This window comes from Tangfeifania diversioriginum, from assembly GCF_900141875.1.
Taxonomy (GTDB): Bacteria; Bacteroidota; Bacteroidia; order Bacteroidales; family Prolixibacteraceae; genus Tangfeifania; species Tangfeifania diversioriginum.
Genome location: NZ_FQZE01000015.1, coordinates 57,672 through 115,342, shown reverse-complemented (window position 1 = coordinate 115,342; position 57,671 = coordinate 57,672). Strand labels below are relative to the sequence as shown.

The following is a 57,671-nucleotide window of genomic DNA, read 5'->3' as shown; positions in this document are numbered from 1 at the left end:
TTTCGGTGGCCGAGCGGAGCGGGCTGCTTACCATAATTATGCGCACCATGGCATTTGCTGTTCCGCGTAAAATTGTTTTGCCTGTTATTTTTATCATTGGGGCGTGCGGTAATATTGGTTCCGATGCCGGAGTGGTAATTGTGCCGCCCATTGCGGCATTAATCTTTTCGCAAATGGGGCTGCATCCGGTTGCGGGCCTCATTGCAGGTTACGCCGGTGCAACTGCAGGGTTCACAGCCAATTTTTTTATTGCCGGAACCGATGTACTCCTGGCTGGTATCAGCACCGAAGTGGTTCAGCAATTTAATCCTGGTGCCGAAGTAAGTGCCACAGCCAACTGGTATTTCATGATTGTGTCCACGCTGTTGCTCGGGGTGGGTGGCGCTTTTGTGGTTTCGCGGTTTACCATTCCCCGGTGCCGTGCTTTTTCTGTGGGTGATGCAGCCGTTCAATCCTTCGATGAACCACCTAAACTTTCGGTTACCGAGAAAAAAGCATTGCGCTATGCCGGGTTGGCCACATTAATTTATGTTTTGATTATTGTTGCCCTGCTTGTTCCGCCAAACGCGCCGTTGCGTAATCAGGAGACAGGCGGAATTGTGCCATCGCCTTTTTTGCGCGGACTGGTACCCATTCTCTTTTTTCTGTTTGCCATTCCCGGCTACATTTACGGCAAAATTACCGGCAGTATTAAAAAACCTGACGACTTGCTCAAGTTCATGGAGCAGGGCATGAAAGATCTTTCAGGATACATTGTGCTTATGCTGGTTGTGGCCCAGTTTATCAACCTGTTTAGCTGGAGCCGCCTGGATACTATTCTGGCCATTAACGGGGCAGAGTTCCTGCAATCGAGCGGATTAACCGGCCCGCTGATGTTTACGTTGTATATGATTCTGGTCGCTTTCCTGAATATTTTTATTGGCAGTGGCTCGGCCAAATGGGCCATTTTTGCGCCTATTTTTATTCCCATGCTGTCGCAGCTTGACTATAACCCGGCTTTTATTCAGCTGATGTACCGTGTGGGTGACTCTATCACAAACGCCATCAGTCCGTTGTATGTTTATTTCCCGCTGCTGATTGGCTGGGTCAGAAAATACGATAAGAACATTGGCATCGGTACCATCCTTTCGTTGCTCGTACCCTATGCGGTTGTGTTGTTTATTATGTGGGTGGCGTTACTGTTTATTTGGTTCTGGCTCGACCTGCCCATCGGAGTGGGCGAGGGGATTTATCTTTAATCCTCCGTTTTCAGCCTAATGTTGCGCAGTGCAGCAGTGGTTACCCATGAGCAGATGCCAAACGGGCGCGATAGGTAAACTTCGGGCCTGATGGATAATTTGTGGCCGGAGGTTTCAAAATCAACAAGTTTTTCGTCATCAATCCAGGCTTCAATTTTACCGGGCGAAACTTTTAACCGGATGTGGTACCAGGTGTCCTGTTCAAATTTTTTCAGGATTTTAGTTTCATTTTCTGAGGCATCAACGCCATCGATTGAACTTAGCCCAACAACCGGGCCGCCCCAGCCACCCACTATGAGCGAGCAGTAGGTAGTATCCACCGGGAATGTCATTCCGCAAAAAAAGTCGTGCCCGGAAACCTTTTTGGCTTCCAGCGACACTTCGTAGTTCGTGTGCGGAAAATCGCCGGTCCAGGTTACACCGGTGCAACCGTCGCCCATTCCCAGCACAAGGTTTCCTTCCGATACTTTTACCGGGCCATGGGGGCCAAATTGGGTAATTTCCCAGCCATCGAGCGTTTCGCCGTCGAACAGCGAAGCCCATCCCTGCGGCAGTTCCTCAGGAGTTTTAGCCGATTTGTTTTCTGCTTTTGATTGGGGATTGTTGCAGCTTCCCGCCAGAAAGGTTAAAAACACAAGTGCGGTGATGGTGAAAATCAGGTTGATGCGGTTATTCATGTTTATTTTTTTTGGTTTATCATTAATCACTACCCGCCAAATTACTCCAATACGCTGCAATTCGCAAGCAATCTGCTGATTTTTCTTGTGGCTTCTTTTTGTGGTTTTCGGGTTACATGCTACCTTTAAGCATTTTATAAATGGCATTGTCCATTTAAATTGCCGCAACTAATTGCTGATGAATGGAAGAAAATCTGAATAAACACCTGGAACAAATTTCGCGACTGATTTCGGGTCTCCGCGAAAAAGATGCCGATTTGAAGAAGCTGGTGGAACTGGACAAATCGCTCGATTTGCTGAGCCACAAGCTGAAAACCGCACGGCTCGATATTTACACGGGAGAGCTCAAACCGGAGAAACAAGGAGCCAGGCAGGATGCGGTATTGTACTTCGACAAGAAATTCAATATTATAAGATTTGTAGGGGCCATGGAAAATGTTTTTGGGCGGCGAAACCCCGAGCGGCTTCCCAAAATTAGCGCAATTATGGCCGAAGAAGATTTTGTGCAGCTGAAAGAGCGTACCGGACTTTTGTGGGAAACCGACGAACCGCAGTCGTTCGACAGTTATATTGTTTCGAAAAACGGCATTATGCTTCCCGTTAATATTCTACTCGAAAAAGTGACGTTTGGCGATAGCCTGGAAACAGTATCAGCCGGTTTGCTGTTTTTTAACGAAACACCTTCCGACCTTGAAGATTACCGCGAAATCCTGCTTGAAAACCTGCCCGACATCGATGTCTATCTTTTTGATAACCAGTTCAGGCATGTGCTTACCGGTGGCCGCGAAAAAGAGAAGATGAAACTCTCGAATGCCGACGTGACCGGGAAAACACTTTTTGAAGTATTCGACGAGAAAACCCAGAAACGCCTTTTCCCTTTTTACCGCAACGCCTTGGATGGCAAAGTGTCGGAAGGTGAAGTGCGGATAAAAAGTGAAGTGTATTTTGTGAGTGCCACGCCGGTTTACGGGCTTAACAAGCAGGTAGTGGGCGGGGCTTTAATTTCGCAAAATGTGACCAAAGAAAAAGAGGTGGAGAAAAACCTCATAAGGGCCAAGCGCGAAGCCGAAGATGCCGACAAAGCCAAATCGGTGTTTTTGGCCAATATGAGCCACGAAATAAGGACCCCGCTCAATGCTATTGTGGGTTTTACAGGGTTGCTGAACAAAACAGGGCTCACGCCGCAACAGAAAAAATTCAGCGAACTCATTTCAAAATCATCCGAACATTTGCTCTCGGTTGTCAACGAGGTGCTTTTCCTGTTTAAACTTGGCATGGGAAAAGTGTTTATTGAAGAAGTGCCTTTTAATACCCGCGAACTGGTGCAGAACGTGAAAGAATCGCTCCGCTTCAGGGCCGATGAAAAAAATCTTGGGTTTCGTTTCATTGTTGATAAAGCGGTTCCGAAAGTCGTTATTGGCGACCCGTTCAGGATGAAACAGATTTTGATTAACCTCACGGCAAATGCCCTGAAATTTACCGATGAAGGCAAAGTCGCTGTCCGGGTGTTCAGTGAGAAAGCCACCTCGAAAAAAGTGTACCTGCGCTTTGAAGTGGAAGATACGGGCATTGGGATTTCAAAAGAAGATTTGGATACCATTTTTGATGAATTTGCCCAGCCGGGCATGAAAAACGAAAAAATGCGAAAAGGGGCCGGTTTGGGACTTACAATTGTGCGCAAGCTGGTGGAGTTGCTCAATGGCCGGTTGCACGTGGAAAGCGAACTGGGCAAGGGTTCTGAATTTACCGTGGTTATTCCTTTTGTAAAGGCGAAAAAATCGGATAAAGTGGAAAAGCCGAAGGAGTACGATCTGAATTTTAACCTACTCCGCAACAAACGTATTTTGTATGCCGATGACGATGAAAATAACCTGCTGCTGGCTGAAGCCATTTTATCCGGATGGGAAATTGATTTTGAAATTGCCCGCGATGGAGCGGAGGCGCTTCAGTGGCTCGAAAAAGAAACATTTGATGTGGTGCTGCTCGATATCCACATGCCTCATTTCTCGGGAGTTGATGTGGTGAAGAAAACCAGGAGGAACACCGAAAATGCCAATCGCCATGTAAAAATGCTGGCTGTTACTGCCAATGTGATGGAAAAAGACCTCGAGAAATACCTGGGCAGCGGGTTCGACGATTATATTTTAAAACCGTTCAGGGAAGATAAATTGTACAATAAAATTTGCAACCTGCTCGATATTGAAGTTCAGGAAATAAAAAGTGCTGAAAAAGAAACGGATGATGAAACCCCTGAAAATGAAACCGACCACTTTGATACCTCTGATCTCATGAAAACCACGGGTGGAAACGTGGCCTTTTTCAACCAGATGATGGATACGTTTATAACCAATGCAAAGGATACCTCCCAAAGCATCAGCCGGTTGGCCGGGGAAGGAAACTGGGAAGAAGTGGGGCAGAAAGCACACAAAGCCATCCCTTCGTTCCGCTATTTTAAATTGCATAACCTTGTGAACGACCTCACCCGTCTGGAAGAGTTGGGGCTGCACCAAAAAAACTTTGACCCCATGCCTCCGATGGCCCAAAAAACAGCCGCTGCAATTGATACGATAATTGAAGAAGCAGAGAATTTCAAATTGAAAGAGTGACCTTTTTTCATGAGCCCTTAATTTTTTTTGGAATAGTAATTGATTTTTCAGGTAGTATCAAATTGAAGTGGTGATGAAACAAAAACGAAAAAAGGTCCTTTGTATCGATTCCGATTCTTCCTTTCTACATCAGCAGGAAGAAGTACTGAACAGTAAAGAACTCGATAAGTATTTTTTTCCTTTCAATGACTTCAGGGAAGCACTTCATTTTATTGAAAAACAAATTATTGCAAAAAATAAGAACCTGCATTACATACTTCTCGACGAAAAAATATCAGGTGCAAAGTTGCCTTCAACACTCGAAAAAATTTCGGAATTGAAATCATTTCTGAAAAAACCTGAAGTAATCGTTTGCACCAATAACAACACTGAAAAACTGCGCAACCAGGTGATGCAATTCCCTGTGGTTAGCGCCTTTCTGGAAAAACCCATCCCCAAAAATTATATTGAGTTCCTGATCACCGGGAGTTCCGTTTAATGTGGCCTTTCCCGGGCTGGCCAACTCGGCTCTATTCCCCAATTGTTGTTCACTAATTACACAGGTTGTGGATTTACTTCACACATTATGTTTTTTGATAAAAAATTGCCCAAAAGCGCAATATGTTGATAGTTAATGTTTTATGTTCTGTGGGGAATTTCACCGAATTAATGGAATGTTTTTTTCATAATTACAGGCGAAGTTAAACCAGCATAATACAGTGTTTAACACGAGAAAAGAATTATTAATTATAAACAATTTAAAAAGTAGAAATTATGAAACGATCAACAGCAAACGCATTATTGGGATTTGTTGCCGGAACGGCAGCTGGAGTTGTAACCGGAATTTTAATTGCACCTGACAAAGGTTCAAAAACCCGGAAAGACATATCTAAAAAAGTAAAAAGTGTATCGCAGGAAATGACCGATACCATCAGTGAAAAAGTTGACGGTTTGAAAGACCAGGTAAACGAAGTAATGGAAGAAATGCGCGGCAAAGCGCACGAAGCCGAAGACAAAGTAAAAGCCAAAATGAATGAAAAAACGGCTAAAACTGAAAAAGCCTGATAACATCAGTTTTTTAGTAAACAACTGATTGGTAAACCGTTAATTTTTTTTATTGCAATGAGCAAAGATTTAGCAAAAAACATTGGCGAACTGAATGGTTCGGTAAAAAGTTATGTTCAGGCAAAAGTTGACCTGGCAAAACTTACACTTCTTGAAAAAGTAAGCAGATCAATATCATACCTCTTCAACATGATTGTGGTTACGTTGCTGTTTTCTCTGGTAATAGGCTTTGGTGCCGCGGCATTTGCCGTTTGGTACGGGCAAACATATCACAACTATTTTGAAGGGGTGCTCATTGCAGGCGGTTTCCTCATCATTGTGGCTGTCGGCTTTCTTTTGTTCCGAAAAAAGATTGTGACCAACTCCGTAATCAGTAATTTCTCGGAGATTCTATTTGAAGAAGACGAACAGGAAAAAGAAAGTTAAGATGAAGCCAGTCAGAAACATGCGTGAATTAGGTATGCTGAAAAAGCAACTTAAGTACCAGGAAGAACTTTACGAAAAACAAATTGTCGGCTCAACAGCCGATATAGTTGAGAATTCAACCGATAAACTCAGGGATATTGCCATGGACATGGGCACCCGTATAATTGTTGACCTTATTACCGGCAGGCGACACCACAAGCGCAGGCACAAAAAAGAAAAACATACGCAGGAAGAGTAAACTGCGACAAAAAAAAATATTCAGCCATGAAGACTAATTTGTTACTGCTCGATTCGTATAAAAATATTGAAGAACTTATTGCTTATGCTTTTTCGCTGAGCAACCGGTCGAAACGTAACCTGAAAATTATTTATGTTTTCGATTTCGACTGGATGAGGCAGTCATTTATGGCAGGTGGTGGCGGTCCGGTAGATCCGGCACTGGTAGTAGTTGAAAGAAATGCACGAAAAGAATTTAAGGTGGCAGAAACCAAAATCAGGGAAATTACTGCCGAGTACATTAAAAAGCATTCGGTGAATGTGCCGTTTGAAATTCATATTTCTGAAATTAATCGCATTGATGTAGTACAGGAAGAATACGAGAAAAATCCTGATTTGATGCTTCTTATCAGCAACAACCAGAGTTACTCAGAGGCTACGGGAGGATTGATTGGGTATCCCAACCTGATTGAACATGTTGGCTGTCCTGTTTTTGTTATTCCCGAAAATACAACACATTTTGTAATAAAAGATGTAATTTATGCCACCGATTTTCACCCCGAGGATATTGAATCGCTCAAGCACCTGAAAAAGCTACTTGCACAAACAAACGATGTGAGTTTTACCATTCTGCACAACCAGACCGAAACAGATTTTGCCGGGAAATTGAAATGGATTGGTTTGCAGGAAGTTGTTGAAAATGAAACCGGCATTGAAAAACCGCAGTTTAAACTTTTCACCGAAAAAGATATGATAACTGCAATTGAAAAATTTAAGGATGACAAAGATCCTGATTTGCTGGTTCTGCTAAAAGAAAGGAAAGGATTTTTCGGCGAAATATTCAGTTCAAGCGACACGAAAAATGTATTGACACACTTCAACAAACCCGTTCTCGTTTATCACGAGAAGTAAATAGATGATTTTTTATTTATTCAATCCGCTCCAGAATATCAACCAGGTGTTTCCAGAATTTTGAAGTGGTTTCAATGTCGAGCCGTTCGTCGGGCGAGTGGGCGCCTAAAATGGTGGGGCCAAACGAAACCATATCGAGATGTGGGTATTTTTCCAGAAACAATCCGCATTCAAGCCCGGCGTGTATGGAACGTACAATTGGTTGGTTCCCAAAAAGCTTTTTATAGGAATCCACTGTAATTTTCAGGATATCCGACTCGGGATTCGGTGTCCAGCCCGGGTAGCCGTCAGTGTGTCTCACCTCGGCACCGGCCATTTCAAAAACCGACCGCACCATCTCGGCCACATAATATTTGCGGCTTTCCAGTTCGCTGCGCTGGCTGGTGGTAATCATTATTTTGTTGCCGGGCACAAATTTTACCGATGCCAGGTTGTTTGAGGTTTCAACCATGCCTTCCATGCGCGTGCTCCATTCGAGGATTCCGTGCGGGCAGGCATAAACTGCATGGAGCAGGTTTTTCTGTGTTGCTTCATCGATTACTGTTTCCGGAAGTTCAATACTTTCTGCCTTTATCTGAAGTTTGGGTTCATTAAATTTATATTCAAACTTTATATCGGAAGCCAGTTGCTTGAGAGTGTTCCGGAATTTTTCTTTTTCAGTTGCCGGAACAACAATTTTTGCATGGGCTTCGCGGGCAATGGCATTTCGCAGGTTTCCACCGTCAAATTCATTTAGCCGCATTCCATAATCGCGACCAGCAATCCAGAGCAACCTGTTTATAATTTTATTGGCATTGCCGCGGTTTTTATGAATGTCGTCGCCCGAGTGGCCGCCCTGGAGGCCGGTGACCGAGATTTTGAAAGCCACTGAATTTTCGGGAACATTTTCATTTTCATAAGTAAAATAAGAAAGCGTATCGACTCCGCCGGCACAACCAATAAATATTTCGCCTTCATCCTCCGAATCGAGGTTTAGAAGTATTGACCCCGTCATGAAATTTTTTTCGAGCGCAAAAGCACCGGTTAGTCCGGTTTCTTCATCCACCGTAATGAGGCATTCAATGGGCCCGTGATTTATTTCGTTAGAAGTAAGAACAGCCATTTGGGCGGCAATTCCAATTCCACAATCGGCTCCCAGGGTCGTTCCATGGGCTTTTACCCAATTGCCTTCAATCAGTGGCTGAATAGGGTCATTGTCAAAATCAAAAACTTTATCGCTGTTTTTCTCGCACACCATATCCATGTGAGTTTGTAAAATCACTGCGGGAGCATTTTCCCTGCCGGGCATGGCGGGTTTCGAAATCAGCACATTTCCAGCACTGTCGGATTTTGCCGGCAGGTTATTTTTTGTTGCAAATTCGAGCAGAAATTTTCTGATTTTTTCTTCCTTTTTCGAGGGGCGCGGCACCTGGCAAATGTCTTCGAAATAGTTGAATAAAGGTTGCGGTTCCAGTTTTTCTAAAATTCTCATTTTTTTTTGTTCTTAAAATGTAATGTAAATATGGCAAAAACAATTTGAAATTTGAGGATTAAATTTGGGGTTGTTCACCTCAGGTATAAGTTGCTGTCGCCGTAGCTCAAAAACCGGAAATCATTTTTCAGTGCATAATCATAAACTTTTTTCCAGTCGTCGCCCAGAAATGCACTGATTAACAGCAGCAGCGTGCTTTGCGGCTGATGAAAGTTGGTGATCATTCCTTCAATTATTTTGAATTCATAGCCCGGAACAATAATTATTTGAGTTGAAAAACGTACCGTTTTCTGCTGAGTTTTTTCGAGGAAATCCAGGATGTTTTGCAGTGCTTTTTCAACGCCGATGGTTGCCTCATTTTCGTATGGTTCCCACTGCAAAACTTCCGGAATGTCGCCCGGGTGGTGGGCTTTCTCGAGTTTCAGTCCCAGCCAGTACAAACTTTCAAGCGAGCGAACCGAAGTGGTGCCCACCGCAATTATTTTTCCGGCATGTGACAGCAATTTTTCGATGAACGATTTCGAAATCAGCACCTGCTCGTGGTGCATAGTGTGCCCGTCGATGGTTTCCGATTTAACCGGCTGAAATGTTCCGGCTCCCACATGCAGCGTAATTTCGGCGGTTTCAATATTTTTTTCAGCAAGGTTTTTCAGCACATTTTTGGTGAAATGCAAACCTGCCGTGGGAGCTGCCACCGAGCCGTCGTTTTTGGCATACACCGTTTGGTAAGTGAGCTCATCTTCCGGTTCGGTTTCGCGGTTCAGGTAGGGAGGAATGGGCAGCACTCCGGCATGTTCAATAATTTCAGCAAACGTAAATTCACCTTCCCAGGAAAATTCTATTAAAAATGAATTGCCTTGCTGTCCTTTTTTTCGGGCTTTCAAATGAACGGGTTTGCCGTTTATTTCAAACTCGCGCTGCAGCTCTTCGCTTTTCCATTTTTTACTATTGCCCACCATACATTTCCAGGTCACTTTTTCTTTTTCCTGAAAAGCAATCTGGTAATCCGATGGTGAAACCGGTTCCAGGCAGAATATTTCAATTTTTGCCCCGGTTGCTTTTCGGAAAAAAAGGCGTGCATGAATCACCCGCGTGTTATTAAAAACCAGCAGTGAGTTTTCGGGCAGGTAGCTCGTAATATTCCTGAAAACAGTTTGTTCCGTCTTTCCGTTTTGCCAGAAAAGCAGCTTCGAATTGTCCCGCTCTTTCAGCGGATATTTGGCAATTCGCTCCTCGGGCAGCTGATACGTGAAATCGCTTATTTTTATTTTTTGAAATTTGTGCAAATCAATTATTTTTTGAGGCTGCAAAAATAGCTGAAAAATTGAATGGATAAAAATATTGTACTTTTGCAAAAAATTTGAGAATATGATAAAAACAGGAGATAAGGTTAAATTTCTGAACGATGTGGGAGGAGGAATTGTAACCGGTTTTATTGGGAAGAACATGGTAAACGTGGAGAACGAGGATGGTTTTGAAATTCCGTATCCCATTTCGCAGCTGATAAATATGAGCGACCCGGATTTAAATAAATCCGACAGGGGTACCGCACCCCAAATCGAGGAAGAGACGGAGGATGAAGAATACGAAGAAGAAACAGGCGAAATTATTGAAGGCAAGGATTCTCCCGACTTCTACTTTTGCTTTGTGCCAACCGACGATAAAAATCCGCTGGCCGGCGAGATTGAACTCTTTTTGGTAAACGACAGTAATTTTACGTTGCTTTTTCATTATGCCCACTTCAGCGAAGATGTTTATGAAACCGTGGAATACGGAACAGTTCAACCCAATTCAAAAAAGCTGCTGGAAAGTATTGCCGAAAATGATATCAGTGATTTACCTGAATACTTTTTCAATGTTATCTTTTTTAGAGATGAGGATACAGAAAAACGTCAGCCGGTATCAAAAAAATTCAAAGTGAATCCTGTGAAATTCTACAAGGAAAAAAGTTTCCATTCCAATTTGTTTTTCGAGCGGAATGCAATGATTTTTCAGATCACTGAAAACCTCTTAAATACTGAAATAAATAAGCTTACCGACGATGATTTCAGGAAAGTGGTGAAGTCAAAAGAACAAAAAACGGTGAAAAAAAAGCCAGAACGACGCCGCGATGAGGAAATCATAGAAGTTGACCTTCATATTCACGAACTGCTCGATAATCCCGCAGGGTTAAGCAATAAAGAAATTTTGGATATTCAACTGGAGAAAGTAAAAAATGAAATGCAATCGGCCATCCAGTCGCGGGCCATACGCATTGTTTTTATCCACGGGGTGGGGCAGGGTGTTTTGAAGCAGGAAGTGGCCAAACTGCTCAAATCCAAATATCCGAAATACACTTTTCAGGATGCCTCGTTTAAAGAATACGGTTACGGTGCCACAATGGTGATGCTGCGAAGGAAATAGATTTTATGTTGCATGTTGAACCTGTAACATGGAACTTGAATCTCGAAACTATTTATTATTTTTGCACCGGCAGGCTGCTTTATCGTCCCGAGTACTCGGGAAGGAAAGTCCGGGCAACGCAGGGCACCGCGCTCCTTAACCGGGAGATCTCTGAAAGGGGATAGCAGTGTAACAGAAAATAACCGTCTTGCTGGAGTTTTGGTTTGAAAGCGGACAAGTCCGCCTTCGCCGGGGCTTCGGCGGACAAGGGTGAAAAGGTGGGGTAAGAGCCCACCGGTGGCCGTGGCGACACGGTCAGCCGTACACCTCGCGGGTTGCAAAGCCAAATATATCCTGATTGAAAAGCTGTTGCTGCTCAACGAAACGGCCCGTTTCGTTTCCGGCTGCACACCGGGAGTCAGGAGGGGTAGGCTGCAAGGATCCCGGCAGCAATGACGGGACAAGATAAATGATAAAGGCTCATGACGTTCATTTATGATGAAATCAGAGTACAGAACCCGGCTTACAGGCCTGCCTTTTTTAAAGATACACTTTTCATGTTACGCATATTTCTCAGTCATAGCCTCACTTTGAGTGAGACTATGACTTGTCAGGGAAGAAACCCTGAATGTTTAATTCACTTCGCTAACAAATTTTCATTTTTTCACAATTAATTTTCCAGTTAAAATTTCATCCTTGTATTTTACACGCACCGTATAAACACCTTCAGTCCAACCGGAGGTTTGAATGGTTGTGCTTTTGCCTTTTAATTTGGCTTTTTGTGCTTTTAGTGCCTGCATAGGGCTGTAGATTTCCATATCCCATTCTGCATTATAGTCAAATGTATCTTCACCAATCGAAGCAGAATTTAATGCTTCCGTTTCTGCCCCAGATTCGATGGTAAGGGTGGTTTCGCCGGTGGTGGGGTTTGGCGAAATACTCAAGTAATTTTTTGATCTCAGATCATATTCTATCCTGATATTCTTAAAAATTTCATTGGTCCAGCCGCATACTCCGTTGTACTGTAACGATACGGAGTAATTACCTGGTGTATCCTTCGAGAATTCGACCTGTCTTCCTGTTCTCTGTACAGGCAACTGTAAAGGATCGGACGGGTAAAACTTCCATAGATAATCGGCATCATTTTCCGATAAGTCTGTCCCATATGCATATAACCAATAATCTTCTCCCGCAAAACCAAAATCTACGGAAGGCCCTACACTTCCGGGATAGTTATTATTTACGGTACACAATAGGATGGTTGGGGCAGGAGTTCCCGCCCAAATCCTTTGACGGGGGAGGGTAATGCTACCACAATCATTAACCAGCCTGGCTTGTACCCAACTCCTGCCGTTGCCCGTAGCCTTTATTACAGCGGAACCGGTATTTTGTCCTGAGTGGATAGTGAGGAAGAACCCGGTTTCCCAAATAATGGAATCCACGGAGGGCAGGCTGTAGATGGTGAAGGTGGCACCGGAAGAGCAGACAACGGAGGGGTCGGAAATTGGGTTGTAACCCATATAATCGAACCGAACAGTATTTCCTGATTCTATAATATTTGTTACAGGTTTATTGGTATTATCAATTGGAGAATATGTTTGAGAATTTGGTGTCGTATTATCTTCAAAGGATAAATTACATGAACTACCAGGGTATAAATCACCATCATCACCTCTGTTAGTATTATTATCTAAGTCAAGATTACCATCCGCCTCTTCCAGATCAACACCTTTTAAGTTTTCATTTGCATTAACATCATTTGCAACAATATGGGATGTTGTAGTTTTAGAAGTATTAATATGCCAAATGGCTAATCCGGTACCTGGTAATCCAATATCAAAACCAACAAATTGTCTGTTTTCCAATAGAAAATATTCATTCGCATGTGGTGTATTGATTCGGTAAAAGGTATTATTCTGTGCAGAATTAGGTAACGAAATACTAATTGGGGAATATAGTACAGTAGGATTCGACCAACCTAAAAACAGTTTACTCCACGCACATAAATTTGAAGGAGAAGCACCATTATTATTCCAATTGCCACTTCCCATTAGACCCCATTCTCCAATACCTTCAGAATCTCCATTTGATAAATCAGTGTCATATAAATCAGGTAAGTCTAAAGAATGACCGAATTCGTGACAAATTACTCCGATATTTGAAATATTACTTCCAAAGTTATTTCTTAGCTCTGGAACAAGAGCATAATCATCAATTGTTACACCATCATATGTTCTTTTAAAACTGCCAAGCGTCCAATGATGGGACCATATTGTATTAGGCCCGCCGCCTGCTTCTTCCCCATATCCCGCATGAATAACTATTATTCCATCGACGTTTCCGTCATTATCATTATCATAAATGGAAAAATCTAATCCTGCATTTTCAGCCGCATCAACAGCCTCTTGAACTAATAACCTTGGATTGACATCACTCCCGCCTGAGTTTGCACCATAGTAAGCCATATTATTTGCAGCATGATACCAACCTCTTACAGTGCTATTAACAGTCAAATTGCTATATGAACTTTCTAACCAATAATCCCTAAAGCTCCCCGTTCCATTATAATTTGACTGATTCATAAGACTGTTAAAGTTATTATTGGCAATTTGGAATGATAAATCTGTAAAATCAATTAATAGCACCAAGAGATTTCTTGTTCCGCTAGTCGGAAAGCTTTCAATAGAATAACTCAAACCACCACTAATAGACATTTTTGAAGGTGCTGGCTTTATTCTTTCTATAGCCTTTTTATCTATTGTTTTTAAAAGGTTCATTTCCTCTTCCGTGCGATTTGCCTTATTTTTTGCAAGAACTCCTGTTGAATTAATTTTTCCTGTACGATCAATCGTGGCATATTCAAATTTTCCATTTTTATTTTCGATTAAAGGAAAACCATCGACAGTTGTGATTATTGAAAAATATTCATCTCCTTTAATAAAGCATTCAAGAAAATAGTTTTCCTGTTGTAACATTCTTATTGTATCAGGATAAGCCGGACATTTTTGCATCATTTGTCCTTGAGATGTAAATGACAGGACAATTAAGAAAATAAAGAAAAGGCACTTTATTTCTAATTTCTGGTTTATTATTGCTTTTCCCATAATATTTTAATTTTTTGTGCTTCTGAAAAAAAAGTTGTACAATTATCAACAGGTTGATTTCCTCCACATTTGTACTTTTCATTTCCTTCGCAGTCATAGATTGTATTTGGAAAATCATAAGCAGAGTCAACAGATTTTTGAATGTAGATATAATCAGTATCATTCAATCTGTATAAAATAATTTCTGCAGAATCAATATCGACATCTTCTTCTATGGATGTTTTCAAATCCTGTAGCCAATTAAGCTCGGTTAACGGATCTTCTATTCCACAAACTATAGTATCTTCTTTTTCACAACCTGCTCCCAGCAATGCCGTGAAAAGCCACAGCAGGATCAGTAAGCTGGTTGGTAGTTTAAATTTTTTTGATTTCATTATTTCAAATGTTTAGTAGTGAATAATTTGTACAAAGTACTTTTTGATATTCCAGGTAGCCGGAGCTACCAGGCAGGAGAGCAAATCGGGTCGGTTTCAGTGCCTTTGGTTGGCATCCTTCCTGAAATGAACCCATTTTGTGGTTTCCCAGGAAATACGGGGTATGGGCCGTGTTTCATCATACTATTGGTTTTAAAGATTAATGTTTGTTTGATAAGATGCTAAAAGATAAAATTTGGTTGCGTGCCTCCTGTTTTTTTAATTATTGGTATTGTGTTTCTGTATATATGTTCAGAAAAACAGGCAAAAGGTAATCCCGGAAATGAATGTTGTGTAGCAGGGATTTATAATGACGTTTTCGCGGGGGAGTAGTCATAGCCTCACTTTGAGTGAGGCTATGACTACTCAGGGAAAAAACCCTGAATGATTAAGTTATTTCGAGACAAACTCTTACTTCTTGTAATAAGCCGAATACCATTTTACAAATTCGGAAATTCCTTCTTCAATCGTAGTTTTGGGTGCGTAATAAAAATCATTTTCCAGCGCGCTCACATCGGCAAAAGTTTTATATACATCGCCGGGCTGCATGTCGTGGTATTCTTTCAGCGCCTCTTTTCCCCAGGCTTTTTCAATGGTCTCGATAAAATCCATCAGTTTTACGGGATTTGAATTTCCGATATTATAAATTTTATACGGAATTTCTTTTTCCTTCCCCCTGGAGGAAGTTTGTGGGGGCTTATTTAGAATTTTTGCTACGCCTTTTACGATGTCGTCGATGTAGGTAAAATCGCGGTACAAATCGCCATGATTGAAAATCTTTATCGGCTTATTTTCGAGAATTGCTTTGGTGAAAAGGAAGTAAGCCATATCTGGCCTGCCCCACGGACCGTAAACGGTGAAGAAACGCAGCCCGGTAGAAGGTATGCCGTATAAATGGCTGTACGTGTGGGCCATCAGTTCGTTGCTTTTTTTGGTGGCGGCATACAGGCTGACAGGATTATCCACCGGATCATCGGTTGATAGCGGCATTTTTTTATTGTTCCCGTACACACTCGATGAACTGGCATAAACCAAATGTTTTACATTATTGTGGCGGCAACCTTCCAGGATATTCAAAAAACCTACAATATTACTGTTGATGTAGGCATGCGGATTTTCAAGGCTGTACCGTACCCCCGCCTGCGCAGCGAGGTTGCACACCACATCGAATTTTTCGGTTTCGAAGAGCCGCTCCATTTCGGTGCGGTCTTCCAAATTCATTCTGATAAAAGTATAATTTGGATTTTTTTCGCTTTTAACCGGTTGGTGCCAGTTCTCTGCTTTGCGCGAAATTCCGGCTTCGTTCAGCCGCGAAAATTTCAGTTCCGGAGCGTAATAATCGTTTATGTTGTCGATTCCCACAACTTCAGCACCCGTTTTAAGAAGGCTCTGAACAAGGTGAAAGCCGATGAATCCGGCAGAACCGGTAATTAAAATTTTCATTTTAATGTTTTTTGGTGGTAGCGCCACAAAATTTTGTGGCGCTACCAATTTTGTGTCTCTACCTCATATTATTGCAACGGAAAAATCTTTTTCTCCGCCAGATATTCAATAATTCGTTCCGTTCACCCAGTGAAATAAGATTTGAGGCGATTTCCCAAAAATCTTTTGCCGTAAAAGGTTTTTAAATATTTCTCACGTTTTGTAGCATCCTGCTGGTTTAAACACCCTTCAAAATAAATTAATTTGAATGGTCTTCTGTTTTTTGTAGATTCAACTTTGCCATTTTGATGCGCCTCAAATCTTGATGGCAAATTTTTAGTATAACCTGTATATTTTTTACCATCCTTTAAACTTAAAAGCACATAAACAAAGTAATATTCGTTGAATAAATTTGCCATCATTTCACGGGGTAAATTTTCGCTTGTGCTAAATAGTCAATTATTGTATTTATCTCTTCATCGATATTATCAGGATTTAAAGTCAGCACAACATTTTCCGGCTCCTCAAATTTTTCATCCACTCCCGGCATGTGGCGCAGTTCTCCTTCTTCTGCTAACTGATAAAGTTTTGGCTTGTTATTTTTGCAATAATCCATGCTGGCATCCATGTGGACAAGGTGAAAACGTTCTTCACCGATTACCTTTGCGCATTGCCGGCGAATGTTGTCGGAGGGCGAAATAAACGAGCAGATGGCGATAATGCCCTGGTCGTTCAATAATTTGGCAATGTGTGCCACGCGGCGCAGGTGCTCGGCGCGGTCGGTTGGCGAGAAGTCGAGTTCACGCGAAAGTCCCGAACGGATGGTACTTCCATCGAGCAAAACAATTGTGGCTCCCAATTGGAACAACCGTTTTTCGAGGCTGAACGCCAGCAGGTTTTTACCCGAGCCGTGCAGGCCGGTAATCCAGATGGTTTCGCCTTTCTGGTTGTAGCGTTTCTGGTATTCACTGCCTGAGATGAGCCCGATTCCGCTGTCAATTTTTTCTTTTTCGGTATCGGTAATCCGCGATGGCAGTTCGTCGGAGCTCATCTTGTCGATTATCATTCCTACAGCCACCGTGTTGTTGGTAACCGGGTGAATCAGGATAAATGCCCCTGTGTTTTTGTTCTTTTTGTACGGATCGAAAAACAGGGTTTTTGCCGTGGTGAAAACGGCCCTGCCAATTTCGTTGAGTTCCAGGTATTCCACTTCCGATTTATCGAGGGTGTTCACATCCACTTTGTAGCGCAGCATGTCGATGCGGGCGCGGGTGGTGTTGGTATTTTGTTTCAGGAAAAACTGGGTGGAGGTGTCCATCGCTTCTTCGTCCATCCAAACCAGCATGGCTTCAAAATGGCGTTCCATGCGCGGCAGGTTATCGGGCGTTACCAGCATTTCGCCGCGCGAAATATCGATTTCATCTTCCAGCTCGAGGGTAATTGCCTGCGGAGGAAATGCTTTATCAAGATTCCCGTTATAAGTTGGAATGGTCTTCACTTTCGATATTTTTCGTGAAGGCAGTGCCATCACTTTGTCGCCGGGGCGGACAATCCCCGATGCTATTCTGCCGGAGAATCCCCGGAAATCGCGGTCGGGACGTAGCACATACTGCACCGGGAAACGGAAATCGTCGTAGTTGCGATCGCTGCTCACATGAACACTTTCCAAAAAATCGAGCATGCTTTTGCCGTGGTACCAGGGCATTTTTTCAGAGATATCCACCACGTTGTCGCCTTTCAGTGCCGAAAGCGGAATGAAGTTGACATCGGGAATATCCAACTGGGTTACAAATTTTTTGTAGTCGGCGCAAATATCATCGAACACTTTCTGGTTGAAATCCACCAAATCCATTTTGTTCACGGCCAGTACCACATGCTGAATACCCAACAGCGAAGCCAGAAACGTGTGGCGTTTGGTTTGTGTAATTACCCCTTTTGTGGCATCGATGAGGATAATGGCCAGGTTGGCCGTGGAACCTCCGGTAATCATGTTTCGGGTATATTGTTCGTGCCCCGGGGTGTCGGCAATAATAAATTTTCGTTTTGCCGTGGAGAAATAGCGGTAGGCCACGTCGATGGTTATTCCCTGCTCCCGTTCGGCTTTCAGGCCATCGAGTAACAGGGCGTAGTCGATGTCTTCGCCTGCATGCCCCATCCTTTTACTGTCGTTTTCCAATGCCGAAAGCTGGTCTTCGTACAACATTTTACTGTCGAACATCAGGCGGCCGATGAGGGTTGATTTGCCGTCATCGACGGAGCCGGCGGTTAAAAGACGGAGGAGGTCCTTCTTTTGATCCTGATCGAGAAATTCGCGGATGTTTAAATTATTTGTTGTCATGTTATCAAGTTGTCATGTTATCGTTGTTGTCAAGTTGTCGTTGTTGTCGAGTTATCAAGTTGTCATTGTTGTCGTGGTTATCGTTGTTGTCAGGTTGTCAAAAAACAATGAAAACCTTGATAACCGAGATAACGCGAAGCGGATAACCTCTCCTAAATAACGCAAAGCTGTTAACCTCTTCCCGTTTTCCAGTTCTTGTCAACGTATTCAATAAAGTTATATATTTTAATACCAATTGAATTAAGTTCTTCTGCCACTATTTGCCATTGTTCGCTATTTTTCACTTCGGCCAGAAACTCTGCCTGAGAAGTAGCCTCTAAACAAGAGGAATGGCTGGCTACCAAAAATTTGATAAAATCAGCTTTGTATCTTCTTCTCCCATATCCTTCAGCAATATTGTCTTTTACTGATTGACTGGATCTTCGGATTTGACTTCCTGTTTCAAATTTATCAGGATGAGGCAAATCCAGGCTTAACCGATAGATTTTTACAGCAAGTTTAAATGCCAGGTTGTATATGTCTAACTCTTTGTATCCTTTCATTGTATGAAGATTTTGTTGTCGTTGTTGTCGAGTTATCAAGTTGTCATTGTTGTCGTGGTTATCGTTGTGTCAGGTTGTCAAAAAACAATGAAAACCATGATAACCGAGATAACGCGAAGCGGATAACCTCTTCTGACAACGCGAAGCAGAGAATCTCCTAAAAATACCCCTCTCTTTTCTTTTGTTCCATACTGGCATCCTGGTCGAAATCGATAACGCGCGTGGTGCGTTCGGAGACGGTGACAGTCATCATCTCTTCCACAATTTTTTCAATGGTATCGGCTTCTGATTCCACTGCACCAGTGAGCGGATAGCAGCCCAGGGTGCGAAAGCGTACTTTTCGCATTTGGGCTTTTTCTGCCAGTTCTTTGGGCATCCGTTCGTCGTCCACCATAATCAGGTTGCCGTCCATGTCAACAATGGGTCTTTCTTTGGCAAAATAGAGCGGAACAATGGGGATTTCTTCCAGGCGGATATACTGCCAAATGTCGAGTTCGGTCCAGTTACTCAGCGGAAAAACCCTAATCGATTCGCCTTTATGCACGCGGGCATTGTAGATGTTCCAGAGTTCCGGCCGCTGGTTTTTGGGGTCCCACTGGTGGAAACGGTCGCGGAAGGAAAAGATGCGTTCTTTGGCACGCGATTTTTCCTCGTCGCGGCGGGCGCCACCAAAGGCAGCATCAAATTTGTATTTCGATAATCCCTCGAGTAAAGCCTGTGTTTTCATTACATCGGTGTGCACTTTGCTGCCGTGGGTAAACGGCCCGATTCCTTTTTTAAAAGCTTCCATATTCGAGTGCACAATCAGGTCCCAGCCTTTTTCTTTGGCGTATCTGTCGCGGAATTCCACCATTTCGCGAAATTTCCATTTGGAGTCAATGTGCATCAGCGGAAATGGTACTTTCCCCGGGTAAAAAGCTTTCTCGGCCAGGCGCACCATCACCGAAGAGTCTTTTCCAATGGAGTAAAGCATTACCGGGTTTTCGAATTCGGCTGCTACTTCGCGGATAATATGGATAGACTCGGCTTCGAGTTCGCGCAGGTTCGTTAAATTGTATTCCTTCATAAATTTGAATATAATATTCTATTTAGATGTAAACGAAATTGTGAAGTTCGTTTTTCAACTGTATCTCTTCATTCGGCAAAACACGGATGAAAAAAGGCAAATATAATACAATTCGTAAAAGTATTAAACCCGGCTATTTTGGAAGAGATTTTGATAATTAATCCCCACTGGTATATATTCTGAATTATAAGCAACTTGTTCGTTAATTGCTGCTGCTTTACTCAGCCGATCCATCATTGTAATGCCAAATGCCGATTCCACAAATAGTTCTTCAAAAATTATTTCGATACCATACTCCTCCAAATTGTGCAGTGCATCGTAAATATTTGTTGCTGCTTTCTTAAGATTTCCGGTTGCCGATAAATTTTTCACCAAAAAATCACTATTTTTTTCTTTCTTCGCATCAAAGGTTAAAAGTCCAAATTTTTTATATAACCCATTTACCCGATTATTCATCTACTATGTATAGCGGGATTTGTGGACTGAAATGAGATTTTAAAAGACCGGGAGATTGCAGGCCTCTGTTATTTATGAAAAATTTGGAATTAATAAATGGAATATAGGTAGTGAGCCCTCACATTGTAATTACTCCCGGTCTTTACTATTATTATTTGTCGTATTCCTGATAGAAATTGCTTTGCTCATAATCTTCAATCTGATTGAATGAATACTGATAACTCATCGGAACAATTTCATTGTATTCTTCTATAGTCGCATTCGACAAACAGGCATCGATAATTCTTTTACCTGTTTTGTATAAATCTTCTTTCCAGAATTTTTGCAGTTCTTTTTTGAAGAAATCCTGCAAAATTTCGGCACCGGCATCGTAGCCCTCTGTTCCTACTTCAACCTGGTTGTACACTTTCAGAAAGCGGGTTGGTATTTTTGAACTTTCCAGGGTAAGGTAGTTCAGTTCATATCCCAGTAAACTACACCGGGCAGGCTGGTACTGATCGTTCCTGAGCTTTGCTACACCCCGGCGGGTCAGGTATTCACGCATAAGAAGCTGTGGTTTGAACCCTACTTTCCATACCCCGATGTTTTGATTGGGCACCAACGTAAAAGTTGTGCGTGGCGTTTTAATAATCTGATCGAGCAGCAAGTTGGCGTGGGTTACCCTTTTGCCGGTAGCAAATGGCCAGTAGGAACCAACGCCTTCACTTTCCATGGCACCTGTGCCAACAATGCTGGGGTTATTATGGCCACGGGGTGAAACAAGTCTCCACAACCAGGCCAGTGACGGTGGTAAAATATGGAATAATCCCACAATTCCGTAAGATGGATCGTCTTTGCTGCAAATCGGCGTTCTCAGTCCGAAACTCCTGATATCTACCGAAACCGGGTCGTTAACAATATTTGTAATGTTGTTGCGCGGCAGAATTACACGAGGATTGGGACATGGTTTGCCCGGTTCATCCTGGATATGATCCCAAATCAGAGCTGTAGAACGTGGCACTGTATCAATATTCAGAAACAGCAATTGTTCCTGCGGATTGATGGTTGCCTTTTCAAGGTGAGGGTCGTCGCCGTATTCGTTCACACTGTCAACACGCACAAACCATGCATTTTCGGCATCGAGAATATAGAGTTTTCCGTTGTTTTTCTGAATAGTAGGGTGACAAAATGCCATATCATCAGCAACAGAATTAAAGGAACAAAACCTGGGAATCGTTATAAAACGTTCTTCGCCGGTAACCTGGTTTTTGCCAATCAACACCCGTCCGTCATCCTCCCTGAGAATGTGCTGGTGCATTTCACTTTTTCCGCCGCCGCTGGCTCCTTCATGCATAAATGTTTTTACGTTGTCGTACGGACTTACCGACTGCACCGCCGAACAGTGTGCTGTTACCCAGCCTTCTTTTTCACCCTCGGTGAGCAATACTCCGTACAACCCTTTTTTAGCACTCGGCCCCGGATAAAGATTATAGGAATAGAGTTCATGAACATGTTCGGTGCGGTTATGCACAACCACCTGTTTGCCGTTAAAATGTGTGTGCCTGAAAACCGGGGCCACAAAAATTACCGATTTCATATCGGTATTTTCTGCAAGGTCGGCTGGTGCAACTATTTGCTGTAGCATGGAGAGCCCCATGGCAAAAAAGGCTGCATTGGCCGGTGCAATTGCAATTCCTGTGGAACCAATGTTTTTCCTTCCGGCAAAATAAAAGAAACAGGCTAAATCCTGATTTTTTAGCCATTCGTACGTTTCCTGCTGAATTGACGGAAACTCAAAGCCATATTTTTCATTGAATCTCTTTTTATCAGAGGGGTGGTCATCTGCAATAGACATCGTTCCCGGGTCTCTGCGCCGCATATAGGCTTCGGTGTAATTGGCCGAAATGCCGTTTTTTACACGGTGTACAATCGCTTCGGTGTATTCACCTTTTCCGGGCACGTCATACTTTACACTGAATTCGTCGTTTTCTTTTCCGTTTGTGGAAGCATCCGCAAGTTCTTCAGTGGTACTGAAAACTGAAAGACTTTTGCAGTTTGTTAATACATCATAAACATTTTCAGGAAGTTGTATGTTTTTTTCTTCAAGTGTTTTTAATAAATTATTCATGACCATTTTCTTGCTTTTTAATTTTTACGTGCTTAATAGTTTTTAATTACCAGGCAGTTTTATAGCAGCGAAAATATCTTTTCAAAATTAAAAAATGAAGTAATACTTCACGAAAATGAAGTATGTGTGAAATAATTAATATATACTTAATTATTTAAGAAGTGAATAATATTGGATTAACATTGAACTATATTGACAAGCAAGGAGTTGTTTTTTTTAAATTTCAGGAGGAGTAACTATCCATATAATTTGTGCCTTTGTTTGCGATACATTGCGGGCTGAATGATACCTTGCAGAATTGAAATAAAAACTGTCGTTTTTTTCGAGCAGGTAGGTTTTATCATCCACAGTAAATTCAATTTCTCCATTGAGCACAAAACAGAACTCCTGACCCGGATGATTTTTCATAATGTCTTTGGAGTCAGCTCCTTCTTCGAATTCTACCAAAAATGTTTCCATCTGTTTCCCGTTTTCATGTTTGGATAGCAGGAAAAGCGATGCCCCTGACTTATTTTTTTCCACAAAGCTTTTTTCGGAGAATTTCACCAATGGGTTATTGGTCAATGTTTCATTTTCACCAATCAGCTCGCCCACAGTGGTGTATAGGTTGTCGGCAATTGATTTCAACGTAACAATGGAGGGAAAGGCTTTTGCTTTTTCAATTTGCGACATTGCACTGGCACTGATACCCACTTTCTTTGCCAGTTCATTAAGACGCAAATGCAAATTTTCTCTCTTTCGTTTTATTCTTTCTCCCAGGCGTTTCATGGTACACAATTTTTTATTGAACAGAAATAAACAGGATTATGCTGTGATGGCGCAAAAATAAAGTAATATTTAATAAATTTAAACAATACTTTTAAAAGTTCCAGAAATAAGGAATTAACAGCAACGATAAAATAAAAGCGAGAAGGTTAAGCGGAAGACCAATTTTCAGGTAATCGGTAAATTTATAATTGCCAATTGCCTGGACAATGAGGTTGGTTTGGTAGCCAATTGGCGTGGAGAAGCTTGCAGATGCTGCTATTGCTATGGCCACAAAAAATGGTTTGGGATCCACATTGAGTTGCTGTGCAGCTGCCAGGGCAATTGGAAAAACCAGTGCTGCCGCTGCATTGTTTGTAACTATTTCGGTAAAAATTGCTGTTAAAATATAAACAGCTGCCAATACCCCCATGGGGCCAAACCCCCGGGCAAAATTTACAGTACTTCGGGCCAGTGCTTCGGCAGCTCCTGAATTTTGCATCGATTTACTAATGGCAAAAGCGCAGGCAATGGTAATCAATACATCCCAACTGATGGCTTTGGTGTACTTTTGGTGAGGCATAATTTTCAGCCAGATTAAAAGTACAGCTGCCAGCACCGAAAAGAAAAACATATCGAAAGTGAGGCCAGCCGGTGAATGAAAATGACGGCCTACTGTTGCGCCGATTATCATCAAAATAAGGATAATGAACGCCATCCATTTTTTCCAAAAACTTCCGGTTGTGCGGTAATCGCGAATGTAGGAGGTGAGGTAAAATATTTTCGACTCGCCCCAGTTCTGAATAAATTTTTCGGTTGTCAGTAAAACCAGGTTGTCGCCCGATTTGAGTTTCAGCTTATCGAGATTTGATGTAATACGTTCGCCGTTGCGGTGTATAGCCAGCACCACTGCCTGGTAGTGCTCATAGAAATTGAATTCAGAAATGGTTTTTCCTACGCCCGGAAAGCGCGGAGAAATTACCGCTTCGTATTGTTTGAGTTTGTTTCTCGGAACATTTTTTATCAGGTCAATTCCTGTGAGTTTAAGGTTGTCGCTGGCCAGAATAAAATTGAGCCGGTCTGATTTTCCGGCCACCAGCATTTTATCGTTGGGCCTGATTTTAAAGGATCCTTTTTTCGTTTCAATAGTATTGCCGTTGCGGTTTATGCAAATTACCACCATTTTTTTTAGTTCCTTCATTCGGCCATTTTTTATTTCCAGGCCAACGAGGCTGCTGTTTTCAGGAATAGTGATATCGTAATAGTAATCTTTTAAATCGATGGAACTTTTGGAGTTAAAAAGAATTTTTTTCCCGGGAAGTAATTTGTTCCCGGCAATTGCCATGTAAATTGTGCCAATAACTGCGATAAAAAGTCCCACTTTCCCCAGCTCGAACATGCCAAAACCTTCGTACCCGTTTTCCAGAATTAATCCGTGTACAACCAGGTTGGTCGATGTTCCAATAAGGGTACACATTCCACCAAGTATGGTGGCATACGAGAGCGGAATCAGAAACTTTTTATAGGAGAGGTTCAGTTTCTCTGACCATTTTTTAATGATTGGGGCAAAAATAATTACAACAGGTGTATTGTTCAGAAAAGCCGACAACACCGAAACCGGCAGCATAATGCGGGGCAGCAGAAAAACCATTTTTCCCCTTTTGCGCGGCAGGTAGGTTTGTGCCAGCCGGTTGAGCATTCCCGATTGCCTGATGCCCTCGCTTACAAGGAAGAGCACTCCAACAGTAATCATCCCTTTGTTGGAGAATCCGGCAATCATTTCCTCGTTGTTTATTATGCCGGTTGCCATTAAAATAACCGAAGCTGAAAAAAATACCAGCCCCGGGCGCATAAGTTCTTTGGCCAGCGCTACAATCACCAGGAAGATGACTGCCACCACAATATATCCTTCGAGGGGCATCAAAACAGTAATGGATTATTAAGGCTATTCATTCGCCAGTTTGCTGTTCTTAGTTCGTTTCAAAACTAAGTATAAAATTGAATTCTTTCAAGATTATTAATTTTTTAGTGAACATTTTTGTGTGATGTGTTTTGAGGTATTGTAGAGAATAAAATAAACTTTGACCAGATATGCTGAAAAATAATACTATGAATCAGATGAATTTTCAAAAATATAATTCTTGTTACTTTTTAAAGAACCATTTTAATCAACAGGTATTCAATAAAAAAATTTGACATCGGAAATCTCTGAACAAAAAAATTTCTTCCTGAATAACACAAAATACTCTTTATTATTATTTTAAATTACAAATTCATACGTTATGAAACAATTATCCATTTTGCTATTCATGTTTTTTTCAGTAAATCTTTTGGCACAAACGCCAGGTGCCTTTAGTTACCAGGCAGTTGTCCGCAATGCATCAGGCGATATTGTTGCCAACCAGAATGTTACTTTTCAGATAAGCATTTTGCAGGATTCCGAAGCGGGTGCCGTTGTTTACACTGAACAGCACTCAACCACAACCAGTGATTATGGTTTGGCGAGCCTCCAGATTGGAAACGGAACGCATGTTTCCGGAAGTTTTAGTCCCGATGGATGGGGCGAAGCACCGCATTTTATTAAAGTGGAGTTTGACCCTGACGGCGGCAGTTCGTTTACAGAACTCAGCACAACTCAGTTGTTGGCAGTTCCCTATGCTTTTCATGCGCAAACCGTTGAAAATGATGAGGTAAACGATGCTGACGCTGATCCTTCCAATGAGATTCAAACACTCTCGCTTAGCGGGAATGATCTGGCTATCTCCGACGGGAATACAGTTGCATTGCCTGCAGGTGAACCCAACCTTTGGTCGGAAGATGGCGACGATATTTATTTCAATGGAGGGAAAGTTGGAATTGGCGAAATTCCCGGTGCCGATTTAAGAAAATTTCAGGTAGTGGCTGAAGATGTGCAGGCCATTGCCGCTAAAAATAACAGCAGTTATCCCACCATTTTTGCTGAAAATAACAGCGGAGGCCCAGCCGCAGAATTCCGGGGAGGCATTACTATTGAAGATGGCACGGAAGGCGACGGAAAGGTACTGACATCCGATGCAAACGGAAGGGCATCCTGGCAAACTCCTTCATCGGGGAGTAGCCTGTGGCTGGAAAACGGTTCCGAAATTTATTTTGAAAACAACGTTGGAATCGGCACTTCTAACCCGGAACATGATTTGGATTTGGTAAATTCAACTTCAAGCATCAGATTGAGGTCAACAACTTCGGGCTTATTGGATGGTGATGCATATTTAATTCTGGATAAAGCCAGTACCACCAATAATGCGAACCTTAATTTTCAGTCGGAGGGTGATGCCCGGTTTTATGCCGGATTATTGGGAAACAACAATTTCAGCATCTCAACAGAGTTAACTTCATTAAACGGACTTGAAGTGAAATCAAGCGGTGATGTTGCTATTTCAGGCGAACTTCAAACCGAAGCTACCGGCTCGGCCAACATGGTCCCCGTTGCTTATGGAACTGTAATTTCCGGTAGTCTCGAAACCAGTTCCGGAAACGTATCGGTAACTAAATCGGGAACCGGAGAATACAGGGTTTCAATCGATGGCGAAAGCTATTTTTATACCGACTATACGGTGAGCTTAAGCCTGATTGGACAGGTTGGCTTTATTGAAAGTGGTTCCGTGTCGGGAAACCTGCTTGTATTTACTTACGACGAAAACGGCAATTCTAAAGATGCCTACTTTTCATTTGTAGTATATAAACCTTAATAGAAAGATTATGAAGAAATTTATATTTATCCTAACAATGCTTTTAAGTTCAGTGGTTTATGTTTCGGCACAGGAAGTAATTTCGGCTGCGGGTGAAACAAAATCCGCTGCAGAATATGAAGTGAGCTGGACAATTGGTGAACCGGTAATTGCAACCGGTTCTTCCGGCAGTTACTCGCTCACCCAGGGATTTCATCAGCCAAAACTCACGGTAACTTCCACCGAAATCTTTGCCGATGATTTGAATATTGAAGTGTATCCCAATCCTACCCGGGAGTTTGTTACGATTAATTCCGATCAACTTTTGGAAAACGCGGAATATGCATTGTTCAGTTTGTCGGGCGAGAAACTGATGGAAGGCAAAATCACAAACAAAACCACAAAACTCAATATTGAAAGCAGGGCAAGCGGCTCTTATCTTCTGAAATTAACCGGAGAAAACAGCCGTCCGCTGCAAACTTTTAAAATTGTGAAGCGATGAGAAATGACATTGGCAGATGAGTTTTTTTTGATGGAATAGAATTGACTACAAATCCGGGATATGAACCCCGGATTTTTTGTAACCGGTTAACTTCAACTCACAATCTTCAAATACCCTTCACCTTCTTTAAACGGAAGTAAAAAACTGAATGTAGTGCCTTTGCCCGGAGTTGTTTCCAACTGAAGTTCCCCGTCTAAAAGCAACACATAATGTTGTGCAATGGGCAACCCCAGTCCTGAGCCGGAGGTAATTTCATTGATTTCGTTTTTTACCCGGTAGAAGCGGCTGAAAATATTTTCTTTTTCTTCATTGGGAATGCCAATTCCGGTATCGGAAACAATAAACTTGACCTGCTCGTTGCGCAGCATTTCGTAACCAATGTGAATTTCACCTTTTTGGGTGTACTTTATGGCATTGTCAACCAATATCAGCAACACTTCGCTCAGCAGGCGCGAATCGGTTGTAAAGCCATATGCAGGGTTGGGAACATCGAGATCGAGGTTGAGTTTTACCTCTCGTGAATCTGGGATAAGTGGTTTAAAGCGATTGTATATATCGCGCATCAGGGTATTTACCTTGCAGAATGAAGGTTGTACCTTAACTGCATCTGTTTCAATTTTCGACAGGTGAATGGTGTTGTCAATCATGTTGAGCAACTGCGTGCCGTTTTGCGAAATGGCATCGGCCAGTTCGGTGCGTTCTGTATTTTCCAGTTCGGTGTCGGCCAGCATTCGCGTAAAATTGGTGATAATATTCAGCGGGGTCCGAATTTCGTGCGACAGGTTGGCAAGGAACGCTGATTTTAACCGGTCGGATTCCTCGGCTTTTTTCTTGGCTTTTTCAAGGCTGAATTCGGCATTTTTCCGGCGGGTAATGTCGCGCGCCACCGAAATTACCGAGCGGGCATTCAGTTTGGCCAGCCGCATTTCAAAAAGATAAGTACCATTGGGTGTATTCAACGAATACTCAATGGTTTCGAGCGAGTTGTTTTTTAGTGAAGTTTGGATGCATCCGTAAATTTTTTCGGCCATGTTTTTCGGGAACCCCACATCGTAAATGGTGCTGCCCACAATATTTACGTCTTCAACTTTAAACAAGTCACTCTCTTTTATTACAAAATCTTCGTAAGTGCCATCTTTCCCAATAACAAAAAACATATCGGGAATCGCTTCAAGCAGTACTTTGTATCTTTTTCGGCTGCTCTCCAGTTCGGCAATTTTTTTCTTCGCTTTGGTAATGTCTTCAAAAAGAATATAAAACTTGTTGTAATTCGGTTTTAACACGTGTATTTTATACCAGCTTTCCCGTTTTTTGGAATGAAATTCATGTGTTTTGTGGTTTTCAAAAAGCAGGGTTTTATTCAGGTCGAAATGGTCATCATGAAAGATGAGGTCGAAAATATAGCTGGCTTCCTGGTCTTTTACTTCATGAAGATTAATTTTGAAAGTGGATTCAAAAGCAATATTTACCCTTTCAATCCGGAACTTTTCAATATTTCCCTGTTCATCCCTTTCGGCTCTTATTTGTGCCACCGAGAAACCGGTGTTCTGAATAACTTTTGAAATGCCCTGGGTGGTTGTCGCCAGCCTTTCGCTGAGGTCCGACACGGTATTTTTGTATTTGGCGCGCAATGCATACACTCCGGCATTTATCAGTATAAACATCAGCAACGGATGAGGCAAAAGTAATTCAGAGGTGAAAAATGAATCAAAAAACAGGTTTGCTTTATGTAAATGAAAACCAAGCGTAAAAAGCGAAAGGATCCAGTACAGAATAATTTTAGAATCGGAATCTGAAAAGTAAAAAAGGAAAAACGCACCGGCCAGCAGCCAGGCTACCGAGAGGTAAACAGTATCGTTTAACGGTGCATGGTTGTAAAAATCGGAAATGAAATAGGCATAAACAAAAACCGGAACTGCAAATAGCGTGTTGAGCGTGCAGTTCAACCTGTTGCCAAGCAAACACATTAAGGCCAGAAATGCCAAAACGACCAGCCCGATATCGCACAGGTGGCAAGGATTGGATCCTGATTTGAAAAAGTTAACGACAAGATTTCCCAGAGTGGCAACCTGAATCAACACTATTGCAACCAACAACTCAAAAAGCCGTTTCTTTTCCTGCTGCGAATTTTTATTCCACAGTTTTTCTGAAATAATATGGTACATCGGTTTGCTCAATGCCATAAAAATAAAGATAATGACCTAAAATCATTGAAATTTTTAATTAAATTCAATTTGCTCGTAATTTACGGGGCTTGAATTTAAAAATATGACTTTTGCTTGGTTTTAATCAATCCGTTATTTAATTCTCTAATTATAACCAATTTATTTGTCATAAAAAATTTTACTCCCTGATTTTTGTTATGATTTTGAAAATCTTGATTCTTTAATTTTGTATAAAAATAAAAAACATAATCACAAAAAATACAAATACTATGTCAAAAGGAATTTTTAATGTACCCGAAGCAAAAAATGAACCGGTAAAGAGCTATGCTCCCGGGAGCCCCGAAAGGGCAGAAGTGAAGAAAATGCTCGAAGAATTGCGGTCGCAGGAAATTGAGTTGCCTATGGTTATTGGGGGCAAAGATGTTTATACTGACCGCAAAGTTCGCATGGCGCCACCTCACGACTTAAAACATACCCTGGGGCACTACAACCAGGGCGATTCAAGCCATGTTGAAATGGCTATCGATGCTGCACTCGAAGCCCGCGAAGAATGGGCAAACATGTCGTGGCAGCACCGTGCTTCCATTTTTCTGAAAGCGGCCGATTTAATTTCGGGCCCGTACCGCGCAAGAATTAACGCAGCCACAATGCTGGGGCAATCAAAAAATGTGTACCAGGCCGAAATTGAAGCTGCCTGCGAACTGTCAGATTTTTTACGCTTTGGTGTAAAAGCCATGACTGACATCTACAAAATGCAGCCCAGCTCAGTTCGTGGTGTCTGGAACTACAACGAGTTCCGTCCGCTCGAAGGTTTTATTTTCGCCTTAACTCCTTTCAATTTTACAGCTATTGCCGGTAACCTGCCTGCTGCACCCGCCATGATGGGGAATGTGGTGGTTTGGAAACCTTCAAAAACAGCAGTTTACTCTGCCGGTGTGGTAATGGAGGTATTTCGCGAAGCCGGAGTTCCGGATGGTGTAATTAACCTGGTTTATGCGTCAGGTCCGGTGGTTGCCGATGTGGTGCTGACGCATTCCGATTTTGCCGGAATTCACTTCACCGGTTCAACTGAAGTTTTCCAGGGAATTTGGAAAACCATTGGCGACAATATTTACAAGTATAAAACGTACCCGCGCATAGTGGGAGAAACCGGTGGGAAAGATTACATTTTTGCCGATAACACGGTGAAAACACCTGAGCTGGTAACTGCTATGATTCGCGGAGCTTATGAATACCAGGGCCAAAAATGCTCGGCAGCATCGCGCGTGTATATTCCCAAAAGCATTTGGCCCGATGTGAAAAAGAAACTGGGCGAAGACCTTAAAACAGTGAAAATGGGGCCATCAGAAGATTTTACCAACTTTGTGAATGCCGTTATCGATGAGGCTTCGTTTGATAAGCTGAAAGGTTATATCGACAGGGCCCGCGACGATAATGATGCGGAAGTTTTGTTTGGCGGTAAGTGTGACAAGTCGGAAGGTTACTTCATAGAACCAACGGTTATTCAGGCTAAAAAACCTGATTACGTGACCATGCGGGAAGAACTATTCGGACCGGTGTTAACCATTTATGTGTACGAAGATGACAAAATGGACGAGACACTCGATATTCTCGACAAAACTTCAATGTATGGATTAACAGGTGCCATTTTTTCACAAAATCGGTACAACATCGAGAAAATGACAAAACGGCTGACCAATACCGCAGGTAATTTTTACATTAACGATAAACCAACTGGCGCAATTGTTGGCCAGCAACCGTTTGGAGGAGCACGTGGTTCGGGTACCAACGACAAAGCAGGTACATTATTCAATTTACTGCGCTGGACATCAATCCGCAGCATCAAGGAAAGTCTTGTGCCGCCAACAAATTACATGTATCCCAACTTCTTGCCGGACGAGGAATAAAAATTTAAACTATAATTTGTTCATAAAAAGGGGATTGAATTTTTTCATTCCCTTTTTTTAAACCCTTCAATGTGTTATTTTTGACCCAAATAAAATTGGGTATGGACAATAACAAATCAGGAAAAAAGAAATGGCTGCGGGTGCTGGGCAATAAGTATTTCATTGCCACGGTGTTGTTTCTGGCATGGTTTCTTTTTTTTGACGAAAACAGTTTTGTGGCCAACCTGGAAAACAAGCAACGCCTGAACGAACTCATTCAGCAAAAAGAGTATTATAACGAAAAAATTGCCGCCGATAAACAAAAGCTGGAAGAGTTGAATGCCGGCCAAAAAGAATTGGAAAAATTTGCCCGCGAACAATATTTCATGTCGAAACCTGACGAGGATGTTTTCATTGTAATTGAGGAAGAATAATTCACCGGGAAAAATCGCACAATTTTTGTAATGCTTTCAATAACAGTTTGACAGAAAGTTGTTTTTTATTATATTGCCATTAGTATGAATGACAATTTAGACATATTCAGAATTAAAACGAACGACGTTGCACCCAGGAAGGGGCGCATTTTAATTGCAGAGCCGTTTTTGCCGGGTAGTTATTTTAACCGCTCGGTAATTTTTCTTGTGGCCTACAGTAGTAAGGGCGCAGTTGGTTTTATACTGAACAAAAAAGTAGATGTTGCCATTCATGATATTTTGCCCGGGTTCCCCGAGTTTGATGTGGATGTTTACATGGGAGGGCCTGTGGCCACCGACTCCATTTATTTTATTCATAAATTAGGAGAAAAATTACCCGGAAGTATTCATGTGCTGGGTGATTTGTACTGGGGAGGCGATTTTGAAGTGTTGAAACAACTGGTAAGAAACGGTTCGCTCAATCCCGCTGATATCCGCTTTTTTGTGGGATATTCCGGTTGGGATTCCGGTCAGCTGGAACAGGAAATAAAAGAAGATTCGTGGTTGGTAAACGATGTGGATGAAAAAATGGTGATGAGCAATTTGGATCAGGCATCGTGGGGCGAATTTGTGAAAAAAGTGGGGCAACGTTACACAATCTGGGAAAATTTTCCCGAAAATCCGGCCATGAATTAATTCCCGAAAATCCGGTGAAAAATTAATTTAGCGCTTTCTTTTTCAGATTTTCACTCAGTTTTTTGTGAATTTGATCCGAAATGAAATGCAGGAAACGTTTGTTGTCAACCCCCAAAACCCACTGCACACCCGTCAGTTCAGAAGCAATGAAAATTTCATCCATCTTTATTAAATCGGATTTTTTTACATCGGTGGTTTCATTTGTTTTTAATCCAATTTCACGTGCCGAACTGAAAATCATGGAGCGGAGTATGTCGTTGTAGCAACCTGATTTTAAGGGAGGTGTGATTATTTCATTTTTTTGAATGAGGAAAATATTCGCACCAGCACACTCGCACACTTCATTCTTTTCGTTCATAAAAACAGAATTATGAAAATGGGTGTTTCGGAGCTCGGAAATTGTGGTTTCCCAGAGTGGTTTGCTGAAAAAGGCAAAGGGATTAAAGTTGTTTCCGGAAACTTTTTTTTGGTTCGAAAAAGTTAGCAAAGTTCCTTCTTCTGAAAAAGGGAATTCAAATTCGGTAAAAGGCTGGCTGGTAACAACATAATCGGTTTTGTTTTTTGCTTGAAACAGATGAAAAGTAACGTGTCCGGAGCGGTAAAATTTGTTTTTGTTCAGCATGCGTTTGGTTATCCTGAAAAGTTCCCTCCGGTTTTCAAATTCCCGGGGTAAGTTCATTTTCATTGCAGCAGCCTGTCGTGCCAGCAACTCCATATCTTCCGAAAAAAGCGGGATGCCGCCATATCCAAACCACATTTTTTGTGAAAGGCTGAAAGGCTCGTCAATAATGAATTCCGAGAGGTTGGTCTCTTTTGTTTTTACAATTTTTCCGTTAACAATTAAAAAATCCATTTTTACAGAAAAGAGAACAGTTGATCGATAAAATCAGAAAATAAAGAGGGTTTCAGCAGCAAAGGAAAAATGAATCCAAACACAGCGCCTAAAAAGTGGGCATCGTGGGCAACATTGTCGGTCTTTTTTTTGCTCATTTGGTACGAATAAATGAGGTACCCAACCGCAAAAAGAATTCCCGGGATTGGAATAATTGCAAACAGGTAAATCATTCGGAGCGGTTCAAGAAAGATAAAAGCAAAAAGCACTGCCGAAACTGCGCCCGATGCACCCACTGCGTTGTAGTAATAATCGTTTTTATGTTTTATCAGGCTCCAGATGTTGGAGGCCAGAATTCCTCCCAGATAGAGAATTAGAAAATAAAATACAGCCCTGTTGGCAAAGTGGTATTCAAAGTAACTTTCCACGCTTCGCCCGAAAAAATACAAAACGAACATGTTCACAAATAGATGCGTCCAGCCCACATGAATAAATGCGTGCGAAACCAGCCGGTAATATTCTTTATGATGTACAACCCGCACCGCGTTGAACTGCAGTTTTTCCATCAGCGAACTATTCTGAAAGGCCATAAACGAGACCACGGCCGTTATTCCAATTATGAGTAATGTTATCATTTAGTGCAGTATTTTATAAATCATTTCTTTTTGCAACTCGCCGGAGTCGGTTAATCCCGAAACGCCCATCCCCTTGCTTTTCATATCGTACTCGCGCAAAATACCAATTATTTCGTACAGTTTGGTGGGGTTGTATTTTTTTGATGCGGCAATAATTTTTCGGATGTAAAACGGATGGCCTCCCAGCTGGGAAACGGCACCACGTTCCGATTTATCTTTTAGAAAATGGTACGAAAATATTTTTGAAAAGTAGGAAAACAGCGTGGCCGTGGTTTTCTGAATAGGATGTTGCTGCGGGTTGGCACCAAAATACTGAATAATCTGATTGGCTTTAAAAATGTTTCTGGTCCCGAGGGCATCCTGCAGTTCAAAAAGGTTGTAATCTTTGCTCAGCCCAATGTTTTTTTCGATGTGGGCGGGAGTGATTTGATTGGTCTCTTTTACAGCAATTACAAGCTTGTTGAGTTCGTTGGCCACTTTACTTAAATCTGTTCCGAGGTAGGCTGTTAAAATTTGTGCTGCCTGCGGTTCAATTGTAAAGTTGTGTTTTCTCAGGTATTTCTCAATCCACGCCGGCACCTGGTTTTCGTAGATTTTTTTGGTGGTAAGAATTACCCCGTTCTTTTTTATGGCTTTAGCCAGCTTGGTTCGCGCATCAAGGTTTTTGTATTTGTAGTTTAAAACCAGAATTGTTGAAGCCATGGGTTTTTCAGCATAATTTCCCAGGTTTTCAATTTTTTTCATGCTCTGGGCTTCTTTAACAATAATCACTTGCCTGTCGGCCATCATGGGAAAGCGGAGAGCACTCTCGGCAATGTTTTGCGGTTCGGAATCTTTTCCGTAAAAAATGCTTTGGTTGAATCCTTTTTCGGCATCGGTTAACACATTTTTTTCAATGTAATTCGAAACCTGATCGATAAAAAAAGGCTCTTCGCCCTGCAAGAGATAAATGGGATGATAAATTTTCTTTTTCAGGTTTTCTAAAATGGTTTCAAAATCCATATTAAAATCTTAAATGTTTAACAGAAAGGCCATGGTTTTTTATTTCGAGCAGTGCATCAATTCCTGCCTGAATGTGCATGTCAATATATTCCAATGTTACCAGTTTATCGCTTTGGCTTGTTTTAACCCCTGCCGAAATCATCGGCTGATCAGATACCAGCAGCAACGCTCCGGTGGGTATTTTATTGGCAAACCCCACGGTAAAAAGTGTGGCTGTTTCCATGTCGATGGCCATTGCCCGGGTTTTGGTGAGGTATTTTTTAAAGCGTTCGTCAAATTCCCAAACCCTGCGGTTGGTGGTATAAACCACGCCAGTCCAGTAGTCAATTCCCGATTCGCGTAAAATATGCGAAACGGCGCGCTGAATATTAAAAGCGGGCAGTGCCGGCACTTCGGGAGGAAGGTAATCAGCCGAAGTTCCCTCATTGCGGATGGCAGCTATGGGCAGAATGAGATCGCCCAGTTTATTTTTCTTTTTCAGGCCGCCGCATTTCCCCAGAAATAAAACTCCCCTGGGTTTTATGGCTCCCAGCAAATCCATAACCGTTGCTGCATTGGGACTCCCCATGCCAAAGTTGATGATGCTGATTCCTTCGGCAGTGGCATTGGGCATATTTTTGTCGCCTCCAATAACCGGAACTTCGAAACGCAGTGCAAATTTTTCCACGTAATTCATAAAATTGGTAAGCAATATATACTCACCAAAATCATCCAGGTTTTTCCCTGTATAGCGCGGCAACCAGTTTTCAACAATTTCTTTTTTCGTTTTCATTAATTAAAATTACAGAAGAATGGTTTAATTTGTTCATATCAACACAACAGGTCATCGCAAAAGTACATTTTTACATTTGTGCAAACAATATTTGTTGGCAAGTAATAATTTTATTGAAATGCAAAAACTGAACTTACCCGAAAATAATTTCAGGTTTAAAACAGAAGCAGGTAAAAAATTTATTTTCGATGAGGTGCGAAAAAAGTTTGTTTCGCTGACTCCCGAGGAGTGGGTGCGTCAGAATTTTATCCAGTATCTCATTCGGCAGAAAAAATATCCGAAATCGCTGATGGCTGTTGAAAAGCAAATTACTATGAACCGAAAACTGTTCCGGTTCGATTTGCTGACTTACCACCGAACCGGGCAACCATTTTTGGTGGCCGAATTTAAAGCCCCGGGCGTAAAAATAAACCAGGAAACGTTCGATCAGGTCGTGCGTTACAATATGACATTAAAAGTTGATTTGGTTGCAGTTTCCAATGGCTTGCAGCATTTTGTTTGTGCCATTGATTATGAAAATGGCAGCTATTCGTTTTTAAAGGAGGTGCCTGAATTCAGGAAATAGCAAGATGTAAAAAAACAAGGGGTTGCACCAAAGGTATCCAACCGGGCAACCCCTTGTTTATATGGCACAGTGTTTTGTTTTATTTCTTTGAATTCCCGTTGCACGCAAATTGTTTGAGCATATCGCGCACTTCCACAAAGTTTTCTACTTTAAAACCTGCTACCGTTTTGGCCATTCCCACTTTAATGGTAATGGCATCGTCGGGGAGTTCTGAAAAGAGGAATTCATCAGTCCAGTCGTCGCCAATGGCCACAATTTTATCGGCGGGTTGTGTGTCGAGCACTTTTTGGGCTGCCCTTCCTTTATTGATTCCCCGGTTTTTAATTTCAATTACTTTGTTTCCTTCAAGTATTTCCAGGTTAAGGTTTGAAACCAGGCTGGTCAGTTCGTCCTTCAGCTCAATGGCGCGGTTTAAGCCCAGTTCGGGGTCCGATTTTCGGTAGTGCCAAACCAGGCTGTAATTTTTTTCTTCGATAAATGAACCTGGCGTGCGGTCCACATACGATTCCAGTGCCGAGTAGATGCTCTCTTTCCAGCTGTCGTCGAGCGGTTCAATCATCTGCCACTTATCGCCGGCCGGCCTGAACCATACACCGTGTTCCACAATTAAAGTATAAGGTTTATCACCAAACCACTCATCAAAAGTATTTTTGTCGCGCCCGCTGATGAGAACTACCCGGTTTTTCGGATTTTTTGACAGTTCATCGAGGAGGTTGTACAAATCCTGGTCGGGCTTGGCATGTTTCGGGTTGTCTTCAAAACCGGTGAGTGTTCCGTCGTAATCGAGAAAGAAAATCCGGTTATCCGATTTGCAGACATTTTTAATAATCCTGTTTTTATTGGAGCTGGTAAGTCTTTTCCCTTTGTAGTTTTGTTCGTTCTGGCGAACTTCTTCCATGCCATTCAGGAAGTCTGTAGCCCATTTTTCAACATTGTACCGTTTCAGTCTTTTCTGGAGTATTGTATTCCGTTCAATTTGTTCTTCCAGCGGCATTTCAATTGCTTTCTTAATGTTGGCAGCAATTTGCGCTTTGTCATTCGGGTTGATAATCAGCGCCTCGCTCATCTCTTTTGAAGCACCGGCCATCTCGCTGAGAATCAACACCCCGCGGCCGTCGGTTTTGGATGCGATAAATTCTTTGGCCACCAGGTTCATGCCGTCGCGGATGGGTGTAATGAGCGCAATTTCGCAGTAGTTGTACAGATCAACAAGGTTTTCAAACGGCATGGCGCGGAAAAAGTACCAGATGGGTGTCCGGTTGATGGAGGAAAATTCTCCGTTGATACGCCCTACAATTTCATCCACTTCGCTTTTCATTTGCTGGTATTGGTCAACTCCAATGCGCGAAGGAACGGCCAGCATCACGAGCGTAACTTTGTCGCGGTATTCCGGATATTCCTGAAGGAAATATTCAAATGCCTCCAGGCGGTTTATTAGCCCTTTGGTATAATCCAGCCTGTCGATTGACAGGATAAACTTGGTCTCGGGATACAGCAGGTAGTAGCGCTCCAGTTCTTTTCTGACTTCCGATTTGTCGCGTACCGAGCGTTTTTGGGACTCCAGTGCCGATTCGTGGAACTTATCGTAATCGATTCCCATAGGGAAATTGTCCACCTTTACAATTCGCTTGGGCAAGTTAATTTCGTTGATGTTGATATCGTAGCCCAGCAACCGGCGCACAGAACTCATAAAGTGCCTTTCGTAATCGAAGGTGTGGAATCCAAGCAAATCGGCACCCAGCATTCCTTTAATAATTTCCATTCTCCACGGCAGAATTCTGAAAAGTTCGTAGGAAGGGAAGGGGATGTGCAGGAAAAAACCGATTGTTACATCGGGAAAACGCTCTTTAATCATTTGCGGCAACAGTAGAAGGTGATAGTCGTGAATCCAGATTTTGTCCACATCCTTCATATTTTCTGATATAACATCCGCAAATTTCTGGTTCACTTTTTTGTAGGCCTCCCATTGTTCCTCTTCGTAGTGAACAAACTGGTTGAAGTAGTGGAACAGCGGCCAGATGGTTTTGTTGCTGAACCCTTCGTAGTAGAGCTCAACTTCCTCGTCGGTTAAATTCACATCAGCACACTCTTCTTCCTTCAGCAATTGGCTCACTTTTTTGTTTTGCTGGTCCGAAAGTTCTCTGCGGTCAACCCCCGACCAACCAATCCACAGGCTGTTAAATGATTTACTTACGCTTTGCATTCCGGTGGCAAGGCCACCAACACTTGGCGATACATCAATGTTATCTTCTGTAATATTTAGCTGTACCGGTAAACGGTTTGAAATAATTAAAAATCGACTCATAGTTTTTCTATATTTGTTCGCACATTATAATACGTAAAATTAACCAAATTGCAAAAAAGAAATTGCAAAACATTTTAAAATGGATAATTTGAACTACGGAATTGTTGGTAATTGCAGAAGTGCTGCCCTGATATCGGAAAAAGGATCGCTGGAATGGTTGTGCCTGCCGGTGTTTGATTCTGCATCGGTATTTGCAAAATTGCTCGATAAAGATATTGGCGGAAGCTTTGAAATTATCACAGATGACAGCTACACGATTTCTCAAAAATATTTAGATAAAACAAATATTCTGATTACCAGCTTTTCGAACGGGGCCGACAGCTTTGAGCTGCTGGATTTTATGCCCCGCTATCATTATCACAACGGCCGGCAACAGGTTTATTCGCCACCCGATTTAATACGGTACATGAAATGGAAATCGGGAAACCCACGGTTTAAAATAAAATACGAACCTAAGTTGGAATATGCCGAACGCAAAACCATTACCGAAGTGCGTGAACATTTTGTGAAGAGTTTTACCCAAAGTGGTGCCTACGACTCGCTTTATCTCTATACCAATATCAATAAAGAGAGAGTACTTGACGGAAGTGAAATTGAAATTGAAAAAGATAATGATATTTATTTCCTGGTTAGTTATAACCAAAAGTTGCTGAAACAATCGGTTGAAAGGGCTTACCTTAAATTGCAGCGCACAGAGGTTTATTGGCTGAACTGGTCGGAAGATACGCACCGGTTCAGTAGCTATAACAAGGAAATTTTACGGAGCGCGTTAATTTTAAAGCTGTTAAGCTATGATAAAACAGGAGCAGTGCTCGCGGCTGCCACAACTTCATTGCCCGAAACTATTGGGGAGATCAGGAACTGGGATTACCGTTTTTGCTGGTTGCGCGATGCCTCGATGGTAATCAAAATAATGACTAAAATAGGTCACTGGAAAAGTGCCGAACGTTTTCTGAACTTTATTATCGATGTGGTATCGGATAAAGATGAAAAAATTCAGATTATGTACGGAATAAAAAGAGAGAAGAACCTGCGCGAACGAATTCTTACCCATTTTTCAGGGTACGAAAACAGTGAACCTGTACGCATCGGAAATGCTGCCTACAAACAAAAACAGCACGATATTTATGGCATCCTGATGGATGTTATTTATCAGCAGTTCAGCTTGTTTGAGGTTTCGTTGCAAAACAGCGAAGAACTCTGGACCATTACGCGCAGCATTGTGCGTATAGTTCGTAAAAACTGGCGCAAACCCGATCGCGGGATCTGGGAAATCAGGCACGATCATCGTCACTTTATTTTTTCTAAACTCCTGTGTTGGGTGGCTGTGGACAGGGCAGTGAAAGTTGCCGAACTGATTAAAAATCAACACTATGTTAAAAAATGGTCGGGATTGCGGGAGACCATTAAAGAGGATATCTTAAAAAAAGGTTGGAATGAAGAGCTGCAATCGTTTACGCAAGCTTACGGTTCAGATGACTTCGATGCTTCCACCTTGCTGATGGAGACTTATGGCTTTATTGATGCCAGTGATCCCCGATACATTAGTACCGTAAAAGCTACCCAACGGGAACTTAGTCGTAATGGGTTGATGTACAGGTATAAAAACCGCGACGATTTTGGGTTGCCGTCATCATCTTTTACAATTTGCACCTTTTGGCTGATTCAGGCGCTACATCGAATTGGCGAAAAAAACGAGGCCCGTAAACTGTTTGACGAACTGCTTTCGTACAGCAACCATTTGGGAATTTTTAGCGAAGACATCGATTTTGATTCCAAGCGGTTACTTGGCAATTTTCCGCAGGCCTATTCCCATTTGGCGCTTATTGAAACCGCAATGCTTTTTTCTGAAGATATTGAGTTGAAAAGTAAGTTCTGACTTAAAATGCGATTAAAAAATATACTGGTTTTACTTTTGCTGGCATCACTTTGTATTCCCGTTTGGGCACAAACTGATTATCAGCAATTCTATACCCAAAGTTTAAAAACCAACAACACCGGCATGTTTGTGCTGGGCTCGTGGGCAATTGCCAACATGGCAACCGGAGCCGTTGGCTGGGCCAATTCATCAGGACAACGCAAATATTTTCATCAGATGAATTTGTTCTGGAATACGGTAAATCTTTCTATCGCCGGTATCGCATTGTATAATAATCTTTCTACTGAAATGGGTTCGCTTTCGGGCTCCCAAATGCTCCAAAACCACATTAAAACCGAAAACCTTTACATCATAAACGCCGGACTCGATGTGCTGTATATTGGCGCAGGTTTTTTCCTGAAAAATTATGCCATTAAAAAACCTGAAAAGCATAATTTGTTTACCGGGTACGGTAATTCTGTAATTTTGCAGGGAAGCTTCCTCCTTCTGTTCGATTTAATTATGGCCGGTATCCAGCAGAGTCACCGGATGGATTTTGTTAAAAATATGAGTATTTTTTATCAACCCGATTTTAATGTCATGCAGGTTGCATTTTCAATTCCTCTAAATTAAAGTTTTAGCCATGGGATTCTATCAATTGCACAAAACGCAAAACGTTCCGGCAACCATCGACGAAGTTTGGGATTTTATTTCATCGCCGGCCAATCTGAAAAAGATTACACCCTCCTACATGGGATTTGACATCACCTCCAAACATGCCGGCGAAAAAATGTATCCGGGCATGATTATTACCTACAAAGTGAGCCCGGTTTTTGGCATAAAAATGAATTGGGTAACCGAAATTACACAGGTTAAAGAGAAGGAATATTTTGTGGACGAACAACGAAGCGGACCTTACTCGATCTGGCATCACGAACATAAAATTGAACCCGTTGAAGGCGGTGTACTGATGACCGACATTGTTTCGTACAAACCACCGTTCGGATTTTTAGGCTCTGTTGCCAATTCGCTGTTCATTAAAAAGAAGATTGAAGATATTTTCGATTACCGCACCGATGCGATTGAAAATGTATTCGGGAAATGGGTTTGATTTGCATATTAACTATTTTTTTATCTGGTAAATTTTAATATTTCCTGTGATTTGTGGAACAGGAGTTTATTCGTTTTTCATTGTGGTGAGTGAGAGTTGGATTCCATTAATCATGATAAAATTCATAATTTTTTCTACTTTTATGGAAAATCAAAAAATCACTTGTTATGCCAAAAATCAGTCGGATTGATGCATTAAATTATCATCAGAAAGATCGGCCGGGAAAAATTGAAGTGGTACCAACAAAACCACACAACACCCAGTACGATTTATCGCTGGCCTACACGCCCGGTGTGGCACAACCCTGTCTTGAAATAGAGAAGGACCGCGACAATGTTTACAAATATACAGCAAAAGGAAATCTTGTTGCCGTCATTTCCAACGGCACGGCAGTCCTTGGCCTGGGCGATATTGGCCCCGAAGCCGGAAAACCGGTGATGGAAGGGAAAGGTTTACTGTTTAAAATTTTTGCCGATGTGGATGTGTTCGATATTGAAGTGGATGAAGAAGATCCTCAAAAATTTATTGAGCATGTAAAGGCCATTTCACCCACATTTGGCGGAATTAACCTCGAAGATATCAAGGCGCCCGAATGTTTTGAGATTGAAGAAAAACTGAAGAAAGAACTCGATATCCCTGTTTTTCATGATGATCAGCACGGCACAGCTATTATTTCGGCCGCTGGTTTAATCAATGCCTTAAAACTGAACGAAAAACCCATTGATGATATTAAAGTTGTTGTAAGTGGTGCAGGTTCAGCTGCCATCTCGTGCGCAAAGCTCTACATCAGTATGGGCGTAAAACCCGAAAATGTGGTGATGTGCGACAGCAAGGGGGTAATTAACGAATCGCGCACCGATTTGAATAAATACAAACAGGGGTTTGTAACCAAACGAAAACTGAACACGCTGGAAGAAGCTATGGTTGGTGCCGATGTTTTCCTGGGCCTTTCGAAAGGTGGCCTTGTAACCAAAAAAATGGTGAAATCGATGGGAAAAGATCCCATAGTATTTGCCATGGCCAACCCTAATCCCGAAATCACCTATGAAGATGCAACTGCTGCCCGCAAAGATATAATTATGGCTACAGGGCGCAGCGATTACCCCAACCAGGTGAATAATGTGCTCGGTTTTCCATTTATTTTCCGCGGAGCGCTCGATGTGCGGGCTACCAGCATTAACGAAGAGATGAAAATTGCCGCAGCCAAAGCACTGGCAGGTCTTGCCAGGGAGCATGTACCGGAAATGGTTGCCCGTGCTTACAATAAACAGAATATCGTTTTTGGCAAAGATTATATCATTCCCAAACCGCTCGATCCACGTTTGATCACAACGGTGTCGACAGCAGTAGCAAAAGCTGCCATGCAAACCGGCGTGGCACGCAAGCCCATAAAAAACTGGACCGCATACAAACAGGAACTTACAAGTCGTTTGGGGATCAGTAACAAACTCATAATGGGCATACGCAACAAAGCAAAACATAATCCCAAACGGGTGGTGTTTGCCGAAGGGAATAACTTTAAAGTGCTGAAAGCTGCCCAGTTTGTAATAAATGAGGGAATTGCATATCCTATTCTTTTAGGCGACGAAAGCAAAATAAAAGCAGTTATAAAAGAGAATCAGCTCGATTTGGGACGTGTGCAAATTATCGATACGTACCAATCGGTTTCGGAAGACAAGCGTCACAAATTTGCCAAAGTTCTGTACGATAAGCGGAAACGAAAAGGGATGACCTACGATGAAGCGCTGGAAAAAACTTATAACCGTGATTACTTTGGAGCATTGATGGTTGAAACGGGCGAAGCTGATGCTTTTATATCCGGTTTTTCCAGGAAATATGCCGATACCATCCGGCCAACACTGCAAGTGATTGGTGTGAAAGAAGAATTTAACCACATCGCGGGAATGTACATCATGATAAGCAAACACGGCCCGATTTTCCTTGCCGACACCACCGTAACTATGAATCCGTCGCCGCAAACCCTTTTCGATACTACTATTTTAACGGCCAATGAAGTGAAACGTTTTAATATTGAACCCAAAATTGCACTGCTTTCCTATTCCAATTTTGGTGCTTTTAAAGGACAGGGCAGCCCGGTTATGGTGAAAAAAGCCGTGGAAATGTTGCACGAAAAGTATCCCGATCTGAAAGTGGACGGCGAGATGCAGGCCAATTATGCATTAAACGGCGAATTGCGCTATAAGCGTTTCCCGTTTAACAAGCTGGGCGATGAGGATGCCAATACACTGATTTTCCCCAACCTCAGTTCGGGAAATATTACCTACAAAGTGATGCAGTCGCTCGGAACGGCAGAGGCCATTGGACCTGTGCTGATGGGTATGAAAAAACCGGTACACATATTACAACGCGACAGCTCTGTGCGTGAAATTATTAATATGGTGGCCATTGCTGTGGTCGATGCGCAGTCGGTTTCGGAAGACTAAAAAGATTTACTTTGAAAGAAGTTAAAACCCTAAGGGAACTTTCCAACCCTTAGGGTTTATTTTTTTAGGCGAGTTTCCAGCCGTTCTTATAAGTATGTTTTATCCACTCTTCGCATTTTTCCTGTGCATTCCACCTTACCGTTTCTTTTGATTGTCTTTCCACGTCGAGTGTAACAACATCCGATGAAAAAGGAGTAAGTTTAGTAGTACTCAGCTTTTCGCCGGGTGAAATATTGGTCACCTTCATATTTTCGCTATCCCAGAGCAATGTTTTTTGCAACGACTGCATCCGCACTGCCAGGTTGCCCATCACCACCATTTCGTTAAACGGTCCGGCATATTCGAATCGCGAGGCAGGTTTACCACCGTTTTTACAACAGTTTACAAAGTGCATTTCATGGCGACCGCCGCCTTCTTCGGCGTCCGGGATTCGCTCCAGTTTTACTTTAGTTTCCGGAACAATTTCTTCACCATTTTTGTAAACTTTCCAATTGGCACCGTAGCTTTCGGCTATTAAAATGGCTTTTTCTCCCACCAGCATAAATCCGCCGCCCGGGTTCATGGGCGCATCCACCGGTAAGTGGAAAGGACGCGCCGGCATCAGTCCGCCGTCGTACCATGTCAGATTTACCTCAGGCAACGCACAGTAGGGCAGATTTTTACGTGCCGGGAATTTATAGGTGACTTGTGCTGAAACCGGAGCACTTTCAGTATTCACCAGCGAAGAACTGGCCTGGAAAGCTGTAGGTGCGCCAAGTTGCAGGGCGTAGTTGGGCACATCAAGCAAATGGCATCCCATATCACCAAGTGCGCCGGTACCAAAATCCCACCAACCCCGCCAAATCCATGGGTGGTATTCAGGATTGTACGGCCGCATTTCAGCCGGGCCAATAAAAAGATCCCAGTCGAGGGTATCCGGAACTTGTACTTCTTTGGTGGGAGCAGGCATTCCCTGGCGCCAGATGGGCCTGTTGGTCCACACATGTGCATCCCTGATATCGCCAAGGCATCCGCTTTGCACTACTTCAGCCACTTCATAAACCGTATCGTTGGAGTGGCCTTCGTTGCCCATTTGTGTAACCACACCGGTTTTTTTGGCCAGTTCAGTTAAATACCTCGATTCCCAGACGGAGTGAGTTAGTGGTTTTTGCAGGTAAACATGCTTTCCCAGCTCCATTGCGGCAGCGGCCGGCAGGGTATGCGTGTGGTCGGGTGTGGCAATTACCACTGCATCAATGTCTTTTTGTTCTTCCAGCATTTTGCGAAAATCTTTCCACTTTCTGGCTTTTGGATACTCGTCAAACACTCTTTGGGCATAATCCCAGTCCACATCGCACAGCGCCACAATGTTTTGCCCCGGCATGTTGCGGAGATTTACACTTCCTTTTCCGCCAATTCCAATGCCGGCAATGTTTAGTTTGTCACTCGGTGGGGTGTGTCCAAGTCCGGCAACTGCATGGCTCGGAATAACCGATATGCCGGCAATGGCAGTAGCAGTTGTTCCGATGAAATTGCGGCGGGAGAATGAAGTTTTGGATTTTTGAGACATAATCTGAAATTTTATTGGTTTAGAAATAAATTACATTTTAATTTTGAAGAAGATAAATTTAAGGAATATCATCGATTAACGAAAAGAAATTCCTCAAAATTGAAAAGTTTCTGCTTTTTTGTTTTCAGTTTTTCAGGTTACTTTTGAGCCAGAAAAATAAAACAATGAACATCGAAAAATATCCGTCACGGCTGTTGGAAAACGCCGTAAATGAATTTTCCAAACTTCCGGGAATCGGCCGTAAAAGTGCCCTCCGGTTGGTACTGCACCTGCTGCGCCGCGATAAAGAAGAGGTGACAGCGTTTGGCGAAAGCCTGATTCAGTTACGAAGTGAAATCAGGCACTGCAAAGTTTGTCATAATATTTCCGACAGCGATGTCTGCCAGATCTGCTCCAGCCCGTCGCGTAACAATTCGGTGATTTGCGTGGTGGAAAACATACGAGATGTGATGCTTTTTGAAAACACGCACCAGTACAACGGGCTATACCATGTGTTGGGCGGAATTATCTCGCCGATGGACGGAATCGGCCCCAATGAACTGGAAATTGGTTCACTGATTGAGCGTTCTGAAAGTGAAGATATTGTTGAAATAATTCTTGCCTTGCCAACCACCATGGAAGGCGATACTACCAATTTTTACATTTTTCGGAAACTGAAGGACAAGCCGGTAAAAGTAACCACACTGGCGAGGGGAGTGGCTGTGGGCGACGATTTGGAATACACCGATGAAATTACGCTCGGGCGTTCGCTGACCAACCGGGTACTTTACGAAAGTTCGGTGGGAAAATAGTGTATCCAAAAAATCAGAAACCCGGATTTTTTCCGTTATCCAAATGAATACCTACATTTGAACGATTTTATGCTGACCTGGTAAATGGAACTTTCGGTAATAATTGTCAACTACAACGTGAAACATTTTTTGGAGCAGTGCCTGCATTCGGTACAAAAAGCCTCAAAAAATCTTGACGTCGAAATTTTTGTGGTCGATAACAATTCAGTCGATGGTTCCTCTCAGCTTGTTCGTGATAAATTTCCCAAAGTTCAACTGGTTGAAAACAAACAAAATGTGGGGTTTTCAAAAGCCAACAATCAGGCTGTCCGGCAGGCAAAAGGGAAATACATTTTATTGCTGAATCCCGACACAGTGGTGGAAGAAGATACTTTTCAGAAAGTAATTTCTTTTATGAACGAAAAGCCCGATGCCGGTGGACTGGGCGTAAAAATGATTGATGGAAAAGGAAATTTTCTGCCCGAGTCGAAACGCGGATTACCAACTCCGTGGGTGGCTTTCAGCAAAATTTTTGGTTTATCAAAGCTCTTTCCGAAATCGAAGAAATTCGGAAAATATCATTTGAGTTATCTCGATGAAAATGAAATCCATGAAGTGGATGTGCTGGCCGGCGCGTTTATGCTGCTCCGCAAAGCCGCGCTCGAAAAGGTGGGATTGCTTGACGAAACATTTTTTATGTATGGCGAAGACATCGACCTTTCGTACCGGATAACGCAGGGTGGATATAAAAATTATTATTTTCCGGAAACTACGATTATTCATTACAAAGGCGAAAGCACTAAAAAGGGGTCGCTCAATTATGTAAAGGTGTTTTACAAGGCGATGGTAATTTTTGCGCAGAAACATTTTTCCGGTGGCCGGGCAAACATTTTTTCTATATTAATTCACCTCGCTATCTATTTTCGTGCATTTCTTTCCATTACTAAACGGTTGTTCGACCGTATTTTTGTGCCCCTGCTCGATGCAGTTTTCATTTTCCTGGGGTTTCTTTTTCTCTCGCCGTTTTGGGAGAATTTCCGGTATGAACCCGGTTATTATCCTCCAGAATTTTTGCACTGGGTGGTTCCGGCTTACATCGTGTTTTGGCTGGTGTCCATCTTTTTTTCAGGGGGGTACAAAAAGCCGGTCAGTCTTTTAAATGTGGCGCGCGGAATTCTCTGGGGAACAATCGCCATTTTACTGGTGTATTCGCTGGTTAATGAAGAATACCGCTTTTCGCGTGCGCTTATTTTGCTGGGATCGGCGTGGGCAGCTATTGCACTGTTTGCTTACCGGCTGGTTTTTCACTGGTTAAAAATTAAATCGTTTGGACTGAATATTGAAAAGACCAAAAAAATTGCCATTGCCGGGCATCCCGATGAGGCAAAACGGGTAAAATCGGTGCTTCAGCAAACCCAAATCAAATCAGATTTTGCCGGGTTTATTGCACTCGACGCATCCGACTTCAGCGAAGAGTACATTGGTTCTGTTAGGCAGCTAAACGAAATTGCCCGCATCAACCGGCTCGATGAAATCATTTTTTGCTCGGGAAGCCTCAGTTCGGGTGAAATAATTCGCTACATGCTCGAACTTACTTCGCTCGACATCGATTTCAAAATTGCCCCGCCTGAGAGTGTCAGTATCATCGGTAGTAATTCAATCCACACTGCCGGCGATTTATACGTGGTGCATATCAATACCATTTCGAAACCGTCCAACCGTCACAAAAAAAGGTTGTTCGATATTACAATTGCTGTCCTGCTGCTGGTTTTCAGTCCGCTGCTGATTTTGTTTTTCAGCAGAAAAGGCCGATTCTTAAAAAATGCTTTTCAGGTTTTTACCGGTAAAAAAACATGGGTGGGATACATTCCGGATTCCGCGACTCCCGAAAAACTCCCTGCTTTGAAACCGGGAATTCTTTCTCCTGCCGACATGTTTGAAACACCCCCTGCTGAAACGGCTAAAATTCAACAGTTAAACATCTTGTATGCCCGCGATTACAACGTGTTCACCGATATGGAAATAGTTTGGAAGGGGTGGAAGAAGCTGGATGTGTAGCTATTGTTTCTTATAATAAAAGTACGTATTTTTGTACAAAAAACAGAACGATATGAAAATGGTTAATTATTCAGAATTGAGACAGAATTTAAAAACTAATCTCGACATGGTTTGCGAAGACAGTGATATTCTTGTCGTTCATCGTTCAAAAGGTAAAAGTGTTGTGATGATGTCGCTGGATGATTTCAACTCATTCCAGGAAACTCAGTATTTGCTAAGCACTAAAAACAACCGAAAACGCTTGCTCGATGCGCTGGATGATGTTGAAAAAGGAAAAGTATCTGTGAAAGAACTTTTAAAATAGCAGATGAAAAAACTTTGGCACCATTCAGCCTGGGAAGATTACCTGTTCTGGCAGCAGACCGATAAAAAGATGGTTAAACGAATCAATACATTAATTAAGAGCTGTAAACGTACCCCGTTCTCGGGGATTGGGAAGCCGGAGTCATTAAAAAATGAATTGTCCGGTTATTGGTCACGAAGGATTGATAGTACCCACCGGCTTATCTATAAAGTGAACGAAGATACTTTAATCATTATTCAATGTCGTTTTCATTATTAAATTATTGAATGAACAACTTTTTACAATACGGAAAAATCTCCCTTCGTCCGCTTGAACCGGAAGACATAGACTTGCTTTATCAGTGGGAAAACAATATGGAAATCTGGGAGATGAGCAACACCAAAACACCGTTTTCGCGGTATATTCTGGCAGAATACATTAAAAATTCGCACAAAGATATTTACGAAACCAAGCAGCTTCGGCTGATTATTCAGAATGAAAAAAAACGACCGGTGGGTGCAGTCGATTTGTTTGATTTTGAGCCGTATCATCAGCGCGCAGGCGTGGGGATTTTAATTCATAAAACCGAAGACCGGAATCAGGGTTATGCCACCGACGCGTTAAAAGCACTTTTTGGCTATTCTCTCAACGTGCTCGGTCTCAAACAACTTTACGCCAATATTTCGGAAGACAATAAACAATCGGTTGCATTGTTTGAAAAAACAGGATTTGAAAAATCCGGAACAAAAAGAAACTGGCTGAAAACCCCTGCAGGCTGGAAAGATGAGTTGTTTTTTCAGAAAATGTTGAGTAATCAATAAAATTAATTGGCCTTTTAGTGTTTGAGCATCTATTTCGGTTTTGCTACTTGTAGCTTGGTGCTTACTCACCATTGTACTTTTTGTACAAATCCGGTCTCAAATTCTTCGTGCGTTCCACCGCCTGTTCGTGTTTCCAGTCGTCCACCAGCTGGTCGTTTCCGCTGAGCAAAATATCCGGCACTTTCATGCCTTTGTATTCTGCCGGCCGGGTATAAACCGGCGGGCTCAGCAGGTTATCCTGAAACGAGTCGGTGAGGGCAGAAGTTTCGTCGGACAAAACTCCCGGTATCAGCCGCACCACACTGTCGGATATTACCGCCGCCGCCAGTTCGCCACCTGTTAACACGTAGTCGCCAATCGAAATTTCCTTGGTGATGAAATGATCGCGCACCCGCTGGTCAACCCCTTTGTAGTGGCCACATAAAATGATGATGTTTTTTTTCAGCGAGAGAGTGTTTGCCTCTTTCTGGTCGAACAGTTTTCCGTCGGGGGTGGTAAAAATGATTTCATCGTATTCCCGTTTGGATGTCAACGATTCAATGGCTTTTTCAATGGGCTGAATTGCCATCACCATACCGGCCCCCTTGCTAAATGCGTAATCATCTACGCGCCGGTGTTTGTCGTCAGAAAAATCGCGCAGGTTGTGCACGTGAATTTCAGCGAGTCCTTTTTCCTGCGCCCGTTTTACAATGGAATAATTCAACGGGCTTTCCAGCATTTCGGGCAAAACTGTAATAATATCGATGCGCATAGTATTTTATTTTTTTGCAAAAGTAAAGATTTATTCGGGTTGTGCAGGAATCAAAATTATGCGCTGTTTGGGAGAAATACAACAAACATCCAAACATATAATAATTTAAATATTTACATAAAATGACATAAATGCAGTCGCTTTTATATAAATATGGTCATTTTGTCATAAAATATAATTGTGTATTAAATGTTTTGGCAGATTGTTGGGGTTGGAACATGGATTGATAGAGAAGAACTGAAGTTGAAAATAAAAATTTTTAAATAATAAATTTTAGGAGGAAAAGATATGAACTTAGTAAGATTTGAAAATCCGTACCGCACAGTGAACCGTAATTTAGTTGACGATTTGTTCAGTAATTTGTTGAAAAACGATTACGACGAAAACTACCTGAACGATTGCAATTGCAAACCGGCTACCAACATTTTGGAAAAAAACGATACGTTCAAAATTGAATTGCAGTTGCCCGGTTTCAATAAAGAAGACGTTCAGCTGAATTATCATGAAAATCTTTTAACCGTGAAGGTTGAGCTTCCCGAAAATAATGAAGAAGAGAATAAACAAGAGGAAGAATTCAAATACGAACGTCGTGAATTCGGTGTTTACAATTTTGAACGCAAATTCAGAATTCCGAAATCTGTAAATGGCGAAAAAATTGAAGCCCATTTCGAAAACGGAATTCTGGAACTGGTACTTCCCAAAAAAGAGGAAGCGCTTGAAAAAGAACCGGTTGATATAAAAATTAACTAAAGCAGAGTAACAAATAAAAAGCAGAGGATAGGTAGAAAGGCCTGGCGTGATGCCGGGCTTTTTTTATGCCTTTTTGGGGGTTGTTGTTAGAGAATTTTTTTAAATTTAAATTAAGTGTTATTTTTACTTTTTATAGACTTCGGAAAATCAACTATAACAAAACAATAAAATCATGCTTGAACAACTGAAAGAACAAGTATTGCAGGCTAATCTCGATTTGGTGAAACACGGGCTTGTTGTTTTCACGTGGGGAAATGTTAGTGGAATCGATCGTGAAAATGGAATGGTCGTAATTAAACCCAGCGGTGTTCCTTACGAAAAAATGCGGCCCAAAGACATGGTTGTGCTCAATATGTATGGCCAGGTGGTTGAAGGTACCCTGAAACCATCGAGCGATGCTCCAACCCACCTGGTACTCTATCGTCAGTTTGAAAATACTGGAGGAGTTGTGCATACCCACTCCGAGTGGGCTACAAGCTGGGCACAGGCCGGATACGATATTCCCGCCCTCGGAACAACGCATGCCGATTATTTTTATGGCGAAATACCCTGCACCCGCAAAATGACTCAACAGGAAATTCAGGAAAATTACGAACAGGAAACCGGAAAAGTAATTGTAAACCGGTTCAAAAATCTGAACCCCGATGAAATTCCCGGAGTGCTGGTAAACAATCACGGGCCTTTTGCCTGGGGAACTAATGCGGATAATGCCGTGCACAACGCGGTAGTACTCGAAGAAGTGGCCAAAATGGCTTTCCGCACATTGATGCTGAACCCAGAAGCCGAAATGGGCAAAAACCTGCTCGACAAACACTTCCTCCGCAAACACGGTAAAAACGCATATTACGGACAATAAAATTCTTAAAAATATGAACGAAAAATATACGATAGGTTTGGATTACGGTACCGATTCGGTCCGTTCGTTAATAGTGAATGTGGAAACTGGTGAAGAAGTGGCCAGTGTAGTTTATAATTATCCCCGCTGGAAAGCCGGAGAATATTGCAATCCGCCGGTTAACCAGTTTCGCCAACACCCGAAAGATTACCTTGAAGGACTGGAATACACAATAAAAGAAGCATTGAAGCAGGCTCCGGAGGGAGTTGCTGAAAATGTAGTGGGTATTTCGGTGGATACGACGGGTTCTACTCCGGTGGCAGTGGATGAAAAAGGCATTCCGCTTTCGCTGACTGCAGGTTTTGAAGAAAACCCCAATGCCATGTTTGTACTGTGGAAAGACCACACCGCAGTGAAAGAAGCAGAAGAAATCAATCAGCTGGCCCGGAAATGGGATATCGATTTCACTAAATACGAAGGTGGAATTTATTCGTCAGAATGGTTTTGGGCGAAAGCCCTGCACATTATTCGCGAAGATGCAGGAGTTTTCAGGGCAGCTTATTCGTGGGTGGAACACTGCGATTGGATTCCTGCAGTGCTCACCGGAAATACTAATCCGAAAACTTTGAAACGCAGCCGTTGTGCAGCAGGGCATAAAGCCATGTGGCACGAAGCTTTTGACGGACTTCCCTCCGAGGAATTTTTGACTGCACTCGACCCGATGCTGGCCGGATTGCGCGAACGCCTCTACAAAGAAACTTTTACCTGCGATGTGGCAGCAGGAACGCTCTCGGAAGAATGGGCCCAAAAACTCGGACTTCCCCAAAATGTGGCAGTGGGAGTGGGGGCTTTCGATGCGCACCTCGGCGCAGTTGGAGCTGAAATTGAACCGTATTATCTTTCAAAAGTGATGGGTACTTCCACCTGCGATATGTTGATTGCCCCGTCGGATGAAGTGGGCGACAAACTGGTGAACGGCATTTGCGGTCAGGTTGACGGCTCCATTGTCCCCGGCATGGTAGGTTTGGAAGCCGGCCAATCGGCTTTTGGCGATATTTATGCCTGGTTTAAGCAGGTGCTGGAATGGCCGCTGACCAACATCCTGGCAAAATCGGATTTGATAGATGAAACCACCAGGCAGAAGCTGATTGAAGAAACTTCGGATAAAATAATTACTGAACTAAGCGAGGCAGCTGCTAAGATTCCGCTGGAAGAAAGCGGGATTGTAGCGCTCGACTGGATGAACGGCCGGCGCACGCCCGATGCCAACCAGGCGTTGAAAGGTGCTATCACCGGACTCAACCTCGGCTCTGATGCCCCGCGGATTTTCCGGGCGCTTGTGGAAGCCACAGCTTTTGGATCAAAAGCCATTAACGATCGTTTTATGGCCGAAGGTGTGCGCATTGACGGAGTAATTGCTTTGGGTGGTGTAGCTAAAAAATCACCGTTCGTAATGCAAATTGTGGCCGACGTGCTTGATATGCCCATTAAAATTGCTCGTTCCGAACAGGCCTGTGCACTGGGATCAGCAATGGCAGCTTCGGTTGCAGCAGGAATTTATGCCAATACCTCGGAAGCACAGAAAAAAATGGGCGGTGGTATTGAAACCGAATATCATCCAATTCCTGAAAATGTGGAAAAATACAAAGTGTTGTATGAGAAATATAAAAAACTCGGAAAGTTTATCGAATTTAATTATTAGACAAGGGAAAATACGATTGATTAAAAATGAGCTGATTTTTTGTGGTTGAACAAATTTCTTCTGAAAGCTAAAAGTGTTGCATGTTCTTTTATTTGGCTGGTAAATTATACAAAAGCCGTGAAAAAAATATAATTTGCCGCATTATTTTTTGAATAAATCAAAATTAATTAATATGTTTGTAGTGCAATGCGTTCTGCATTGCATGTGTGTTTGGGGGTTAAAATTGAGGGCAACTGTTGAGTTGCCCTCTTCTTTTTTATATACCTTTCATCCCAAATTGAATTTATGAAGATTAACAATGCTGCAGTAGCTCCTTCTGAGCCCTGGACAATTTTCAATAACCGGATGAGAAGTGCAAACCAGGCCCGCCACATTTTACCCTACAAACCTGTTCCCCACACTGAGCGCCACCATCTTTTAAAATCACTTTTTCAAAATAATTCCACACTCAACGACCGGGTAATTTATGTTCACATTCCCTTTTGCAAAAGTCTGTGCCCATTCTGCATTTACAGCAAACAAAAAATGGATTACAGGGAAACGATCAATGCCTACTGCGATACGCTGTTAAAGCAAATTCAAAATGTTTCTGCTTCGGTTTGGGCACAATCAGCTCCGTTCAAAGCCATTTTTTTGGGCGGCGGCACCCCAACGGCAATTCCCGCTGAAAACCTTACTGAAATCATCCGTTCCATCAGAAAATATTATCCGCTTACCACTGATTGCGAAATAACGGTAGAGTCAACTGTTTCTGAAATTACATCCGAATTATGTGCAAAATTAAAATATGCCGGCGTCAACCGAATAAGTCTGGGCGTGCAGAGTTTCAATACCAAAATAAGGAAGAAGCTGGGAAGGATATCAAACACTGAAAAAATACTTGAGGCCCTGGACACCATCAAAAAAAGTGGTTTCAACAATATTGCCATTGATCTGATTTACATGCTCGAAGGCCAAACCATGGAGACATGGCGGAATGATTTGCAGCTTCTGTCAGGAGCACCAATTAATGGGTGCAGCATTTATCCGCTAATAACGAAACCCGGCAATTTGAAGGTGCCCGAAAACTTAGAGCAGGAGTACCACTTTTTTGCAGAGGCAGACAATTTTCTTGCTGAACTGAACGGTTGGAAACGGTTCACACCGGTCCAGTACGGTCATAGTAAAAACGGAAATGCCAGGTATGTTACATCGCACGGGCAAAATGCTGACATGCTGGCTTTTGGGACTGGTGCCGGCGGACGAATACATAATTTCATGTACCTTCAGGGAACTGCTGTTAATGAGTTCATTAAAAATGGCCAGAACCTCACAAAAGCTCCGATGATTGGAATGGTTATAGATGAAAAATTCCTGGAGTTCAGAGAAATTTTTGGGTTAAGTGAAAGGATGCAACTGGAGAAAAATGGAAATGTAATGGCTAAACAATATTTTGGTGATATTATTGAAGACCTGATACATGCAGAACTGGTGGTTGAAGATGAAAACAACTGGCTTTTAACAAAAACAGGCCGGTTTTGGGCTGCGAATATTTCAACCCTTTTTAGCGGGCGGATAGCCAAATTAATAAATGGCTAACTGTTAAAATTTTAGTTTAATTTATATCTTTGGTTGAAATCAATAATCATGGAAAACTTGATCGAACAATTTGAAAATGCTGTTTTACAGAAACAATCAGTTATTGCTGAGCAAATTGTAGAAAAACAGTACGACAGGCAACCCGGATTCTGGAAGCCTTTTGGTTCGGAAGGCCGGAGGCTGAGCGTTCGTGATGCCGGCTATCACCTGCCGTTTCTGGTTGAAGCTGTGGTGTCGGATGATACCGATGTATTTGGCGAATATGTTGCCTGGGTAAAACGTCTTTTTCGTGGCCTGAATTTTCCGGATGAGGTGATGATAGTTACACTTGAATGCACTGCCGAAGTACTGAAAGAGATGTTCGCTGAAAAAATTCATCCGGTTTTTATGCCATTTATTGAAGAGGGATTAAAAAGGATGAACGAACCGCTGGATGAAATAACGAGTTTTATTGACACCTCCACCGAAGCCGGCAGAATTGCCAGGCAATATACTGATGCCCTGCTTGATGGCGACCGGCGGACAGCATCGCAAATAGTTATGAATGCAGTGGAAAATAAAATGCCGGTAAAAGACATTTACCTGGAGGTATTTCAGCAATCGCAATATGAAGTTGGCCGGCTTTGGCTCAGCAACGAAATCAGCGTGGCAACCGAGCATTTTTGTTCAGCTTCAACCCAGACAATCATGGCGCAAATGTATCCGTATATTTTTTCAACCAACCGAATTGGAAAAACGTTGGTAGCTGCGTGTGTAGGCGGAGAATTGCATGAAATTGGAATTCGTATGGTGACCGATTTTTTTGAAATGGGGGGGTGGGACACCTACTACCTCGGTGCTAATTCACCGGCTGCAAGCATTTTAAACGCCATTGATGAAAATGAGGCCCACTTGGTGGCTTTGTCGGCTGCCATGCCTTACCACCGGCCACTTTTGCGCGATACTATCCGAAAAATCAGGGAAAGCACATCGGGGAGAAACCTGAAAATTATGATTGGTGGAAGTGCGCTGAGCTTTTTTGGCGACAAATGGTCTGATTTTGACGCCGATGGTTACGCCCCTAACGCCAGTGAAGCAGTGGAAGTAGCTAACTTATTGACAGCCTGAGAAAATGGAAAACAAGAAATACATGAACGGCATCGTCCTGATTTGTGATGAAAAAGGATTAATTGAAAATATAATCCGAAATGATTTTGACTTGCCTGTGCAGCAATTTGTAAACAAACCAGTTACAAAGCTTTTTGAAAAAAGGGCTGTTTCCAGAGTGATGGATTTTTTAATGCAGGTAAAAAAACACAATATCGCATTTGATTATTCATTTTCGCTTGCCTTAAATGATGAAGCTATTCCACTTTATTTTACCGGTTTTTTTCTTGAAGATAAAATTTGGATGGTAGGCGCCGCAAGTACGTCCGATACGTTGAAATTTATCAACCAGCTGCAGCAAATTAACAATGAGCAGGCCAATTTTATCCGTTCACTGGTCAAAAAAAATTACACCACCGGGCAAAATGCCAACCAGCCTTCAGAGCAGCTGAATGATTTGAGTCGCCTGAATAACGAACTGGTTAACCTGCAACGCGAAATGGCCAAAAAGAATGCTGAGCTGGAACGCCTCAACGAGCTGAAAAACCAGTTTCTGGGAATGGCGGCCCACGATTTACGCAATCCGCTGGGCATTATTATGTCGTTTGCCGATTTTCTGGAAGATGAAACAAAAGATACGCTTTCACCCGAACATCGTAAATTCCTGCACATTATCAATACTTCTGCGGAATTTCTGCTGAAAATGATTGAAGATTTGCTGGATATTTCCAAAATTGAATCCGGGAAGTTAAGCCTGAACCGTGAGCCAACCGATTTGATTGAACTGGCCGAAAAAAATATCACGTTAAACAATGCGCTTTCGGCTAAAAAAGACATTTCAATACAATTCGATTACAACCATAAACCACTGATTTTGAATGTCGATTCGCAAAAAATGGAACAGGTGTTAAACAATTTGCTCACCAATGCCGTGAAATTTTCTTATAGCGGGAACCGGGTTTACGTTACCATTACGGCAAAAGAAAAAACCGTCAGGGTTGAAGTGCGCGACGAGGGCGTGGGCATTCCGCCTGATAAAACCGAAATCATTTTTCAGCCGTTTGGCAAGGCAGCGAGCACCGGAACTTCGGGCGAAAAAAGCACCGGGTTGGGGTTGTTCATTGTGAAAAATATTATTGAAGGACACAACGGAACAATTGCCGTGCAAAGTGAACCAGGGAAGGGGTCAACCTTTTATTTTGAATTGCCCCGGTAATTGTTGTATAACATAAAATTGAAGATAAACCAATGTGGTATAAAGGTTTTTTATGAATTATTTTATAAATTGAAAGCAAAAAAAGCTGAGGTGCAAAATGCAAACCTAACGGTCAACTTATAAAATTGTTCGCTATGGAACCAATCCTTTATTCCGACCAACCCGATGGCCGAAAATCGCTTAAAGAGAGAATCAGAGCGCTTTTACTGAAGCAA

The 57,671-nt window shown here is 42.4% G+C and carries 52 protein-coding genes and 1 other RNA gene (2 of these 53 cut by a window edge); 31 read left to right on the top strand and 22 right to left on the bottom strand.

The genetic code is table 11. The features are described from left to right. Nucleotides 1-1,238, top strand: partial view of an AbgT family transporter gene (locus BUC07_RS11095; RefSeq protein WP_073169346.1) — the 3' portion only. It extends 313 nt beyond the left edge of the window; the window shows 1,238 of its 1,551 coding nt (coding positions 314-1,551); its start codon lies beyond the left edge, outside the window; its stop codon occupies nt 1,236-1,238. On the opposite strand, the gene BUC07_RS11090 is transcribed toward BUC07_RS11095, so the two are convergent. Continuing rightward, nucleotides 1,235-1,915: a 3-keto-disaccharide hydrolase gene (locus tag BUC07_RS11090; protein ID WP_083578212.1), complete on the bottom strand. Its 681-nt coding sequence runs from the start codon at nt 1,913-1,915 to the stop codon at nt 1,235-1,237. The genes BUC07_RS11095 and BUC07_RS11090 overlap by 4 nt on opposite strands. Before the next feature lie 182 nt (nt 1,916-2,097). Between BUC07_RS11090 and BUC07_RS11085 the strand changes: the two genes are divergently transcribed. From BUC07_RS11085 to BUC07_RS11060, 6 genes are all read left to right on the top strand, one after another. After that, a complete protein-coding gene (locus BUC07_RS11085) occupies nt 2,098-4,521 on the top strand; it encodes an ATP-binding protein (protein ID WP_073169344.1) in 2,424 nt (807 codons plus the stop codon). 73 nt (nt 4,522-4,594) lie between these two features. Beyond that, complete coding sequence (locus tag BUC07_RS11080) at nt 4,595-4,999, top strand: response regulator (protein WP_073169342.1); 405 nt, start codon at nt 4,595-4,597, stop codon at nt 4,997-4,999. Between the two features lie 275 nt (nt 5,000-5,274). Further along, entirely contained in the window at nt 5,275-5,565 is a 291-nt protein-coding gene (locus BUC07_RS11075) for a YtxH domain-containing protein (RefSeq protein WP_073169340.1), read from the top strand. Nucleotides 5,566-5,622: 57 nt separating this feature from the next. Then, on the top strand, nt 5,623-5,991 hold the full coding sequence (locus BUC07_RS11070) for a phage holin family protein (protein WP_073169338.1): 369 nt from the start codon (nt 5,623-5,625) through the stop codon (nt 5,989-5,991). Nucleotide 5,992: 1 nt separating this feature from the next. Further along, nucleotides 5,993-6,229, top strand: coding sequence for a hypothetical protein (locus BUC07_RS11065; protein WP_073169336.1), 237 nt, complete (start codon nt 5,993-5,995; stop codon nt 6,227-6,229). Between the two features lie 26 nt (nt 6,230-6,255). Then, nucleotides 6,256-7,119 carry a universal stress protein gene (locus BUC07_RS11060; RefSeq protein ID WP_073169334.1) on the top strand — a complete coding sequence of 288 codons (864 nt, stop codon included), beginning with the start codon at nt 6,256-6,258 and terminating at the stop codon, nt 7,117-7,119. A gap of 16 nt (nt 7,120-7,135) precedes the next feature. On the opposite strand, the gene BUC07_RS11055 is transcribed toward BUC07_RS11060, so the two are convergent. Together BUC07_RS11055 and BUC07_RS11050 are read right to left on the bottom strand one after the other, a co-directional pair. Continuing rightward, nucleotides 7,136-8,590, bottom strand: coding sequence for an aminoacyl-histidine dipeptidase (locus tag BUC07_RS11055; protein WP_073169332.1), 1,455 nt, complete (start codon nt 8,588-8,590; stop codon nt 7,136-7,138). A gap of 74 nt (nt 8,591-8,664) precedes the next feature. Next, nucleotides 8,665-9,876, bottom strand: coding sequence for an S-adenosylmethionine:tRNA ribosyltransferase-isomerase (locus tag BUC07_RS11050; RefSeq protein WP_245792700.1), 1,212 nt, complete (start codon nt 9,874-9,876; stop codon nt 8,665-8,667). Between the two features lie 82 nt (nt 9,877-9,958). Between BUC07_RS11050 and BUC07_RS20660 the strand changes: the two genes are divergently transcribed. Both BUC07_RS20660 and rnpB read left to right on the top strand, forming a co-directional pair. Next, nucleotides 9,959-10,993 carry a Smr/MutS family protein gene (locus tag BUC07_RS20660; protein WP_073169330.1) on the top strand — a complete coding sequence of 345 codons (1,035 nt, stop codon included), beginning with the start codon at nt 9,959-9,961 and terminating at the stop codon, nt 10,991-10,993. A 66-nt stretch (nt 10,994-11,059) separates the two neighbouring features. Further along, nucleotides 11,060-11,514: RNase P RNA component class A (gene rnpB / locus BUC07_RS11040), an RNA gene on the top strand. A gap of 114 nt (nt 11,515-11,628) precedes the next feature. Here rnpB and BUC07_RS11035 read toward each other — a convergent pair. From BUC07_RS11035 to BUC07_RS10985, 11 genes are all read right to left on the bottom strand, one after another. Next, complete coding sequence (locus BUC07_RS11035) at nt 11,629-14,076, bottom strand: M6 family metalloprotease domain-containing protein (RefSeq protein ID WP_073169328.1); 2,448 nt, start codon at nt 14,074-14,076, stop codon at nt 11,629-11,631. Then, entirely contained in the window at nt 14,061-14,450 is a 390-nt protein-coding gene (locus BUC07_RS11030) for a DUF6970 domain-containing protein (protein ID WP_073169327.1), read from the bottom strand. Before BUC07_RS11030 ends, BUC07_RS11035 begins: the two co-directional genes overlap by 16 nt. A 450-nt stretch (nt 14,451-14,900) precedes the next feature. Continuing rightward, nucleotides 14,901-15,932, bottom strand: coding sequence for an NAD-dependent epimerase (locus BUC07_RS11025; protein ID WP_073169325.1), 1,032 nt, complete (start codon nt 15,930-15,932; stop codon nt 14,901-14,903). A 122-nt stretch (nt 15,933-16,054) separates the two neighbouring features. Then, complete coding sequence (locus BUC07_RS11020; RefSeq protein ID WP_217652682.1) at nt 16,055-16,333, bottom strand: GIY-YIG nuclease family protein; 279 nt, start codon at nt 16,331-16,333, stop codon at nt 16,055-16,057. Next, entirely contained in the window at nt 16,330-18,249 is a 1,920-nt protein-coding gene (cysN, locus tag BUC07_RS11015; protein ID WP_073169323.1) for a sulfate adenylyltransferase subunit CysN, read from the bottom strand. The genes BUC07_RS11020 and cysN overlap by 4 nt, the downstream gene beginning before the upstream one ends. A gap of 170 nt (nt 18,250-18,419) precedes the next feature. Then, nucleotides 18,420-18,791 (bottom strand): four helix bundle protein, encoded by a 372-nt coding sequence (locus BUC07_RS11010; RefSeq protein ID WP_073169321.1) that lies wholly within the window; start codon nt 18,789-18,791, stop codon nt 18,420-18,422. A 157-nt stretch (nt 18,792-18,948) separates the two neighbouring features. Then, nucleotides 18,949-19,857: a sulfate adenylyltransferase subunit CysD gene (gene cysD, locus BUC07_RS11005; protein ID WP_073169319.1), complete on the bottom strand. Its 909-nt coding sequence runs from the start codon at nt 19,855-19,857 to the stop codon at nt 18,949-18,951. A gap of 123 nt (nt 19,858-19,980) precedes the next feature. After that, a complete protein-coding gene (locus BUC07_RS11000) occupies nt 19,981-20,313 on the bottom strand; it encodes a Sua5 family C-terminal domain-containing protein (protein ID WP_073169317.1) in 333 nt (110 codons plus the stop codon). A 151-nt stretch (nt 20,314-20,464) separates the two neighbouring features. Further along, on the bottom strand, nt 20,465-22,420 hold the full coding sequence (locus BUC07_RS10995; RefSeq protein ID WP_073169315.1) for a DUF4914 family protein: 1,956 nt from the start codon (nt 22,418-22,420) through the stop codon (nt 20,465-20,467). Nucleotides 22,421-22,636: 216 nt separating this feature from the next. Next, entirely contained in the window at nt 22,637-23,188 is a 552-nt protein-coding gene (locus BUC07_RS10990) for a helix-turn-helix domain-containing protein (RefSeq protein WP_073169314.1), read from the bottom strand. Nucleotides 23,189-23,279: 91 nt separating this feature from the next. Continuing rightward, nucleotides 23,280-25,085 (bottom strand): SLC13 family permease, encoded by a 1,806-nt coding sequence (locus tag BUC07_RS10985; protein ID WP_073169312.1) that lies wholly within the window; start codon nt 25,083-25,085, stop codon nt 23,280-23,282. Between the two features lie 361 nt (nt 25,086-25,446). Here BUC07_RS10985 and BUC07_RS10980 point away from each other — a divergent pair, with 361 nt between their 5' ends. Continuing rightward, on the top strand, nt 25,447-26,892 hold the full coding sequence (locus BUC07_RS10980) for a hypothetical protein (protein WP_073169310.1): 1,446 nt from the start codon (nt 25,447-25,449) through the stop codon (nt 26,890-26,892). Nucleotides 26,893-26,902: 10 nt separating this feature from the next. Then, nucleotides 26,903-27,373 (top strand): T9SS type A sorting domain-containing protein, encoded by a 471-nt coding sequence (locus BUC07_RS10975; protein ID WP_073169308.1) that lies wholly within the window; start codon nt 26,903-26,905, stop codon nt 27,371-27,373. Between the two features lie 92 nt (nt 27,374-27,465). On the opposite strand, the gene BUC07_RS10970 is transcribed toward BUC07_RS10975, so the two are convergent. Beyond that, entirely contained in the window at nt 27,466-29,556 is a 2,091-nt protein-coding gene (locus BUC07_RS10970) for a sensor histidine kinase (protein ID WP_073169306.1), read from the bottom strand. Between the two features lie 251 nt (nt 29,557-29,807). Between BUC07_RS10970 and pruA the strand changes: the two genes are divergently transcribed. The 3 genes from pruA (at nt 29,808) to BUC07_RS10955 (ending at nt 32,533) form a co-directional block, all read left to right on the top strand. Continuing rightward, entirely contained in the window at nt 29,808-31,445 is a 1,638-nt protein-coding gene (gene pruA, locus BUC07_RS10965; protein ID WP_073169304.1) for an L-glutamate gamma-semialdehyde dehydrogenase, read from the top strand. A 101-nt stretch (nt 31,446-31,546) separates the two neighbouring features. Then, on the top strand, nt 31,547-31,858 hold the full coding sequence (locus BUC07_RS10960; RefSeq protein ID WP_073169302.1) for an FtsB family cell division protein: 312 nt from the start codon (nt 31,547-31,549) through the stop codon (nt 31,856-31,858). Nucleotides 31,859-31,942: 84 nt separating this feature from the next. Continuing rightward, entirely contained in the window at nt 31,943-32,533 is a 591-nt protein-coding gene (locus BUC07_RS10955) for a YqgE/AlgH family protein (protein ID WP_073169300.1), read from the top strand. A gap of 22 nt (nt 32,534-32,555) precedes the next feature. Here BUC07_RS10955 and BUC07_RS10950 read toward each other — a convergent pair whose 3' ends face one another. Genes BUC07_RS10950 through BUC07_RS10935 form a run of 4 tightly spaced genes read right to left on the bottom strand, consistent with a single transcriptional unit; the run spans nt 32,556 to nt 35,774 of the window. Beyond that, nucleotides 32,556-33,386 carry an aminotransferase class IV gene (locus BUC07_RS10950; protein WP_073169298.1) on the bottom strand — a complete coding sequence of 277 codons (831 nt, stop codon included), beginning with the start codon at nt 33,384-33,386 and terminating at the stop codon, nt 32,556-32,558. Between the two features lie 2 nt (nt 33,387-33,388). Next, nucleotides 33,389-34,000 carry a rhomboid family intramembrane serine protease gene (locus tag BUC07_RS10945; RefSeq protein ID WP_073169296.1) on the bottom strand — a complete coding sequence of 204 codons (612 nt, stop codon included), beginning with the start codon at nt 33,998-34,000 and terminating at the stop codon, nt 33,389-33,391. Next, nucleotides 34,001-35,002 (bottom strand): DNA polymerase III subunit delta, encoded by a 1,002-nt coding sequence (holA, locus tag BUC07_RS10940; protein WP_073169294.1) that lies wholly within the window; start codon nt 35,000-35,002, stop codon nt 34,001-34,003. It lies immediately after the preceding gene. Between the two features lies 1 nt (nt 35,003). Continuing rightward, nucleotides 35,004-35,774: an AMP nucleosidase gene (locus tag BUC07_RS10935; RefSeq protein WP_073169292.1), complete on the bottom strand. Its 771-nt coding sequence runs from the start codon at nt 35,772-35,774 to the stop codon at nt 35,004-35,006. 118 nt (nt 35,775-35,892) lie between these two features. Here BUC07_RS10935 and BUC07_RS10930 point away from each other — a divergent pair, with 118 nt between their 5' ends. Continuing rightward, nucleotides 35,893-36,339: a type I restriction enzyme HsdR N-terminal domain-containing protein gene (locus BUC07_RS10930; protein ID WP_139279543.1), complete on the top strand. Its 447-nt coding sequence runs from the start codon at nt 35,893-35,895 to the stop codon at nt 36,337-36,339. A gap of 79 nt (nt 36,340-36,418) precedes the next feature. Here the strand turns inward: BUC07_RS10930 and BUC07_RS10925 are convergent, their stop codons facing one another. After that, nucleotides 36,419-38,644 (bottom strand): bifunctional alpha,alpha-trehalose-phosphate synthase (UDP-forming)/trehalose-phosphatase, encoded by a 2,226-nt coding sequence (locus tag BUC07_RS10925; RefSeq protein WP_073169290.1) that lies wholly within the window; start codon nt 38,642-38,644, stop codon nt 36,419-36,421. A 79-nt stretch (nt 38,645-38,723) separates the two neighbouring features. Here BUC07_RS10925 and BUC07_RS10920 point away from each other — a divergent pair, with 79 nt between their 5' ends. The 4 genes from BUC07_RS10920 (at nt 38,724) to BUC07_RS21735 (ending at nt 44,057) form a co-directional block, all read left to right on the top strand. Then, a complete protein-coding gene (locus tag BUC07_RS10920; RefSeq protein WP_073169289.1) occupies nt 38,724-40,523 on the top strand; it encodes a glycoside hydrolase family 15 protein in 1,800 nt (599 codons plus the stop codon). A 6-nt stretch (nt 40,524-40,529) separates the two neighbouring features. Continuing rightward, nucleotides 40,530-41,135, top strand: a complete 606-nt coding sequence (locus BUC07_RS10915) for a DUF6992 family protein (RefSeq protein WP_073169287.1) — start codon at nt 40,530-40,532, stop codon at nt 41,133-41,135. Between the two features lie 10 nt (nt 41,136-41,145). Continuing rightward, nucleotides 41,146-41,613 carry an SRPBCC family protein gene (locus tag BUC07_RS10910; protein WP_073169285.1) on the top strand — a complete coding sequence of 156 codons (468 nt, stop codon included), beginning with the start codon at nt 41,146-41,148 and terminating at the stop codon, nt 41,611-41,613. Nucleotides 41,614-41,780: 167 nt separating this feature from the next. After that, nucleotides 41,781-44,057, top strand: a complete 2,277-nt coding sequence (locus tag BUC07_RS21735) for an NADP-dependent malic enzyme (RefSeq protein WP_073169283.1) — start codon at nt 41,781-41,783, stop codon at nt 44,055-44,057. Nucleotides 44,058-44,121: 64 nt separating this feature from the next. On the opposite strand, the gene BUC07_RS10900 is transcribed toward BUC07_RS21735, so the two are convergent. Further along, nucleotides 44,122-45,606: a Gfo/Idh/MocA family protein gene (locus tag BUC07_RS10900; RefSeq protein ID WP_073169281.1), complete on the bottom strand. Its 1,485-nt coding sequence runs from the start codon at nt 45,604-45,606 to the stop codon at nt 44,122-44,124. Between the two features lie 164 nt (nt 45,607-45,770). On the opposite strand from BUC07_RS10900, the gene recR reads away from it, so the two are divergent. The 5 genes from recR to BUC07_RS10875 all read left to right on the top strand — a co-directional run bounded on the left by recR (nt 45,771) and on the right by BUC07_RS10875 (nt 49,538). After that, a complete protein-coding gene (recR, locus tag BUC07_RS10895) occupies nt 45,771-46,397 on the top strand; it encodes a recombination mediator RecR (RefSeq protein ID WP_175552518.1) in 627 nt (208 codons plus the stop codon). Nucleotides 46,398-46,481: 84 nt separating this feature from the next. Further along, complete coding sequence (locus tag BUC07_RS10890; protein ID WP_073169279.1) at nt 46,482-48,434, top strand: glycosyltransferase; 1,953 nt, start codon at nt 46,482-46,484, stop codon at nt 48,432-48,434. Nucleotides 48,435-48,486: 52 nt separating this feature from the next. Beyond that, nucleotides 48,487-48,738, top strand: a complete 252-nt coding sequence (locus BUC07_RS10885) for a type II toxin-antitoxin system Phd/YefM family antitoxin (RefSeq protein ID WP_073169370.1) — start codon at nt 48,487-48,489, stop codon at nt 48,736-48,738. A gap of 3 nt (nt 48,739-48,741) precedes the next feature. Further along, nucleotides 48,742-48,996, top strand: coding sequence for a Txe/YoeB family addiction module toxin (locus BUC07_RS10880; RefSeq protein ID WP_073169277.1), 255 nt, complete (start codon nt 48,742-48,744; stop codon nt 48,994-48,996). An 8-nt stretch (nt 48,997-49,004) separates the two neighbouring features. Then, nucleotides 49,005-49,538: a GNAT family N-acetyltransferase gene (locus BUC07_RS10875; RefSeq protein WP_073169276.1), complete on the top strand. Its 534-nt coding sequence runs from the start codon at nt 49,005-49,007 to the stop codon at nt 49,536-49,538. 61 nt (nt 49,539-49,599) lie between these two features. Here BUC07_RS10875 and trmD read toward each other — a convergent pair whose 3' ends face one another. Further along, nucleotides 49,600-50,289 (bottom strand): tRNA (guanosine(37)-N1)-methyltransferase TrmD, encoded by a 690-nt coding sequence (gene trmD / locus BUC07_RS10870; protein ID WP_073169274.1) that lies wholly within the window; start codon nt 50,287-50,289, stop codon nt 49,600-49,602. A 288-nt stretch (nt 50,290-50,577) separates the two neighbouring features. On the opposite strand from trmD, the gene BUC07_RS10865 reads away from it, so the two are divergent. The 7 genes from BUC07_RS10865 to BUC07_RS10835 form a co-directional block, all read left to right on the top strand. Next, entirely contained in the window at nt 50,578-51,039 is a 462-nt protein-coding gene (locus BUC07_RS10865; RefSeq protein WP_073169273.1) for an Hsp20/alpha crystallin family protein, read from the top strand. 172 nt (nt 51,040-51,211) lie between these two features. Beyond that, nucleotides 51,212-51,895: an L-ribulose-5-phosphate 4-epimerase gene (gene araD / locus BUC07_RS10860; protein WP_073169271.1), complete on the top strand. Its 684-nt coding sequence runs from the start codon at nt 51,212-51,214 to the stop codon at nt 51,893-51,895. 13 nt (nt 51,896-51,908) lie between these two features. After that, nucleotides 51,909-53,576 carry a ribulokinase gene (locus BUC07_RS10855; RefSeq protein ID WP_073169269.1) on the top strand — a complete coding sequence of 556 codons (1,668 nt, stop codon included), beginning with the start codon at nt 51,909-51,911 and terminating at the stop codon, nt 53,574-53,576. 285 nt (nt 53,577-53,861) lie between these two features. Then, nucleotides 53,862-55,154, top strand: a complete 1,293-nt coding sequence (locus BUC07_RS10850; protein ID WP_073169267.1) for a coproporphyrinogen-III oxidase family protein — start codon at nt 53,862-53,864, stop codon at nt 55,152-55,154. A 48-nt stretch (nt 55,155-55,202) separates the two neighbouring features. Beyond that, nucleotides 55,203-56,261: a cobalamin-dependent protein gene (locus BUC07_RS10845; RefSeq protein ID WP_073169265.1), complete on the top strand. Its 1,059-nt coding sequence runs from the start codon at nt 55,203-55,205 to the stop codon at nt 56,259-56,261. Nucleotides 56,262-56,265: 4 nt separating this feature from the next. Next, nucleotides 56,266-57,456, top strand: coding sequence for a sensor histidine kinase (locus BUC07_RS10840; RefSeq protein WP_073169263.1), 1,191 nt, complete (start codon nt 56,266-56,268; stop codon nt 57,454-57,456). Nucleotides 57,457-57,590: 134 nt separating this feature from the next. After that, a protein-coding gene (locus BUC07_RS10835; protein ID WP_073169261.1) for a PAS domain-containing protein crosses the window boundary here: on the top strand, nt 57,591-57,671 show its 5' portion. The gene runs 2,160 nt beyond the window's last position; only the first 81 of its 2,241 coding nucleotides appear in the window; it begins with the start codon at nt 57,591-57,593; its stop codon lies beyond the right edge, outside the window.

What these genes read in the sequence shown, in the direction of transcription:
- BUC07_RS11090 (WP_083578212.1), bottom strand. Translation starts at nt 1,915, where the DNA reads ATGAATAACCGCATCAACCTGATTTTCACCATCACCGCACTTGTGTTT.
- BUC07_RS11085 (WP_073169344.1), top strand. Translation starts at nt 2,098, where the DNA reads ATGGAAGAAAATCTGAATAAACACCTGGAACAAATTTCGCGACTGATT.
- BUC07_RS11080 (WP_073169342.1), top strand. Translation starts at nt 4,595, where the DNA reads ATGAAACAAAAACGAAAAAAGGTCCTTTGTATCGATTCCGATTCTTCC.
- BUC07_RS11075 (WP_073169340.1), top strand. Translation starts at nt 5,275, where the DNA reads ATGAAACGATCAACAGCAAACGCATTATTGGGATTTGTTGCCGGAACG.
- BUC07_RS11070 (WP_073169338.1), top strand. Translation starts at nt 5,623, where the DNA reads ATGAGCAAAGATTTAGCAAAAAACATTGGCGAACTGAATGGTTCGGTA.
- BUC07_RS11065 (WP_073169336.1), top strand. Translation starts at nt 5,993, where the DNA reads ATGAAGCCAGTCAGAAACATGCGTGAATTAGGTATGCTGAAAAAGCAA.
- BUC07_RS11060 (WP_073169334.1), top strand. Translation starts at nt 6,256, where the DNA reads ATGAAGACTAATTTGTTACTGCTCGATTCGTATAAAAATATTGAAGAA.
- BUC07_RS11055 (WP_073169332.1), bottom strand. Translation starts at nt 8,590, where the DNA reads ATGAGAATTTTAGAAAAACTGGAACCGCAACCTTTATTCAACTATTTC.
- BUC07_RS20660 (WP_073169330.1), top strand. Translation starts at nt 9,959, where the DNA reads ATGATAAAAACAGGAGATAAGGTTAAATTTCTGAACGATGTGGGAGGA.
- BUC07_RS11035 (WP_073169328.1), bottom strand. Translation starts at nt 14,076, where the DNA reads ATGGGAAAAGCAATAATAAACCAGAAATTAGAAATAAAGTGCCTTTTC.
- BUC07_RS11030 (WP_073169327.1), bottom strand. Translation starts at nt 14,450, where the DNA reads ATGAAATCAAAAAAATTTAAACTACCAACCAGCTTACTGATCCTGCTG.
- BUC07_RS11025 (WP_073169325.1), bottom strand. Translation starts at nt 15,932, where the DNA reads ATGAAAATTTTAATTACCGGTTCTGCCGGATTCATCGGCTTTCACCTT.
- BUC07_RS11020 (WP_217652682.1), bottom strand. Translation starts at nt 16,333, where the DNA reads ATGATGGCAAATTTATTCAACGAATATTACTTTGTTTATGTGCTTTTA.
- cysN (WP_073169323.1), bottom strand. Translation starts at nt 18,249, where the DNA reads ATGACAACAAATAATTTAAACATCCGCGAATTTCTCGATCAGGATCAA.
- BUC07_RS11010 (WP_073169321.1), bottom strand. Translation starts at nt 18,791, where the DNA reads ATGAAAGGATACAAAGAGTTAGACATATACAACCTGGCATTTAAACTT.
- cysD (WP_073169319.1), bottom strand. Translation starts at nt 19,857, where the DNA reads ATGAAGGAATACAATTTAACGAACCTGCGCGAACTCGAAGCCGAGTCT.
- BUC07_RS11000 (WP_073169317.1), bottom strand. Translation starts at nt 20,313, where the DNA reads ATGAATAATCGGGTAAATGGGTTATATAAAAAATTTGGACTTTTAACC.
- BUC07_RS10995 (WP_073169315.1), bottom strand. Translation starts at nt 22,420, where the DNA reads ATGAATAATTTATTAAAAACACTTGAAGAAAAAAACATACAACTTCCT.
- BUC07_RS10990 (WP_073169314.1), bottom strand. Translation starts at nt 23,188, where the DNA reads ATGAAACGCCTGGGAGAAAGAATAAAACGAAAGAGAGAAAATTTGCAT.
- BUC07_RS10985 (WP_073169312.1), bottom strand. Translation starts at nt 25,085, where the DNA reads ATGCCCCTCGAAGGATATATTGTGGTGGCAGTCATCTTCCTGGTGATT.
- BUC07_RS10980 (WP_073169310.1), top strand. Translation starts at nt 25,447, where the DNA reads ATGAAACAATTATCCATTTTGCTATTCATGTTTTTTTCAGTAAATCTT.
- BUC07_RS10975 (WP_073169308.1), top strand. Translation starts at nt 26,903, where the DNA reads ATGAAGAAATTTATATTTATCCTAACAATGCTTTTAAGTTCAGTGGTT.
- BUC07_RS10970 (WP_073169306.1), bottom strand. Translation starts at nt 29,556, where the DNA reads ATGGCATTGAGCAAACCGATGTACCATATTATTTCAGAAAAACTGTGG.
- pruA (WP_073169304.1), top strand. Translation starts at nt 29,808, where the DNA reads ATGTCAAAAGGAATTTTTAATGTACCCGAAGCAAAAAATGAACCGGTA.
- BUC07_RS10960 (WP_073169302.1), top strand. Translation starts at nt 31,547, where the DNA reads ATGGACAATAACAAATCAGGAAAAAAGAAATGGCTGCGGGTGCTGGGC.
- BUC07_RS10955 (WP_073169300.1), top strand. Translation starts at nt 31,943, where the DNA reads ATGAATGACAATTTAGACATATTCAGAATTAAAACGAACGACGTTGCA.
- BUC07_RS10950 (WP_073169298.1), bottom strand. Translation starts at nt 33,386, where the DNA reads ATGGATTTTTTAATTGTTAACGGAAAAATTGTAAAAACAAAAGAGACC.
- BUC07_RS10945 (WP_073169296.1), bottom strand. Translation starts at nt 34,000, where the DNA reads ATGATAACATTACTCATAATTGGAATAACGGCCGTGGTCTCGTTTATG.
- holA (WP_073169294.1), bottom strand. Translation starts at nt 35,002, where the DNA reads ATGGATTTTGAAACCATTTTAGAAAACCTGAAAAAGAAAATTTATCAT.
- BUC07_RS10935 (WP_073169292.1), bottom strand. Translation starts at nt 35,774, where the DNA reads ATGAAAACGAAAAAAGAAATTGTTGAAAACTGGTTGCCGCGCTATACA.
- BUC07_RS10930 (WP_139279543.1), top strand. Translation starts at nt 35,893, where the DNA reads ATGCAAAAACTGAACTTACCCGAAAATAATTTCAGGTTTAAAACAGAA.
- BUC07_RS10925 (WP_073169290.1), bottom strand. Translation starts at nt 38,644, where the DNA reads ATGAGTCGATTTTTAATTATTTCAAACCGTTTACCGGTACAGCTAAAT.
- BUC07_RS10920 (WP_073169289.1), top strand. Translation starts at nt 38,724, where the DNA reads ATGGATAATTTGAACTACGGAATTGTTGGTAATTGCAGAAGTGCTGCC.
- BUC07_RS10915 (WP_073169287.1), top strand. Translation starts at nt 40,530, where the DNA reads ATGCGATTAAAAAATATACTGGTTTTACTTTTGCTGGCATCACTTTGT.
- BUC07_RS10910 (WP_073169285.1), top strand. Translation starts at nt 41,146, where the DNA reads ATGGGATTCTATCAATTGCACAAAACGCAAAACGTTCCGGCAACCATC.
- BUC07_RS21735 (WP_073169283.1), top strand. Translation starts at nt 41,781, where the DNA reads ATGCCAAAAATCAGTCGGATTGATGCATTAAATTATCATCAGAAAGAT.
- BUC07_RS10900 (WP_073169281.1), bottom strand. Translation starts at nt 45,606, where the DNA reads ATGTCTCAAAAATCCAAAACTTCATTCTCCCGCCGCAATTTCATCGGA.
- recR (WP_175552518.1), top strand. Translation starts at nt 45,771, where the DNA reads ATGAACATCGAAAAATATCCGTCACGGCTGTTGGAAAACGCCGTAAAT.
- BUC07_RS10890 (WP_073169279.1), top strand. Translation starts at nt 46,482, where the DNA reads ATGGAACTTTCGGTAATAATTGTCAACTACAACGTGAAACATTTTTTG.
- BUC07_RS10885 (WP_073169370.1), top strand. Translation starts at nt 48,487, where the DNA reads ATGAAAATGGTTAATTATTCAGAATTGAGACAGAATTTAAAAACTAAT.
- BUC07_RS10880 (WP_073169277.1), top strand. Translation starts at nt 48,742, where the DNA reads ATGAAAAAACTTTGGCACCATTCAGCCTGGGAAGATTACCTGTTCTGG.
- BUC07_RS10875 (WP_073169276.1), top strand. Translation starts at nt 49,005, where the DNA reads ATGAACAACTTTTTACAATACGGAAAAATCTCCCTTCGTCCGCTTGAA.
- trmD (WP_073169274.1), bottom strand. Translation starts at nt 50,289, where the DNA reads ATGCGCATCGATATTATTACAGTTTTGCCCGAAATGCTGGAAAGCCCG.
- BUC07_RS10865 (WP_073169273.1), top strand. Translation starts at nt 50,578, where the DNA reads ATGAACTTAGTAAGATTTGAAAATCCGTACCGCACAGTGAACCGTAAT.
- araD (WP_073169271.1), top strand. Translation starts at nt 51,212, where the DNA reads ATGCTTGAACAACTGAAAGAACAAGTATTGCAGGCTAATCTCGATTTG.
- BUC07_RS10855 (WP_073169269.1), top strand. Translation starts at nt 51,909, where the DNA reads ATGAACGAAAAATATACGATAGGTTTGGATTACGGTACCGATTCGGTC.
- BUC07_RS10850 (WP_073169267.1), top strand. Translation starts at nt 53,862, where the DNA reads ATGAAGATTAACAATGCTGCAGTAGCTCCTTCTGAGCCCTGGACAATT.
- BUC07_RS10845 (WP_073169265.1), top strand. Translation starts at nt 55,203, where the DNA reads ATGGAAAACTTGATCGAACAATTTGAAAATGCTGTTTTACAGAAACAA.
- BUC07_RS10840 (WP_073169263.1), top strand. Translation starts at nt 56,266, where the DNA reads ATGGAAAACAAGAAATACATGAACGGCATCGTCCTGATTTGTGATGAA.